The 57,671-nt window shown below is 67.3% G+C and carries 48 protein-coding genes and 3 pseudogenes (2 of these 51 running past the window's edge); 29 read left to right on the top strand and 22 right to left on the bottom strand.

Features of this window, described 5'->3' with window-relative positions; genetic code table 11:
* Positions 1-485: the 3' portion of a LysR family transcriptional regulator gene (locus ACNPQM_RS04760; protein ID WP_418082955.1), read on the top strand. Its footprint begins 412 nt before the window's first position; only the last 485 of its 897 coding nucleotides appear in the window; its start codon lies off the left edge, out of view; its stop codon occupies positions 483-485.
* 53 nt (positions 486-538) lie between these two features.
* The gene (locus ACNPQM_RS04765) at positions 539-1,018 is read left to right on the top strand and encodes an NUDIX hydrolase (RefSeq protein WP_358856618.1); all 480 of its coding nucleotides are present in this window, start codon (positions 539-541) and stop codon (positions 1,016-1,018) included.
* Between the two features lie 44 nt (positions 1,019-1,062).
* Here the strand turns inward: ACNPQM_RS04765 and ACNPQM_RS04770 are convergent.
* A pseudogene (locus tag ACNPQM_RS04770) lies at positions 1,063-2,190 on the bottom strand (globin domain-containing protein); the annotation flags it as partial.
* A gap of 448 nt (positions 2,191-2,638) precedes the next feature.
* Between ACNPQM_RS04770 and ACNPQM_RS04775 the strand changes: the two are divergent.
* The 4 genes and pseudogenes from ACNPQM_RS04775 (at position 2,639) to ACNPQM_RS04790 (ending at position 5,616) form a co-directional block, all read left to right on the top strand.
* Complete coding sequence (locus ACNPQM_RS04775; protein ID WP_418082956.1) at positions 2,639-3,529, top strand: GNAT family N-acetyltransferase; 891 nt, start codon at positions 2,639-2,641, stop codon at positions 3,527-3,529.
* A gap of 207 nt (positions 3,530-3,736) precedes the next feature.
* Positions 3,737-3,934 (top strand): annotated as a pseudogene (locus ACNPQM_RS04780) (MarR family transcriptional regulator); the annotation flags it as partial.
* A 19-nt stretch (positions 3,935-3,953) separates the two neighbouring features.
* Positions 3,954-4,406 (top strand): GNAT family N-acetyltransferase, encoded by a 453-nt coding sequence (locus tag ACNPQM_RS04785; RefSeq protein ID WP_358856621.1) that lies wholly within the window; start codon positions 3,954-3,956, stop codon positions 4,404-4,406.
* A 46-nt stretch (positions 4,407-4,452) separates the two neighbouring features.
* A complete protein-coding gene (locus tag ACNPQM_RS04790) occupies positions 4,453-5,616 on the top strand; it encodes a winged helix DNA-binding domain-containing protein (protein WP_418082957.1) in 1,164 nt (387 codons plus the stop codon).
* Between the two features lie 53 nt (positions 5,617-5,669).
* Here the strand turns inward: ACNPQM_RS04790 and ACNPQM_RS04795 are convergent, their stop codons facing one another.
* On the bottom strand, positions 5,670-7,046 hold the full coding sequence (locus ACNPQM_RS04795; RefSeq protein WP_418082958.1) for a serine hydrolase domain-containing protein: 1,377 nt from the start codon (positions 7,044-7,046) through the stop codon (positions 5,670-5,672).
* A gap of 64 nt (positions 7,047-7,110) precedes the next feature.
* Positions 7,111-7,695: a dihydrofolate reductase family protein gene (locus tag ACNPQM_RS04800; RefSeq protein ID WP_358856715.1), complete on the bottom strand. Its 585-nt coding sequence runs from the start codon at positions 7,693-7,695 to the stop codon at positions 7,111-7,113.
* A gap of 122 nt (positions 7,696-7,817) precedes the next feature.
* On the opposite strand from ACNPQM_RS04800, the gene ACNPQM_RS04805 reads away from it, so the two are divergent.
* Positions 7,818-8,423 (top strand): TetR/AcrR family transcriptional regulator, encoded by a 606-nt coding sequence (locus tag ACNPQM_RS04805; protein ID WP_418082959.1) that lies wholly within the window; start codon positions 7,818-7,820, stop codon positions 8,421-8,423.
* Positions 8,424-8,500: 77 nt separating this feature from the next.
* On the opposite strand, the gene ACNPQM_RS04810 is transcribed toward ACNPQM_RS04805, so the two are convergent.
* Entirely contained in the window at positions 8,501-9,382 is an 882-nt protein-coding gene (locus ACNPQM_RS04810) for a GNAT family N-acetyltransferase (RefSeq protein WP_418082960.1), read from the bottom strand.
* Between the two features lie 613 nt (positions 9,383-9,995).
* Between ACNPQM_RS04810 and ACNPQM_RS04815 the strand changes: the two are divergent.
* Positions 9,996-10,208: pseudogene (locus ACNPQM_RS04815) on the top strand (glycosyltransferase); the annotation flags it as partial.
* Positions 10,209-10,400: 192 nt separating this feature from the next.
* On the top strand, positions 10,401-12,554 hold the full coding sequence (helR, locus tag ACNPQM_RS04820; protein ID WP_418082961.1) for an RNA polymerase recycling motor ATPase HelR: 2,154 nt from the start codon (positions 10,401-10,403) through the stop codon (positions 12,552-12,554).
* Positions 12,555-12,746: 192 nt separating this feature from the next.
* On the opposite strand, the gene ACNPQM_RS04825 is transcribed toward helR, so the two are convergent.
* The gene (locus ACNPQM_RS04825) at positions 12,747-13,919 is read right to left on the bottom strand and encodes an MFS transporter (RefSeq protein WP_418082962.1); all 1,173 of its coding nucleotides are present in this window, start codon (positions 13,917-13,919) and stop codon (positions 12,747-12,749) included.
* Positions 13,920-14,103: 184 nt separating this feature from the next.
* On the bottom strand, positions 14,104-15,564 hold the full coding sequence (gene dnaB / locus ACNPQM_RS04830; protein WP_358856716.1) for a replicative DNA helicase: 1,461 nt from the start codon (positions 15,562-15,564) through the stop codon (positions 14,104-14,106).
* 478 nt (positions 15,565-16,042) lie between these two features.
* On the opposite strand from dnaB, the gene ACNPQM_RS04835 reads away from it, so the two are divergent.
* Complete coding sequence (locus ACNPQM_RS04835) at positions 16,043-17,380, top strand: MATE family efflux transporter (RefSeq protein ID WP_418082963.1); 1,338 nt, start codon at positions 16,043-16,045, stop codon at positions 17,378-17,380.
* A gap of 90 nt (positions 17,381-17,470) precedes the next feature.
* Here ACNPQM_RS04835 and rplI read toward each other — a convergent pair whose 3' ends face one another.
* From rplI to rpsF, 4 genes are all read right to left on the bottom strand, one after another.
* Positions 17,471-17,917: a 50S ribosomal protein L9 gene (rplI, locus tag ACNPQM_RS04840; RefSeq protein WP_358856630.1), complete on the bottom strand. Its 447-nt coding sequence runs from the start codon at positions 17,915-17,917 to the stop codon at positions 17,471-17,473.
* Between the two features lie 18 nt (positions 17,918-17,935).
* On the bottom strand, positions 17,936-18,172 hold the full coding sequence (gene rpsR / locus ACNPQM_RS04845) for a 30S ribosomal protein S18 (protein ID WP_003967857.1): 237 nt from the start codon (positions 18,170-18,172) through the stop codon (positions 17,936-17,938).
* Positions 18,173-18,215: 43 nt separating this feature from the next.
* A complete protein-coding gene (locus tag ACNPQM_RS04850) occupies positions 18,216-18,815 on the bottom strand; it encodes a single-stranded DNA-binding protein (RefSeq protein ID WP_358856631.1) in 600 nt (199 codons plus the stop codon).
* A 74-nt stretch (positions 18,816-18,889) separates the two neighbouring features.
* Positions 18,890-19,180 carry a 30S ribosomal protein S6 gene (gene rpsF, locus ACNPQM_RS04855; RefSeq protein WP_015609864.1) on the bottom strand — a complete coding sequence of 97 codons (291 nt, stop codon included), beginning with the start codon at positions 19,178-19,180 and terminating at the stop codon, positions 18,890-18,892.
* Positions 19,181-19,459: 279 nt separating this feature from the next.
* On the opposite strand from rpsF, the gene ACNPQM_RS04860 reads away from it, so the two are divergent.
* The 3 genes from ACNPQM_RS04860 (at position 19,460) to ACNPQM_RS04870 (ending at position 22,272) form a co-directional block, all read left to right on the top strand.
* Entirely contained in the window at positions 19,460-19,771 is a 312-nt protein-coding gene (locus ACNPQM_RS04860; protein WP_358856632.1) for a hypothetical protein, read from the top strand.
* 217 nt (positions 19,772-19,988) lie between these two features.
* Complete coding sequence (locus tag ACNPQM_RS04865; protein ID WP_358856633.1) at positions 19,989-21,107, top strand: lipid II:glycine glycyltransferase FemX; 1,119 nt, start codon at positions 19,989-19,991, stop codon at positions 21,105-21,107.
* A 133-nt stretch (positions 21,108-21,240) separates the two neighbouring features.
* The gene (locus ACNPQM_RS04870) at positions 21,241-22,272 is read left to right on the top strand and encodes an alanine racemase (protein WP_358856634.1); all 1,032 of its coding nucleotides are present in this window, start codon (positions 21,241-21,243) and stop codon (positions 22,270-22,272) included.
* An 89-nt stretch (positions 22,273-22,361) separates the two neighbouring features.
* Here ACNPQM_RS04870 and ACNPQM_RS04875 read toward each other — a convergent pair whose 3' ends face one another.
* Together ACNPQM_RS04875 and ACNPQM_RS04880 are read right to left on the bottom strand one after the other, a co-directional pair.
* The gene (locus tag ACNPQM_RS04875) at positions 22,362-23,888 is read right to left on the bottom strand and encodes a glycosyltransferase family 87 protein (RefSeq protein ID WP_418082964.1); all 1,527 of its coding nucleotides are present in this window, start codon (positions 23,886-23,888) and stop codon (positions 22,362-22,364) included.
* A 113-nt stretch (positions 23,889-24,001) separates the two neighbouring features.
* On the bottom strand, positions 24,002-26,758 hold the full coding sequence (locus tag ACNPQM_RS04880) for a transglycosylase domain-containing protein (RefSeq protein ID WP_418082965.1): 2,757 nt from the start codon (positions 26,756-26,758) through the stop codon (positions 24,002-24,004).
* 376 nt (positions 26,759-27,134) lie between these two features.
* Here ACNPQM_RS04880 and ACNPQM_RS04885 point away from each other — a divergent pair, with 376 nt between their 5' ends.
* The 3 genes from ACNPQM_RS04885 to ACNPQM_RS04895 all read left to right on the top strand — a co-directional run bounded on the left by ACNPQM_RS04885 (position 27,135) and on the right by ACNPQM_RS04895 (position 30,385).
* Positions 27,135-27,842, top strand: coding sequence for a helix-turn-helix transcriptional regulator (locus tag ACNPQM_RS04885; RefSeq protein ID WP_418082966.1), 708 nt, complete (start codon positions 27,135-27,137; stop codon positions 27,840-27,842).
* Positions 27,843-27,909: 67 nt separating this feature from the next.
* On the top strand, positions 27,910-28,992 hold the full coding sequence (locus ACNPQM_RS04890) for an inositol-3-phosphate synthase (RefSeq protein WP_418082967.1): 1,083 nt from the start codon (positions 27,910-27,912) through the stop codon (positions 28,990-28,992).
* A 124-nt stretch (positions 28,993-29,116) separates the two neighbouring features.
* Positions 29,117-30,385: an MFS transporter gene (locus tag ACNPQM_RS04895; protein ID WP_418082968.1), complete on the top strand. Its 1,269-nt coding sequence runs from the start codon at positions 29,117-29,119 to the stop codon at positions 30,383-30,385.
* A gap of 211 nt (positions 30,386-30,596) precedes the next feature.
* On the opposite strand, the gene ACNPQM_RS04900 is transcribed toward ACNPQM_RS04895, so the two are convergent.
* Positions 30,597-32,039 (bottom strand): CCA tRNA nucleotidyltransferase, encoded by a 1,443-nt coding sequence (locus ACNPQM_RS04900; protein ID WP_358856640.1) that lies wholly within the window; start codon positions 32,037-32,039, stop codon positions 30,597-30,599.
* A gap of 184 nt (positions 32,040-32,223) precedes the next feature.
* Between ACNPQM_RS04900 and ACNPQM_RS04905 the strand changes: the two genes are divergently transcribed.
* From ACNPQM_RS04905 to trxA, 7 genes are all read left to right on the top strand, one after another.
* Positions 32,224-34,521 carry a DUF6049 family protein gene (locus ACNPQM_RS04905; protein WP_418082969.1) on the top strand — a complete coding sequence of 766 codons (2,298 nt, stop codon included), beginning with the start codon at positions 32,224-32,226 and terminating at the stop codon, positions 34,519-34,521.
* Positions 34,522-34,570: 49 nt separating this feature from the next.
* A complete protein-coding gene (gene murJ, locus ACNPQM_RS04910) occupies positions 34,571-36,727 on the top strand; it encodes a murein biosynthesis integral membrane protein MurJ (RefSeq protein WP_418082970.1) in 2,157 nt (718 codons plus the stop codon).
* A gap of 129 nt (positions 36,728-36,856) precedes the next feature.
* The gene (locus tag ACNPQM_RS04915; protein WP_418082971.1) at positions 36,857-38,581 is read left to right on the top strand and encodes a protein kinase family protein; all 1,725 of its coding nucleotides are present in this window, start codon (positions 36,857-36,859) and stop codon (positions 38,579-38,581) included.
* Positions 38,582-38,748: 167 nt separating this feature from the next.
* Complete coding sequence (gene sigM, locus ACNPQM_RS04920; RefSeq protein ID WP_418082972.1) at positions 38,749-39,492, top strand: RNA polymerase sigma factor SigM; 744 nt, start codon at positions 38,749-38,751, stop codon at positions 39,490-39,492.
* The gene (locus ACNPQM_RS04925) at positions 39,489-40,445 is read left to right on the top strand and encodes an anti-sigma factor family protein (RefSeq protein ID WP_418082973.1); all 957 of its coding nucleotides are present in this window, start codon (positions 39,489-39,491) and stop codon (positions 40,443-40,445) included. Before sigM ends, ACNPQM_RS04925 begins: the two co-directional genes overlap by 4 nt.
* Positions 40,446-40,578: 133 nt before the next feature.
* A complete protein-coding gene (gene trxB, locus ACNPQM_RS04930; RefSeq protein WP_358856646.1) occupies positions 40,579-41,541 on the top strand; it encodes a thioredoxin-disulfide reductase in 963 nt (320 codons plus the stop codon).
* A 45-nt stretch (positions 41,542-41,586) separates the two neighbouring features.
* Positions 41,587-41,919: a thioredoxin gene (trxA, locus tag ACNPQM_RS04935; protein ID WP_358856647.1), complete on the top strand. Its 333-nt coding sequence runs from the start codon at positions 41,587-41,589 to the stop codon at positions 41,917-41,919.
* 82 nt (positions 41,920-42,001) lie between these two features.
* On the opposite strand, the gene ACNPQM_RS04940 is transcribed toward trxA, so the two are convergent.
* The 9 genes from ACNPQM_RS04940 to rpmH all read right to left on the bottom strand — a co-directional run bounded on the left by ACNPQM_RS04940 (position 42,002) and on the right by rpmH (position 48,906).
* A complete protein-coding gene (locus ACNPQM_RS04940; RefSeq protein WP_037702094.1) occupies positions 42,002-42,619 on the bottom strand; it encodes a GNAT family N-acetyltransferase in 618 nt (205 codons plus the stop codon).
* A gap of 303 nt (positions 42,620-42,922) precedes the next feature.
* Positions 42,923-43,903 carry a ParB/RepB/Spo0J family partition protein gene (locus ACNPQM_RS04945; protein WP_418082974.1) on the bottom strand — a complete coding sequence of 327 codons (981 nt, stop codon included), beginning with the start codon at positions 43,901-43,903 and terminating at the stop codon, positions 42,923-42,925.
* 116 nt (positions 43,904-44,019) lie between these two features.
* A complete protein-coding gene (locus ACNPQM_RS04950; RefSeq protein ID WP_418083020.1) occupies positions 44,020-45,096 on the bottom strand; it encodes a ParA family protein in 1,077 nt (358 codons plus the stop codon).
* A gap of 292 nt (positions 45,097-45,388) precedes the next feature.
* A complete protein-coding gene (gene rsmG / locus ACNPQM_RS04955; protein ID WP_358856649.1) occupies positions 45,389-46,105 on the bottom strand; it encodes a 16S rRNA (guanine(527)-N(7))-methyltransferase RsmG in 717 nt (238 codons plus the stop codon).
* Positions 46,106-46,214: 109 nt separating this feature from the next.
* Positions 46,215-46,724 (bottom strand): protein jag, encoded by a 510-nt coding sequence (locus ACNPQM_RS04960; RefSeq protein ID WP_030930494.1) that lies wholly within the window; start codon positions 46,722-46,724, stop codon positions 46,215-46,217.
* A gap of 14 nt (positions 46,725-46,738) precedes the next feature.
* Positions 46,739-48,019: a membrane protein insertase YidC gene (yidC, locus tag ACNPQM_RS04965; RefSeq protein ID WP_418082975.1), complete on the bottom strand. Its 1,281-nt coding sequence runs from the start codon at positions 48,017-48,019 to the stop codon at positions 46,739-46,741.
* 3 nt (positions 48,020-48,022) lie between these two features.
* The gene (yidD, locus tag ACNPQM_RS04970) at positions 48,023-48,382 is read right to left on the bottom strand and encodes a membrane protein insertion efficiency factor YidD (RefSeq protein ID WP_358856651.1); all 360 of its coding nucleotides are present in this window, start codon (positions 48,380-48,382) and stop codon (positions 48,023-48,025) included.
* Positions 48,379-48,750 carry a ribonuclease P protein component gene (rnpA, locus tag ACNPQM_RS04975; protein WP_078840444.1) on the bottom strand — a complete coding sequence of 124 codons (372 nt, stop codon included), beginning with the start codon at positions 48,748-48,750 and terminating at the stop codon, positions 48,379-48,381. The genes yidD and rnpA overlap by 4 nt, the downstream gene beginning before the upstream one ends.
* Positions 48,751-48,768: 18 nt before the next feature.
* A complete protein-coding gene (gene rpmH, locus ACNPQM_RS04980; RefSeq protein ID WP_030930485.1) occupies positions 48,769-48,906 on the bottom strand; it encodes a 50S ribosomal protein L34 in 138 nt (45 codons plus the stop codon).
* A gap of 380 nt (positions 48,907-49,286) precedes the next feature.
* Here rpmH and dnaA point away from each other — a divergent pair, with 380 nt between their 5' ends.
* The 6 genes from dnaA to gyrB form a co-directional block, all read left to right on the top strand.
* Positions 49,287-51,077, top strand: coding sequence for a chromosomal replication initiator protein DnaA (gene dnaA / locus ACNPQM_RS04985; protein WP_418082976.1), 1,791 nt, complete (start codon positions 49,287-49,289; stop codon positions 51,075-51,077).
* Between the two features lie 1,044 nt (positions 51,078-52,121).
* Entirely contained in the window at positions 52,122-53,252 is a 1,131-nt protein-coding gene (dnaN, locus tag ACNPQM_RS04990) for a DNA polymerase III subunit beta (RefSeq protein WP_030930479.1), read from the top strand.
* A 131-nt stretch (positions 53,253-53,383) separates the two neighbouring features.
* Entirely contained in the window at positions 53,384-54,262 is an 879-nt protein-coding gene (gnd, locus tag ACNPQM_RS04995) for a phosphogluconate dehydrogenase (NAD(+)-dependent, decarboxylating) (RefSeq protein ID WP_358856653.1), read from the top strand.
* A 79-nt stretch (positions 54,263-54,341) separates the two neighbouring features.
* Positions 54,342-55,472: a DNA replication/repair protein RecF gene (gene recF, locus ACNPQM_RS05000; RefSeq protein WP_358856654.1), complete on the top strand. Its 1,131-nt coding sequence runs from the start codon at positions 54,342-54,344 to the stop codon at positions 55,470-55,472.
* Complete coding sequence (locus ACNPQM_RS05005; RefSeq protein WP_358856655.1) at positions 55,469-56,050, top strand: DUF721 domain-containing protein; 582 nt, start codon at positions 55,469-55,471, stop codon at positions 56,048-56,050. The genes recF and ACNPQM_RS05005 overlap by 4 nt, the downstream gene beginning before the upstream one ends.
* Before the next feature lie 416 nt (positions 56,051-56,466).
* Positions 56,467-57,671: the 5' portion of a DNA topoisomerase (ATP-hydrolyzing) subunit B gene (gyrB, locus tag ACNPQM_RS05010; protein ID WP_418082977.1), read on the top strand. Its footprint extends 865 nt past the window's final position; only the first 1,205 of its 2,070 coding nucleotides appear in the window; the start codon lies at positions 56,467-56,469; its stop codon lies beyond the right edge, outside the window.

Below are 57,671 nucleotides of genomic sequence, written 5' to 3' on the forward strand. Positions count from 1 at the left end.
ATCATGATCTGGCCATCGCGGCGGTCCGTCCGCGCGGTGATCTGCTCACCGCGACTCCGCTCTGCGACGAAGAGCATGTGCTGGTCGCCGCCCCACGCTGGGCGGCTCGCATCGGACCCGGAGCGCTGCGGCACAAGGGTCCCGTGGTGCTTCAGCAGCTGCCGGTGGTGGAGGTGCATGAGAGCCTTCCGTTCGTCTCCCGCTACTGGGCCGCCGTCTTCGACGGGCGGCCGGCTGCAGCGGGCACCGTCATCGCGCCGGATCTGCGCGCGGTCCTGGAGTGCACCGCGGCGGGCGCCGGACTCGCTGTGTTACCGCGCTATCTGTGCGAGGGGGCACTGGAGCGCGGCGAGGTGGTGGCCCTCCTGGACCCGCCCGTGCCGCCGCTGCGCACCTACTTCCTGGCCGCGCGGACCGGCACACTCGCGCTGTCGCATATCGCGCGGGCGCACGAGTGGCTGGTGCGCGCTGCCGTCGATTGGTGACCCGACGGCAGGGCGGGTGTTTCAGAAAGGGTTCTGTGGGCCACTCTCTTGCCATGACCGAACGTCCTGTGGTCAAGCGCACCGCACGCGCCATCCTGCTCGACGGCAACGACCTCATCCTCATCAAGCGCACCAAGCCGGGGGTGGATCCGTACTGGCTCACGCCGGGCGGCGGGGTCGAGCCCGAGGACGCAACCGTCGTCGACGCACTCCACCGCGAGGTGGACGAAGAGCTCGGCGCCAAGATCACCGATGTGGTCCCCTGCTTCGTCGACACCGTGGAACACATCGAGGGCGGTGGGGTGAAGGGTGTCAAGGTCCAGCACTTCTTCGTCTGCCGGCTGGACTCGATGGACCTGTCCCGGCGGCACGGTCCCGAGATCGACGATCCGTGCGGCGAGTACGACGTCGTACGGGTGCCGTTCAGCCGGGTCGGGATCGCCGCCGTCCATCTCGTGCCGCTGTCGCTGCGGCACTACCTGGACGGCAACATCGAGGGCGTCCGGGCGATGCACGCGCCGGACCTGGGCTGATCCCGATCCCGGAGGCCCCGTGCCGACGGGATGGGCCCTCGTGGTCAGCCCGGCCCCAGGAGCTCCAGTTCCTCGACGGAGTCATGCCGGATGCGCTCGGGCGGCATGCCGATCCCTCTGAGGACGTCCACAACGCTGCGGATCATCCCCGGCGGCCCCGCGAGATAGGCGTCGTACCCGGGCCACGGACCGCCTTCGCGCACCGCGTCGGGCAGCAGGCCTTTCCGCCCGTTCCCTGTACCGCTGGAGACCACAGGCCGCACGGCGAGCCAGGGAAAGGTCTTCTGGAGCCGCAGCATTGTGTCGATGTCGTACAGGTCGCGGTCGCTGCGTGCGCCGTAGAAGACCTCCACCGGGCGCCGGTCGCCGTGCTCCGCGACATCCTCGACGAGTGCCTTGATGGGCGCGATACCCGTGCCGCCGCCCAGGCAGAGCAGACCGTTGTGGGTGGTGTGGTCGACGGTCATCGAGCCGGTGGGCGGGCCGAGACGCACCACGTCGCCGGGGCGGGCCCGGCGCACCAGAGCGTTGGAGACCCAGCCCGCCGGGACCGCCTTGACATGGAAGGTGAGCAGACCGTCGGGCCGAGGGGCCGAGGCGAAGGAGTAGTGCCGCCAGATCCGCGGCCGCCACGGGGTTTCCATGGCGGCGTACTGGCCCGCGAGGAAGGGATACGCCTGGTCGGGACGGACGGTGAGGACCGCTGTGTCGGGCGTTCTGAGGTCATGGGAGACAACCTCCGCCAGCCACCAGGCGGGAGCCCGTTCCTCGTCCTCGGCAGCCGCGTCGATCATGATCTGCGACATCGCGGTGTAGGCACGGATCCAGGCCGCCTCGGTCTCCCCGTCCCAGGTGGCGGCGTAGCGGCTCAGTGCGCCGAGGAGAGCCTCACCGAATGCGGGATAGTGCGCGGGCAGAGCGCCGTATTTACGGTGCCCGCGGGCCAGTCCGCCGAGATACTCGGTCAGCACATCAGGGTCGTCCATCCGGTCGGCAGCCGTGAGGATCGCCCGGAGAAGACGGTCGCGCTGAGGGTCCATCGCAACCGGAAACATGGCCCGCAGATCGGGGCGGCGCACGAAGAGCAGGGCGTAGAAGTACGAGGTGGCCTGGTCCGCGACAGGAGTGAGCTCTGCCAGGGTGCGGCGGATCAGGGTCGCGTCGGGCGATCTCGGAGTTCCGTCGCCGGTCGACATGGTGGCCGGAGCGTCCATAACTGTGCCTCGCCTCGAGCGTCTTCTGGTCGCATGAGCGTGCCGACACCGCACGCACCGCCTGCGGTCCCTCGCCCAGCATGCCTGCGACACCTGCAGGCCGGACAAATAGCGGGAAGTCCGGGTATCCGAGCCAGTTCTGCCGTTACGCTCTTTTGCGCCATGGCCAGGCCGGGAACCGAGGACAATGCGGGCAGCACGCATCAGCGCCGGATCGCCTCTGCCCGTCGCTCAGCTACGTGTTTCACGGGAAACTGCGCACACGTGCAGCTCGCTGCCGAGCCCTCACCGCGGGCTCGGCTCTCTGGCCGTGCGGGCAGTGTCGGCACGGTCGGCGCACATGCGTCTCGGCCGGATCCGGTAAAGCGGTGGACGAGCGATCACCGCGTCGGACAGCCTGGCCCTCATGCCCAGCCCACTGCCCCACCCGCACACCGAAACGCCCGTCCGGCGCCTCACCCGGGGAGACCTGGTCGCCTGCGCCAATCTCTGCGAGGACCGCGGCTGGCCGCGTGACGAGCACCGCTGGGCCCTGCTCCTCTCCGCCGGGACGGGCTACGGCATCGATGCTCCCGAGGGCAAAGGCCTGATGGCCGTGTGTGTGATGACCCCATACGGCCAGGGCCTCGCCGCCATCGGCATGCTCCTCGTCGCCGAACGGTACGCGCGCCAGGGGATCGCCCGGCGCCTCATGCACCAGGTGATCGAAACGGCGGGGGAGTCCTCACTCAGCCTGTACGCGACGTCGGCCGGGCGGCCGCTGTACGAAGAGCTCGGTTTCGAAGCGGTGGGCCGGGTCGAGCGGATCAGTGGTCGTTTCCGGCCGACCGACGCGTCCGCCGACGGCGCTGCCACAGCGTCCAGCATGACCGTCCGTCCGGCGACGGCCGAGGATCTGCGTGCCCTGCTCCGGCTGGACGCGGAGGTATTCGGCGCGGACCGGACGCATCTCCTTGCCCGTCTGCCGGCCTTCGCAGATCACCTCCGGGTCGCGGAGGACGAGGGCGGGCTTGTCGGCTACGCGGCGCTGTGGCCGAGCGAGGGTGTCCATGTGGTCGGTCCGCTGATCGCCCGGAACACCGTCACGGCGATGGCGCTCGTCGACTCCCTCGCGCAGGCGACGGACCGTCCCCTGCGCGCGGACATCGACGCACGTCATGAAGAACTGTTGGACCGGCTCAAGGAGTGCGGTCTGCAACCGGCCGGCTCCGGAACAACGGTGATGGCCTACCGGTCCCCGGACCTGCCGGGGGACTGGACCCGTCGCTTCGCACCGCTGACCGTGGCGACGGGCTGACGCGGACCGGGCTGAGCGGCACCGGGCCGGGAAATGCCTGTCACCAACCCGTTGTCATGTCATCCGAACCGGACCGCGAGCCGGACGCTTGTGTCACCGACACCGTAGATCTCCGTCCTCATGTGCCTGGATTCTCCTGGCACATGGGGACGGACACCCATGGATTTCCGCTGCGTTCAAAGCGGTTGGCGAATCAGCCGAGAGCCGTCACGGCGGCTCTGCGAGACCGACCGCCGCGGCATCTGCACCAATGTCACCGATGCCGGCCTCACATTGCTCGCACAGGCCCGGCCGACCAACGACGCCGCTCTGCGCACCGCCCTCGACGAGGCGGCCAGAAACCCCGAGCCGGCCCCGCTCGTCACGGCGGTCGAAGATCTGAACGCCCCCGCGCGGGCCGCCTGAACTGCGTAGTCTGCCGATCATGAGCGATCTGGAAATACGCCCTGCGGCCCCCACCGACATCCCGGCCGTCGTGGCCATGCTCGCGGACGACCCGCTGGGGGCGCAGCGCGAGTCGCCGGACGATCTCGCCCCCTACCACTCCGCATTCCAGCGACTCGCCGATGATCCGAACCAGCACCTGGTCGTCGCCCTCCGCGAAGGCAGTGTTGTCGGGACCCTGCAACTGACGGTGATCCCCGGGCTCTCCCGGCGCGGCTCGACCCGCTCCATCATCGAGGGTGTTCGCGTCCATGCCGATGAGCGCGGCAGCGGCCTCGGCACCCGGCTGATCCAGTGGGCCGTGGACGAATCCCGGCGGCAGAACTGCCAGTTGGTCCAGCTGACGTCCGATGCGACCCGGACCGATGCCCATCGCTTCTACGAGCGGCTCGGCTTCACCGCCAGTCACGTAGGCTTCAAGCTCGCTCTGTGACCGCAGCTCGGAACCCACAGGATCCGACGGACCGAAGGAGCGCTCGATGCACGCCATAAGCGACACACAGCGCCGGATCAGACTCGGCCGACGTCACCTCCTGGGGCCCTCCGTGCGGGCCGCATCCGCGGTGTCCGTGGCCGACGCGGTCGTTGCCCTGCACGCCACCGACGCGGCCACTGTCTTTCTTTCCGCCTGCGCCCGGCTCGCCGAGGCAAGCGTAAATACGGTGGAGCGGGCTCTCTACGAGGACGTCTCGCTGGTCCGGCTGCTCTCCATGCGCAACACCCTCTTCACGGTGTCGAGCAGGCTCGCCCCGTATGTCGATGCGTCGAACGCCCGAGCCGTGGCCGCCAAGGAGCGCCGGACCTTCCTCAAGCACCTGCGGGACGACGGGAACGGACTGGACGAGAGCTGGCTCGTCGAGACGGAAAAGGCGACCCTGGCCGCCCTCACAGCGCGCGGCTCTGCCACCGGCAGCGAGCTGTCCGCCGCCGTGCCGGCGCTGCGTACGAAGATCACGATCTTCCCCGGCAAGAAACAGGAGACGGTTCAGGGAGTCGCCACCCGTGTTCTGCGGGTACTGGCAGCTGAAGGCCTGATCCGCCGGGACCGGCCGCGCGGCTCCTGGACCTCCAGCCAGTTCCGCTGGACGGCAGGCGAGCCATGGCCCGCCCGGGAGCTCGCAGAGGCACAGGCGGAACTGGCCCTGCGCTATCTCCGCTCGTACGGTCCCGCGACCGAGGCCGATCTGAAGTGGTGGACGGGCTGGGGCCTCGGCCAGGTACGCAGTGCGCTGGCAGCCACCGGAGCCGAGGAGGTGCGGCTCGACAGCGGCGCGACGGGCTGGGTCTCCCCGGGGGACACGGAGACCGAACCGCCCCTTGAGCCGTGGGCGGCACTGCTTCCCGCCCTCGACCCGAGCGCGATGGGTTGGGCCGACCGCGGTTTCCATCTTCCGGCCGAGCACCGGGCGGCCCTCTTCGACCGGGCCGGCAACATCGGCCCGACGGTGTGGTGGAACGGCGAGATCGTGGGTGGCTGGGCACAGCGAGCCGATGGCGAGCCGGTCTGGCGGCTGCTGTCCGACATCGGCCGGGATGCCACCGGCGCGATCGAGGCGGAGGCTGCCCGGCTGTCGGAGTGGGTGGGGGAAACACGGATCACTCCACGCTTCCGCACGCCGCTGGAGAGGGAGTTGACGGCATGAACGGGCTCCGGCGTCACGTTTCACGTGAAACGTGACGCCGGACGCCGTGACGCTCAGGCGCCGAGGCCCCGCCAGCCCTCCGCGTCCACCCCACCGGGAACGGCCGACGCGGGATCGTAGGGCTCACGTGTGAAGACGAACGACCCCAGGTCGAGATGGCTCACGCTTCCGTCGACGTCCCGGACGACACGGAGCGTCTCCCCCGCGTAATAACCATCGAGGCCGGTCCAGGTGCCGTCCAGCTGCGCGACGAATCGGGCACCGCGGCCGTCGCCACGCAGCGGCCCCAGTTCCAGCCCCCGGTCTGCAGTCAGGCGCAGGACATTCGGGCGTGTGCCCCAGAACCAGAGTCCGGTCAGCGCGAGGAGTCCAGGGTCGGCCTCGGGCAGCGGGCGCCAGGGCTCAGGGATGCGCGGCTCGGCCTCGGCGACGATCTCCACGAGGTCCGCGGCGACCGTTGCGACGAACGGCCCAGAAGTGGCATTGGTGAGCACCACGGCGGCCACATCGTCCTCGATGCTGAACCAGAGCGTGGCCAGGAACCCCGGCAGCGAGCCGGTGTGCCCGAGCAGGGTGCGGCCTTTCTGTTCTACGACCTGCAGGCCGAGACCGTAAGCGCCCTCCCCGGGACCGGACGGCACCGACGGAGCACGCATCTCCTCCACCGAGGCGGCGCCGAGCACCCGGTCATCCCCCTCGACAAGGAAGGCGGCGAACCGGAGGAGGTCGGTGGTGGTCGACCAGAGCTGCCCGGCCGGTGCCATGAGACCGAGGTCCTCCGCCGGTTCGGGAAGCAGGACATCGGCCCACGGGTGGACGGCCCAGCCACCCGCGTGCGGCTCCTGCGGCTGGCTGCTCGTACGACGCATGCCCAACGGTTCCAGGATCTCGCGCTGCAGCACCTCCGCCCACGATGCGCCGCGCACCGCCTCGACCAGCGCTCCGAGCACTGAGTAGCCGGGGTTCGAGTAATGGTGACGACGGCCGGGAGGATGCATCCGCGTCTGCTCGCCGAGGACGTCGGCAAGTTCGGGGCGCAGACTTCCCGGCGTCCGCTCCCACCAGGGCGCGGGCGACTCGGCGCTCAGCCCCGCACTGTGGCCCAGTAGTTGGAGGACGGTGACCCCGCCGACGCCTGTCCCTGGCAGGTGCTTTTCCAGCGGGTCGTCGAGATCGAGCAGACCCTCGTCACGCAGCCGCAGGACCAGCACGGCTGTGAAGATCTTGGTCAGAGAACCGATCCTGAACTGCGTATCGGAGTCGGGGGCGTGACCGTCGACGCAACTGCGCGATCCGTTCCAGACGATCCGGCCCTGGCGCTGCACCGCAGCGACGAGCGAGGGCGTACGGCCTTCGACCTGTGCGGAGGCGATGCGGTGCAGCAGCGCCCGCTGCGTACCGGGAAGCAACTCTTCTGAGGAATAGGTCATGGTCAACAAGTACCGGCACATCGACTCGTCGGCGACCCGATTTCGCGACCCGCGGGCCTGGGGATCAGCGCTTGCGGCTGTATGTCCTGACCAGTACCCCGCTATCGAAGACCGCCACCGAATCCAACATGAACTCCGTGTCCGCAAAATCCGATCCGAACATCGGCATACCCGAGCCGTAGACGAGCGGATACGTCTTGATCACGAGCTCGTCGATCTCATCGAGCAGCTCCCCCGCGAGCTGTGAGCCACCGCAGAGCCAGATCCCGAGGCCGCTGTCCTCCGCCTTGAGTTCCCGCACCCTGCCGACCACGTCGCCGGAGACGAGTTCGACGTTCGGGTCCGGCGACTCCTTCATGGTCCGGGATGCAACGAGCTCGCGCAGTTGGGCATACGGACTGGTGATGTTGACGTCCAGGGCCAGTTGGTAGCTGGCCCTTCCCTGGATCACGGTGTCGAACTTCTGATTCCTGACGCCGTGAAATCCCAGCTGCAGGCGGCCTGCGGTCGAAACCGTCTCCGGATACTGAGACTTGAGGTAGTCGAGGAACTCCTCATCCACGAAACGGTACATGGACGACGCATCACCGCTCGGGTCACCGATGAAGCCGTCGATGGAGCAGGCAATGAAGTAGGTCAGCTTTCGCACAGAATCCCCGTTCAATGTGGCGTTGACTCGAACACGAACCACTTCATTTATAGTGCTCCACATGTAGTGGTTGCGCAAGCCCCTTTCCGCAGAGGGGCTGAAGGAAGAACGGAGACACACAGATGGCCAGGAACCCGGAGCGCAGAACGGCACTCGTCGATGCCGCCATCGAAGTGCTGGCGCACGAAGGCGCGCGAGGGCTCACCTTCCGCGCGGTCGACACACGTGCGGGCGTACCGGTCGGGACGGCGTCCAACTACTTCGCCAACCGGGACGACTTGTTCATGCAAGCCTGCGCCCGGATCACCGACCGGATGACACCGGACCCGGTCGGAGTCGAGGAGGCAATGCGTCCGGCTCCCTCGCGCGAGCTGGTCACCGAGCTGATGCGATGGCTGGTGCAGCGCATGGCCGCCGATCGCACCAGCTACCTCGCCATGCTCGAACTGCGCCTGGAGGCCACCCGGCGCCCCGCCCTCCGCGACCGGCTCAACCGCACCTTCCGCGCCAATCTGGACGAGAGCGTCCGCTTCCACCGGGAAGCGGGGCTGCCGGGCGATGCCGACGCCGTCCTCGTGCTGTATCTCGCCATGACGGGCCTGCTGCTGGAGCACCTCACACTGCCCGACGTACTCACCGGGAGCGAGTCCGTCGACGCTCCCCTCACCGATGCCGTCCTGGACCGGCTTGTGGAGACGGTCGTCACCCGCATCATCCCTGCGGGGTGACCCGCTCGGGGCGGGCAACGCATGGCCGGGGCAACCCTGTCCGGCGAGAGGGCTATCCCGGCCCTGCGGCATCGCGTCTACAGATCGAGCTGGTACAGAAGCGATTGATGGGTCGGCAGATAGCCGAACGCGTCGTTGATCGCGCGCATGGGCCGGTTGCTGTCGGCCGTGTCTGTCAGCAGACCGCCGAGATCCGGGTGGTACTCGACGGCCTGCCGGATTACCTCAGCCTTCATCCATCGGCCGAGGCCATGTCCGCGGTGCTCAGGCAGGACGCCGGTGCCGTAGTGCTGGCCGTCACCCCTGCCCGCGCCGGGAACGACCAGCTCGGTGAAACCGGCGATCGTGCCGTTCGACACGTCGATGGCGGCGACCGTGTACAGAAGGTCGCCGCGCTTCTCGATGACCTGTGCCACTGCCCGGACCCGGTCCACGTCCCAGCTCACCGTGCCGTAATCGGTGTCGTCCATCGGCATGTCGTCCATGGCCCGCCGCGAAGCCGCGAAAGTCTCGGCGAGCTCATCGGGGACGGTTCCGGCCCATGACGCCAGCCGGTAGCCGGGGTGCGGCTTCCCGATGATCTCGGCGAGAGCGGCGAGGTCCGCCCGCGCCAACGCGAGCCGGGCGAAGGTCAAGGTCAGGACCTTGCGAAAGCCCCGTGCCGAAAGGAACCGGTCACCGGGTGAACCCGCGTCCACCTGAGCGGTGACGCAGCTCCGGTCCTCGGCTCGAGCCGTGGCCACAGCCGCTTCCAGTAGCTGTGAGCCGATGCCGTTCCGCCTCTCGGTCGGATGGACGGCGAGTTCGAGTTCGGCCAGGTGATCCTGACCGGTGGTCGTGAAAAGACGCAGAAAGGCTGATCCGGTCGGAGCTCCGGTGGGACCGGATGCGAGCCACGCCAGGCGGTGGGCGGCCGGGCCGGGGTCGGGGTCGGTCAGCGGGGTGATGCGAATCGACAAGATGTCTCCGTCATGAGTGGTGGCATGGCAGTGCACGAGTTCGGGTGCTGACGGCTCCTGCGCATGTGCTGCACACCTCCTGTCCATGACGTCGCTCCGCGCTCGGGACGACCCGGCAACCGTATCCATCGCCGGGGTCCGCATCAACGGCGTTTATCAGCTGGCGAACCCGCCGTGGCACGTCCGGTCGGCATGGGTTCCGACCGGCGGCGCGGGCGGACAAAGAACGATTGACCGCCTGGGAAGGTCGTCCTGGGCCGGCGGTACCGCCGTACGCGGCGCGCCGGCGCTTCGCGAGGAGGTTGTCCGTCCGCAGCGGACGAAAAAAAGGGAAAGGGGAGTACCCACTCCTTTCCACTCTCAACGTATAGCGCACCGGGGGGCTTGCGGCAAGGCCCGGGTCGTGCCGCAAAATCGCCGACCGAAGGCAGAACTTGAGGAAAGGGGGAGTCGCGAAGTGCGGGTGCTGTTGTCGACGTACGGGTCGCGCGGGGACGCCGAACCGATGGTGGGACTCGCCGTGCGGTTGCGGGCACTCGGCGCGCAGGTGCGGGTGTGCGCGCCGCCGGACGGGGAGTTCGCGGAGCTGCCGGCCCGTGTTGGCGTGCCGGTCGGCCGGGTGGCCGACCAGGGCATCGGTGCGGCACACGACGGTCCGACCCCGACCTTCGAGTCCCTGCCGGCCGCGCTCCAGACAGCCCTGACCCTCGGGACCCGCGCACGAGCGACGGCCGTGGCCGGCACGATCCGCACCGACGGGGCAACGGTGGCCGCGAAGCGGCTGCTCGACTCGGCCGGCCGAGAAAGGCCGCCCATGCCCGCGTGAACCACACCGGATCAACGAGCCAGGCCCCGGACACGAGGACCTGGACATCCTGGCGACCTGAACCGACAACGGCCACGGGATCCACGTCCGACGGAGCGTGGCTCGTCATGGCCACCAGGTTCGTCACGCCGGTCCAGACAGACACCTTGCCGCGCGCAATGGTTGCAAGCGGCCTCAGATCGGAGCTGATGAGTGAAGCCCCTGACCACCAGCGCGTTCGACCTTCCCGACCACCTCTCCCCCAAGGCCGCCCCGACGCTGATCGCCGGCGATGAACAGCACTTCGCAGCCATCGCGGAGTGCCTCGAGCAGTCGATCGCCGAGCTGACCGACCGCCTCGACGCCGAGCGCAAGGCACCTGGCGGCATCGGCCGGCAGGCGATGGACCGGGACGCGGAGGTCCACCGGCTGACCGCTCGCCTGCGCGCACTGCGCCGCTTCGGTTTGGACCTGTGCCTCGGACACATGGTCAGCGCAGACGACCCCGAGCCCGTGTATGTCGGACGGCTCGGCCTTACGGACAGCGCGGGTCGTCGGCTGCTGCTCGACTGGCGCTCCCCCGCGGTGGAGCCGTTCTTCGGAGCCACCCACGCCAACCCGATGGGTCTGGCAAGCCGCCGCAGGTATCGCTGGACCCGCGGCCGGATCAGCGACTACTGGGACGAGGTGTTCACCTCGGACGGGTTTGCCGGGCACGCCGCGCTCGACGACCAGTCCGCCTTCATCGCCAGCCTGGGCAGCAACCGGTCGACACGGATGCGAGACGTGCTCGGCACCATCCAGGCCGACCAGGACGCCATCATCCGCGCGGGATCCCGCGGCGCTCTCGTCGTCGACGGCGGTCCGGGTACCGGGAAGACCGTCGTCGCTCTGCACCGCTCCGCCTACCTCCTCTACTCCGACCCTCGCCTCGGTCACCGCCGGGGCGGCGTGCTGGTCGTCGGTCCGCACCAGCCCTATCTGGGCTACGTCGCCGACGTCCTCCCCAGCCTCGGAGAGGAGGGCGTGCAGACCTGCACCCTGCGGGACCTCGTCGCCGAGGGAGCCTCAGCAGCGATCGAGGCCGACCCGGACGTGGCCCTCCTGAAGTCGTCCGCGAACCTGGTGAAGGCGATCGAGACAGCCGTCAGGTTCTACGAGGAGCCGCCCACCAAGGCGATGACGATCACGATCACGACCCACTGGTCCGACATCCAGCTGGACGCCAACGACTGGGCCGTGGCTTTCGAAGCGGCAGAACCCGGTACTCCGCACAACGAGGCCCGCGACCAGATCTGGGAGGAGCTGCTCACGATCCTGGTGGACAAGCACGACGGCGACGTCTCGGCCGACCTGCTCCGCAAGTCGCTGCTGCAGAACAGGGAGCTGCTCACGGCCTTCAACCGCGCGTGGCCGCTGCTCGAAGCGGCTGACCTCGTCGGAGACCTGTGGTCGGTACCCGCCTACCTGCGGACGTGCGCTCCCTGGCTCAGCCCCGAGGAAGTGTCGCAGCTGCAGCGCGAGGACGCCCAGGCCTGGACGGCGTCCGACCTGCCGCTCCTGGACGCAGCACGGCAGCGGCTCGGTGACCCGGAAGCGTCGCGGCGCAAGCGTCTGCACGACGCCTCTGTCGCCGCCGAACGCGAGCACATGACCAAGGTCGTCGACGCCCTGCTTGAGGCCGATGACGACGGTGAAGGTGCGGTGACGATGCTGCGCGGACAGGACATACAGGACACCCTGGTCGACGAGACCGCACTGCCCGGCACCGAACCGGACCTTCTCGCCGGCCCGTTCGCGCACATCGTCGTGGACGAGGCTCAGGAACTGACCGACGCAGAGTGGCAGATGCTGCTGCTCCGGTGCCCGTCCCGGAGCTTCACCATCGTCGGGGATCGCGCCCAGGCCAGGCACGGGTTCACGGAGTCGTGGCAGGAACGGCTCGAGCGGATCGGGCTCGACCGGATCAACCTGGCTTCCCTGAGCATCAACTACCGGACGCCGGAAGAAATCATGGCGGAGGCCGAGCCGGTCATCCGGGCCGTGCTCCCGGACGCCAACGTGCCGATCTCCATCCGCAGCAGCGACGTCCCCGTCGTACACGGATCTGCTTCGAATCTGAGCTCGGTCCTCGACACCTGGCTCGCCGCACATGCCGACGGGATCGCCTGCGTGATCGGCGATCCCACATTCCGGACGACATCCCGCGTCCGGTCGCTGAGCCCGGAGCTGTCGAAGGGGCTCGAGTTCGACCTGGTCGTTCTCATCGACCCGGAGGGGTTCGGCAAAGGCGTCGAAGGGGCGGTCGACCGCTATGTCGCGATGACCCGAGCGACCCAGCAACTCGTCATCCTCACGAGCTCCTGACGTCGGGCGGCCGGACGCCTCAAGAAGACCGCCGAGGGCAAGAACTCCGACGCATGAGTCGGCGCCCTACTCATGTTCGGCAGGAAGTCGCGTTCGGTCGGCCAGGATTCCGCGGCAGTACTCCGGCGCCGCCGACCGCACCGAAAACTGCCAGGTGGTCGACCTATTCGCCACCGCACGGCTGGACCTTGGTCAACCGGTGACGGACTCCGGTCCGCAACGCAACAGCCACCCGCCGAACAGCACAACACAGGCCGTGGCAGTCATCAGTCCGCCGGCGAGGAAGGTGTCCCGCACGTCGGCCAGTCGCAGGACCAGTCCCCCGAGCGCGGCGCCCGCCGCGATACCGGCGTTGTAGGCACCGGAGTTCGCCGCGAGTGCGATATCCGTGCGGCCGGGTGCGCAATGCAGCATCGCGTTCTGTGTGGCCATGAATACCGGCCCGAGTGCACCGCCCATCAGCACCAGGAACACCGCGGCAGCAACCGGATCGGCGCCGGCCGCATACAGGCCGAGCATGCCCACCGCCTGCGTGGCCACGGCAGTGGCCAGAGCGGACTGAGGAAAGCGGTCCAGCAACGCCCCGGTGACGCCCACCCCGGCCAGACATGCCACGCCGAAAGCCACGAACAGGGCGCTGACCGTGCTCGGGGAGAACCCGCTCACGTCGCCCAGGAACTTCACGATGTAGGTGTATCCCGCGAAGGCCCCGGTGGCGGACAGAGTCCCGGCCACCAGTACGGTCCCGAACCGGCGGGCGCTTGGACTGATTCCGTAGGCGGCGGGCTCTTCTTCCGGACGCGAGGTCGGCAGCAGGACGGCGATCGTCACCAGAGAGGCGAGCCCCATCGCCGCCAGCAGGGCGACGGGCACCGGCCATCCGTTCTGTCGGCCCAGCCAGGTCCCTCCGGGAACGCCGAGCACAAGGGCTAGCGAACCGGCGACAGACAGCGCTCCGACCACACGCCCACGGACCTCGGGAGCGAACAGGCCCACCGCGACCGGCCCCATCACAGCCCAGAACAGCGCCTGGGCGAGCGCGGTCAGCAGCCGCGCGAAGAGGAGCATCCAGTAAGAGGTGGCCGACGCCGCAACCAGACTGGACACGACCAGCGCGGCCAGCAGTCCCGTGAGCACGTGGCGTCGGGGCACGGCCCGCATGACGTGGGCGAGCGGCAAAGACGCGACGGCCACCGTCACGCCATAGCCAGTGACCAAGAGACCGACCGCTGACACTGATACCCGGAGGCTTTCGGAGATGAGCTCCAGGAGGCCGATCGGCAGATTCTCCGCGGTGTTGAAGGTGAAGGCGGCCAGCATCAGGGCCACAAGCACCGCCGCCCTGTGCCACGGAGGCGGTTGCATCGCAACCTTGCGGTCTCTTCCTGACCTCGCCGATTGCGCTTGCTCCGTGGCACGGTCCATGCAGGTAGCTCACCGGGCTGCCCGGTCCCACCGCAACCGAATTCATCTGCCGGGTGAAGAGCTCGGAGGATCGAGCCTGGCCATCGTGGATCAGCGGATTCCGACACGGAATTCCGGATCCCCCTTAGGTCTGCGCCATGTCGACGAAGCGTGAGTAGTGGCCCTGGAAGGCCACGGTGATCGTCGCCGTCGGGCCGTTACGGTGCTTGGCCACCATCAGGTCCGCCTCGCCCGCCCGCGGGGACTCCTTCTCGTACGCATCCTCGCGGTGCAGCAGGATCACCATGTCGGCGTCCTGCTCGATGGAGCCGGATTCGCGAAGGTCGGAGACCATCGGCTTCTTGTCCGTACGCTGCTCCGGACCACGGTTCAGCTGGGACAGCGCGATGACCGGGAGCTCCAGCTCCTTGGCCAGCAACTTGAGGTTTCGGGACATGTCCGAGACCTCCTGCTGACGGCTCTCAGCACGCTTCGAGCCACCGGACTGCATCAGCTGCAGATAGTCGATGATCACCAGCTTGATGTCGTTCCGCTGTTTCAGCCGACGGCACTTCGCCCGGATCTCCATCATCGACAGGTTCGGCGAATCGTCGATGTAGAGCGGCGCGGCCGAGACGTCCGGCATCCGGCGGGCCAGCCGCGTCCAGTCCTCGTCGGTCATCGTGCCGGAACGCATGTGGTGCAGAGCCACCCGCGCCTCGGCGGACAACAGTCGCATCGCGATCTCGTTGCGGCCCATTTCGAGGGAGAAGATCACGCTCGGGAGGTTGTTCTTGATCGACGCGGCCCGCGCGAAGTCCAGCGCCAGCGTGGACTTACCCATGGCCGGACGCGCCGCAATGACGATCATCTGGCCCGGGTGCAGACCGTTGGTCAGGGCGTCGAAGTCGGTGAAGCCGGTCGGTACGCCGGTCATCTCGCCGGAGCGCGAACCGATCGCCTCGATCTCGTCGAGCGCGCCCTCCATGATGTCGCCCAGCGGCAGATAGTCCTCGCTGGTGCGCTGCTCCGTGACGGCATAGATCTCGGCCTGTGCCGAGTTGACGATCTCGTCGACGTCACCGTCGGCCGCATATCCCATCTGCGTGATCTTCGTGCCCGCCTCGACAAGCCTTCGCAGGACCGCCCGCTCGTGGACGATCTCCGCGTAGTACGAGGCGTTGGCCGCGGTCGGCACGGACTGGACGAGGGTGTGCAGATAGGGGGCGCCGCCCACCTTGGTGATCGAGCCGCGCTTGACCAGCTCGGCCGCGACCGTGATCGGGTCGGCGGGCTCGCCCTTGGCATAAAGGTCGAGGATCGCCTGGAAGACGGTCTCGTGGGCGGGGCGGTAGAAGTCGTGCCCCTTGATGATTTCCACGACGTCGGCAATGGCGTCCTTGGAGAGGAGCATGCCGCCGAGAACCGACTGCTCGGCGTCGAGGTCCTGAGGAGGCACACGCTCGAATCCGGGCGAGCCGCCGTCCCAGCCACCGCTCTCCCTGCCGCGGTCGTGCTGCTCGCCGCGGTCCCGGCCTTCACCGCGACGCTGGCGGGTGACGGGCAGACGGTCACTGGGACCGGTGTCGGCCCAGGGGTCGTCCAAAGGCTCGGGAATGCTCACCGTGCCACCTCCTCCCGTCCGCTCCGCGGACCTTCGCCGTGCCACTCTTTCTTACGGCACAGCACCGACAAACAAGACGCTCGACTCCGGTTCCGGCACGTCGAGTTCTGCGGGATTCCAGGGCTGAAACGGGGTGTGGGCGCCGGTCCACGGTAGGCCTCGCCGCACCGTCAGCCAATCTGGTTATCCACAGGGCATGTGGACGACGGACCAGATGCTGTGGAGAACTCCGCAGAACCTGTGCACGGAGCAGGGGACAGCACTGTGGACAAACTCATAACACCGCCCCAAGCACGGCTCTGACCTGGGATTTCTCCATCCACGGCCTGTGGGGGAGAAAAACTTTCCGCGCCGGCACAAGATCACGGCAAACCGCACACAGGGGAACACTCAGTGCCAATAAATGTAAGGAGTGATCTGACATTGCATCTGTTACCTGTGGAAGATTAGATTGACCCCCATGCCCCAGGCCACCGCGACCTCATTTTCCAGCCGTCGACGCCACGATCGCGAGATCGTCGCACTCGCCGTCCCCGCCTTCGGCGCGCTCGTCGCCGAGCCGCTCTTCGTCATGGTCGACAGCGCCATCGTCGGTCATCTGGGCACACCGCAACTGGCCGGCCTGGGCGTCGCCGCGGCTCTGCTGACCACCGCCGTGAGCATTTTCGTCTTCCTTGCCTACGCCACCACGGCAGCGGTCGCGCGACGCGTAGGTGCGGGCGATCACGCCTCCGCAATACGGCAGGGCATGGACGGCATCTGGCTGGCGCTACTCCTCGGCATCGCCGTCATCGCCGTGGCCCTGCCCACTGCCCCCTGGCTCGTCGATGTCTTCGGCGCCTCCGACACTGCCGCGCCGTACGCCACCACCTATCTACGGATCTCCAGCCTGGGCATCCCCGCCATGCTCATAGTCATGGCCTCTACCGGCGTGCTCCGCGGCCTGCAGGACACCAGGACCCCGCTGTATGTCGCCATCGGCGGTTTCGCAGCCAACGGAGCCCTCAACGCGGGGCTTGTCTACGGCGCCGGTCTCGGTATCGCCGGATCGGCCTGGGGCACCGTGATTTCCCAGGTCGGTATGGCCTCGGCCTATCTGGTCGTGGTCGTACGGGGAGCCCGCCGACACGGCGCATCGTTGCGCCCCGACACGGCAGGGATCAGGGCCAGTGCCCAGGCAGGCGTCCCCCTGCTGGTTCGTACGCTGTCGCTCCGTGCCGTCCTGATGATCGCCACCGCCGTCGCCGCACGCCTGGGCGACACCGATATCGCCGCCCACCAGATCATCCTCTCCCTGTGGAGCCTGATGGCCTTCGCTCTCGACGCCATTGCGATCGCCGGGCAAGCGATCATCGGCCGCTACCTGGGAGCCAACGACACCGAGGGCGCACGCGAGGCATGCCGCCGCATGGTGCAGTGGGGCATTGCCTCAGGTGTGGTGCTCGGGGCACTGATCGTGCTCGCGCGTCCCTTGTTCATCCCCGTGTTCACCGGCGATCAGGACGTGCAGAGCACCCTGCTCCCCGCCTTGCTGGTGGTGGCCCTGTGCCAGCCGATCGCCGGTGTGGTCTTCGTGCTGGACGGTGTGCTGATGGGCGCCGGAGACGGTCGGTACCTCGCCTGGGCCATGCTGATCACCCTGGCCGTCTTCGCTCCGGTCGCCCTGCTCGTGCCCACCTACGGCGGGGGCCTGAATGCTCTGTGGTGGGCGATGGCACTGATGATGACCGTCCGCATGGTGACGCTCTGGCTGCGCACGCGCTCGGGTAAGTGGATCGTCACTGGGGCCACCCGCTGAGCAGCGGCCGTCGACCCTGTTTCACGTGAAACGGCAAAGGGCCGCACCCCGCGGGGTGCGGCCCTTCAGTTGCTCTGGTGAGCTGTGCCCTTAGGCAGCAACGACCTCGATGCCGAGCTTCGCCGCAACCTCGGGGTGCAGACGCACGGACACCTGGTGCCCGCCGAGCGTCTTGATCGGCGAGCCGAGCTCGACACGACGCTTGTCGACGTCCGGGCCACCGGCAGCCTTGATCGCCGAAGCGATGTCGGCCGGGGTGACGGAGCCGAAGAGACGGCCGGCGTCGCCGGAGCGAACAGCCAGACGAACCTTCACGGCCTCGAGCTTGGCCTTGACCTCGTTGGCCTGCTCGATCGTCGCGATCTCGTGGATCTTGCGGGCGCGGCGGATCTGCGCCACGTCCTTCTCGCCACCCTTGGTCCAGCGGATGGCAAAGCCACGCGGAACCAGGTAGTTACGGGCGTACCCGTCCTTGACTTCGACGACGTCGCCGGCAGCACCGAGGCCGGAGACCTCGTGGGTGAGGATGATCTTCATTATTCGGTCACCCTTCCCTTATCGCGCGGTGGACGTGTAGGGCAGCAGCGCCATCTCACGGCTGTTCTTGACTGCCGTGGCGACGTCACGCTGGTGCTGCGTGCAGTTGCCGGTTACGCGGCGGGCACGGATCTTGCCGCGGTCGGAAATGAACTTCCGCAGCATGTTCGTGTCCTTGTAGTCCACGTACTGGGTCTTGTCCTTGCAGAACGCGCAGACCTTCTTCTTAGGCTTGCGCACAGGCGGCTTCGCCATGGTGTTTCTCCTGTGTGATCAAGAAGTGGGGGTACGAGCTGCCCTAGAAGGGAGGCTCGTCCGAGTAGCCGCCGCCGGAGCCGCCGGAGCCGCCGGAGCTTCCGCCCCAACCGCCTCCGCCGCCCTGCTGACCGCCGGCCGGCGTGCCGGTGGCCCACGGGTCGTCAGCGGGAGCACCGCCGCCGCCCTGCTGGCCGCCGCCACCGGGACCGCCGCCCCAGTTGCCGCCGCCTTGCTGGCCACCGCCGTAACCACCCTGGCCGCCCTGGCCACCGCGACCGGTGGTCTTGGTGACCTTGGCCGTGGCGTTCTTGAGGCTGGGGCCGACTTCCTCGACATCCAGCTCATAGACCGTGCGCTTCACGCCTTCGCGGTCTTCGTACGACCGCTGCTTCAGCCGGCCCTGCACGACAACGCGCATGCCTCGCTGGAGCGACTCGGCGACGTTCTCCGCCGCCTGCCGCCAGACCGAGCAGGTGAGGAACAGGCCTTCGCCGTCCTTCCACTCATTGGTCTGCCGGTCGAAGATGCGGGGAGTGGACGCGACGCGGAACTTCGCGACCGCCGCACCGGACGGGGTGAAGCGCAGCTCGGGGTCGTCGACGAGATTGCCGACGACCGTGATGACGGTCTCGCCTGCCATGGGTGAACCTCTCGGCGGGGATTGCTTCTGGCTGCTTGCTGCTACTCGAACCCGATGACCGCTGAGCTAGATGCTCAGTGGATCTCGGGACGGAGGACCTTGGTCCGGAGGACCGACTCGTTCAGGTTCATCTGGCGGTCGAGCTCCTTGACGACCGCAGGCTCGGCCTGCAGGTCGATGACCGAGTAGATGCCCTCGGGCTTCTTCTTGATCTCGTAAGCGAGACGACGACGGCCCCAGGTGTCGACCTTCTCAACCTTTCCGTTGCCCTCACGGACGACGGAGAGGAAGTTCTCGATCAGCGGGGAGACAGCGCGCTCCTCGAGATCGGGGTCGAGGATGACCATCACCTCGTAGTGACGCATGTGGAACCCACCTCCTTTGGACTCAGCGGCCACGGTCGTTCCGTGGCAGGAGGGTCGTGATGCGTAAGCAACAGTGTCTCCGAGTAAAACAGCCCCCACTGACAACGCCCCCCCTTCTGAGGAGAGCTGCCGTGCTGGCCTGGGCAGACACCGGTGCAGACCGTACAGAGTACCCGCACACCGGCTTCCGGTTGAAATCCGGTGCTCAGGAGACGCAATCTGTACACATCGGGTGTGAGCGACGCCACGATGCGCCGCCTTTCGGCCAGGAGGTACTCCATGGCACAGACAATGCGAACAAGCCGCCCTCCCGTTTCCCTTCTCGCCACAGACGGCAGGTCCCATCCGCTCCAGAACACTCTGGTGGCGGTAACCGTGGCCCTCGGTCTCATCGCCTTCGTGACGGCGATGTTCCACAACCTGCATCTGCTCAGCTCGTGGGCCGGGCTCATCGGGATCCTCACGGGTGCATACGGGCAGTACATCTCGGTGACCACCCGCGAGAGGTTCCCGCTGATCCTCGGTATAGGGGCGTCCGCCATCGGGTTCTACCTGGGAATGGCCCACGGCGGTCTCTTCGGCGGCCTGTAGCCGCGCCTGTCCCGAACGCCTCCGGACGCCGGTCCCGGCACGCCCACCCCCACCGTCTCAAGGGGTCTTCCAGGCCCCCGGGGGCGGGCAGCCGGGACCCGCCCTGGCCGACAAGGTCCGACAGGGCCAGACGACGCGCTCCCCGGTCGCAGTAGGCTTCGGCGCGAGAGCCGGAGCCCCTGACCGATGGGGACACACCTGCCGAGGAGCGCCCCGCATGAGCCTGACCCTGAGGACCATCAGCCGAGAGCAGCATCTGGCGTACATCCAGAGTCTGCCGTCGGCCAGTCACTGCCAGGTCCCGGCGTGGGCGGACGTGAAGACCGAATGGCGTTCGGAGAACCTTGGCTGGTTCGACAAGAGCGGCGAGATCGTGGGCGCCGCCCTGGTGCTGTACCGCCAACTCCCGAAGATCAAGCGGTATCTCGCATACCTCCCCGAGGGCCCGGTCATCAACTGGTACGCGCCGAACCTCGACGACTGGCTGCAGCCGATGCTCGCGCACCTCAAGCAACAGGGCGCCTTCTCGGTGAAGATGGGCCCGCCGGTCGTCATCCGCCGATGGGACGCAGCCGCCATCAAGGCCGGTATCCAGGACCCCGACGTGAAGCGCCTGCGCGACGTCGAGGCCACGCACATCGAGCCGCGCGCTTTCGAAGTCTCGGACCGGCTGCGGAAGATGGGCTGGCAGCAGGGCGAGGACGGCGGCGCCGGCTTCGGTGACGTGCAGCCGCGCTACGTCTTCCAGGTGCCGCTGGCGAACCGCTCGCTCGACGACGTCCTCAAGGGCTTCAACCAGCTGTGGCGGCGCAACATCAAGAAGGCCGAGAAGGCCGGCGTCGAGGTGGTCCAGGGCAGTTACGAGGACCTCGCCGAATGGCAGCGGCTGTACGAGATCACCGCTGAGCGCGACCGCTTCAGGCCGCGTCCCCTCTCCTACTTCCAGCGCATGTGGACCGTCCTCAACTCCGAGGACCCGAATCGCATGCGGCTTTATTTCGCGCGCCACAACGGGGTGAACCTCTCCGCGGCAACAATGCTCGTCGTCGGTGGGCACGTCTGGTACTCGTACGGCGCGTCCGACAACATCGGACGCGAGGTACGGCCTTCGAACGCCATGCAGTGGCGGATGCTGCGCGATTCCTACGCGATGGGCGCCACCGTCTACGACCTGCGCGGCATCAGCGACTCGCTCGACGAGACCGACCACCTCTTCGGCCTGATCCAGTTCAAGGTCGGCACCGGCGGCGAAGCCGTCGAGTACGTCGGCGAGTGGGACTTCCCGCTCAACAAGCTGCTGCACAAGGCGCTGGACATGTATATGTCGCGCCGCTGACAGAACCGGCATCACCCGTTTCAATGAGCGCTTCAGCAGGCCCGCCGACAGGCAGGCCTGCAGGCTCAGACACTTCGACAAGCTCCACAAACCTCTGATACACCGCAGCCACCAGAAAGGTTCCGGACCGGCCATGGCGCTCTCCCTCTACGTCGACACCGCGCGCTGGCGGGCGCACCAGAAATCCGTCCTCGACCAGTTCCCCGGGCTCGTCCCGGTCTGCAAGGGCAACGGATACGGCTTCGGTCACGAGCGACTCGCAGACGAGGCGACCCGCTTCGGCTCCGACACTCTCGCCGTCGGCACCACCTACGAGGCAGCCCGCATAAAGGACTGGTTCAGCGGCGATCTGCTGGTCCTCACCCCGTTCCGGCGGGGTGAGGAGCCCGTGCCGCTGCCCGACCGCGTCATCCGGTCGGTCTCCTCCGTGGACGGCGTGCACGCGCTGGTGGGCGCCCGGGTCGTCATCGAGTGCATGAGCTCGATGAAGCGTCACGGCGTCAAGGAGGAGGAGCTGGGGCAGCTGCACGCCGCCATCGAGGACGTACGTCTCGAAGGCTTCGCGCTGCACCTGCCGCTGGACCGCACCGACGGCTCGGACGCGGTCGAGGAGGTCATCGGCTGGATGGATCGCCTTCGCGCCGCCCGGCTGCCGCTGCACACCATGTTCGTCAGCCATCTGCGCGCCGAGGAACAGGCCCGGCTGCAGCAGCAGTTCCCGCAGACCCGCTTCCGCGCCCGGATCGGCACACGGCTGTGGCTCGGCGACCACGACGCCACGGAGTACCGGGGTGCCGTCCTCGACGTCACGCGCGTAGCCAAGGGTGACCGCTTCGGCTACCGCCAGCAGAAGGCCGCCTCCGACGGCTGGCTGGTGGTCGTCGCCGGCGGTACGTCGCACGGCGTGGGCCTGGAAGCCCCGAAGGCGCTGCACGGCGTGATGCCCCGCGCCAAGGGCGTCGCCCGCGCGGGCCTGGCCACCGTCAACCGGAACCTGTCGCCCTTCGTCTGGGCGGGCAAGCAGCGCTGGTTCGCCGAACCGCCCCACATGCAGGTGTCGATCCTGTTCGTGCCCGCGGACGCATCGGAACCGAAGGTCGGCGACGAGCTGGTGGCACATCTGCGCCACACGACCACCCAGTTCGACCGCCTCGTCGACCGCTAGGGCGTGTGTCGAAAGCAGCGTCGTCCGCCCCCCACGACCGATGGGGCCTGGGCCTCGCCAAGGGTTTCGCGCCCTTGGCGGGGCCCTGTTCAGTCCGCGGACGACCCTTGTGCCCCTGTTCCGGCTGTGACCGGCCGGTGCGCCGCACCCCACTCCACCCGCGGCCCCTCGACCGGGGGTACCGCGTGCCGCGACGTGTGCGCCGCCGCACGCCCCAGCACGAAGACGTCCTCGGCACCGTCGAACACGCCGCCCGACGGATCGTCCGAACCGTCCCTGCGTACGACGTCCCGCTCCGGCATCAGAATGTCCCGAACGACGACGGCGCAGAGGTAGAGCGTGCCCAGCAGGTGCAGGGCGATCGCCACCTGATATCCCTCGGTCGGCAGCCCCTGGTGCTTGTCGCCGCTCGTCGTGTAGGCGAGGTACATCCAGATCCCGAGGAAGTACATGACCTCGCACGCCTGCCAGATCAGGAAGTCCCGCCACCGCGGCCTCGCCAGCGCGGCAAGGGGGATCAGCCACAGCACGTACTGTGGCGAGTAGACCTTGTTGGTGAGAATGAACGCCGCGACGACGAGAAAGACCAGCTGGGCGAAGCGGGGCCGGCGCGGGGCCATCACCGTCAGCACCAGGATGCATACGCAGAAGAAGAGCATCAGCAGCGTCGATGCGGTGTTCACCGTGCCGACCGGGATGGAAATGCCGGTGCGCTGCGAGATGATCAGCCAGAACGAGCCGAAGTCGAGCGGCCGGTCGTGGCTGAACGTGTAGAACTTCTTCCATCCCTCGGGCGCGAACACCATCACCGGCAGGTTCACCACCAGCCATGATGCGGCCGCGCCGAGTGTCGCCACGAAGAACTCCCGCCATTTGCCGGCCCGCCAGCAGAGCACGAAGACCGGCCCCAGCAGGAGTACGGGGTAGAGCTTGGCGGCTGTGGCGAGGCCGATGAGGATACCGAAGGCCAGAGTCCGCTGCCGGGACCACATGAGCATGGCCGCGGCCGTCAGCGCGACGGCCAGCAGGTCCCAGTTGATCGTCGCGGTGAGCGCGAAGGCCGGCGCGAGAGCGACCAGCAGTCCGTCCCACGGACGGCGCCGGTGCGTACGGGCGACACACACCGCCATGACCGCGGTGCAGATCATCAGCATGCCCGCGTTGACCATCCAGTACATCTGCTCGCGGTACTGGATGGAGCCGCCGGGCGTCAGCCAGGCCGCGACCTGCATGAACACCCCGGTCAGGACGGGGTACTCCAGGTACTGCATGGTGTCGCTCAGCCGGTCGAAGTACGGCACGAGACCGTCCGCGAAGCCACGTCCGACGAAAAGGTGCGGAATGTCGGAGTAGCAGGCATGCGTGTACTGCGAGCTGGCGCCCCTGAACCACGCCCAGTTGTAACAGGGCACTTTCTGCACCATGCCGAGCGCGAACATGCCGATCGCCACCAGGGCGACGACACGCACAGGCGTGAGGGGTCCGGAGCCGAGTCGCGCCCAGCGCCCCGACCGCCCGCCGATCAGCTCGCTGCCGGCCGCGGCGACCTCGTCCTGGTGGGTCGGCCGAACGACGGGCCGTTCCTGATGCACGCTCGTGTGTTCTGCGCTTGGCATGCCGCACATCCTGCCGTACGGGACTGTGGAAACGGCGAGGGCCGCCGCACCGAGTGGTGCGGCGGCCCTGGTGGCCTTCTTCCGGCTGTGCCTATGGGCCTGCCGTTCGGGCGTTATCCGGTCGAGCCTCCGAAGAAACCGCCGTTCCCGTTGCCGTGCCCGTTGCCCCCACCACCCGACGAGGTATCCGGAGGCGTGGTCCCGTCGGTCGGAGTGGGAGATCCGCCTCCGCCGCCGATGACCGAGTTACCTCCGTTGTTGCCTCCGTTGTTGCCCCCGTTGTTGCCCCCGTTGTTGCCCCCGTTGTTGCCACCGCTGCTGTTCTGGCAGTTCCGGTCCCACGGCCGGCAGCTGTCGCTCGGGTTGGGCGTGGGGGAGGAGGGCGTCTTCGAAGGTGTCGTGGACGGCATGGTGGAGGCGGTTTCCGAAGGCTCGATGGTCGGCTTCGGCGAAGGGGCGCCGCCCCCGTAGACCGTCTCGCCCCACGGCTCCGGCTTCTGGAAGAGCTTGACGTCCTCCCCTTCCAGCGCATCGGCCATGTAGTCGTGCCAGATCTGGGCCGGGAACGACGCACCGTGGATCGTCTTCTCGCCACCCGTGCCGTACATCTTCTCGAACTTGCGGTTCTTGTGCTTCTCGTTGTCGTCCAGCCGGTACATGCTGATGGCGGTCGACAGCTGCGGGGTGTACCCCACGAACCAGGCGGACTTGTTGTCGTCCGTCGTACCCGTCTTGCCCGCGACATCACGACCGGGGAGCTTGGCAGGCGTGCCGGTTCCGTGCTCGACGACGTTCTTCAGCACATCGGTGACGTTGTCGGCGATGCTGTTCTCGAAGGCACGCTTGCTGACCTTCTTGTGCTGATAGACGACCCGACCGCGGCGCTTGACCTCGGTGACCGAGTACGGGTCGTGCTGCATCCCGCTGGTGGCAAAGGTGCCGTACGCCCCCGCCATCCGGATCGCACTCGGCTGGGACGTACCGATGGAGAACGACGGAACGGTCGCGTCCGCCATGTACTTGTCGTCACGCAGACCCGCGGCTATGGCGACGTCCTTCACCTTGTCGGTGCCGACGTCCATGCCGAGCTGGACGTATGGGGAGTTGGCGGACACCCGCATCGCCTCACGAAGGGTGATATTGCCCTCCGACTTGTGGCCGTCGTTGGCCTGCAGCCACTCCTTGCCGTTCTCGTCGGTCCAGATCTCACCGTTGTACTTCTTGATCTTCAGCCGGTCGTCGGCGTTGTAGATGCTCTTCGGGGAGACCTTCGTGCGCCGCGACGCGTCCTGATCCTCCGGGCCTGAAGGGTCACGCTTGCCGTACTCCATGGCAGCCGCCAGCACGAACGGCTTGAAGGTCGAACCCACCTGCGCACCGGTGGTGTCGGCGTTGTTGGTGTAGTGAGTCGTCGCGTCCTGACCACCGTAGATCGCGGCGATGGCACCGGTGCGCGGATCCACTGAGGCGCCGCCGAACTGGACGTGCGTGTCCGTGCCAGGACGCGCCTTCGGATCGATCTTCTTGTCGTAGACCTTCTTGACGGCGGCGTTGAGCTTCTCGACCTTCTTTTTGTCGAAGGTCGTGTGGATCTCGTAGCCGCCCTGGGCGAGCTTCTCCGCCGTGATGCCCCTGGTGTTGTTGTTGAGGAAGTTCGCCTTGGCGAGGTCCACGAGATAGCCCATCTGACCGCCCAGCTGCGCGTCAGGACGAGGCTTGTTCGGCATAGGGAACGTCGTGTACTTGGCGCGTTCCGCCTGCGTCATCCGGCCGTCCTTCACCTCTTCGTCGAGGATCCAGGTCCAGCGCTTCGTGGCCCGGGCCAGGTTCTTCTCCGGAGTGGCCTCAGAACTGATCTCGGGGGCGCCCGCCGGATCGAAGTAGGTCGCGCCCTTGAGCAGCGTGGCCAGGAAGGCGCACTCGCTCGGGTCCAGATCCGTGGCGTCCTTGCCGTAATACGTACGCGCCGCCGCCTGAAGCCCCGATGCACCTCGTCCGTAGTACGAGATGTTGAGGTAGCCGGCCATGATCTTGCGCTTCGACTCCGTTTTGCCGACCTTGATCGTGATGAAAAGCTCTTCGAACTTCCGGCTCAGGGTCTGCTCCTGGGAGAGACGCGAGTTCTTCACGTACTGCTGGGTGATCGTCGAGCCGCCCTGGGTCTGTCCGCCCTTGGCCATGTTGTAGAAGGCCCGGGCGATACCCATCGGGTCGATGCCGCTGTCGGTGTCGAACGACTTGTTCTCCGCTGAGATGACGGCGTTGCGCATGGCTGCGGGAATCTGCGAATAGTCGATGATCTGACGGTTGGTCTCGCCACCCGTGGCGATCATCTGCTTGCCGTTCGCCCAGTAGTAGACGTTGTTCTCCGCCTTGGCGGCAGCCTTCACGTCGGGCGTCCCGACCATCCCGTATGCCAGCCCGGCAACACCCAGGAGAAGGCCGAGGAAGCCGATACACAGGCTGGAGACCAGCTTCCACGACGGCACCCAGCGCCGCGCTCCGTACTTCCCGGCACGCGGGTAGTCGATGAAGCGCTTCTTGACGGGACGCTGACTGCCGCGCCCGCGGCCCCGACCGGGGCCCTCGTACCCGTCGCCGCCACCACCGCGGCGTCTGCCGCCCCCGCCGCCCTGACCCGCGCCACCTCCCTCGGCGGCACGCCGGCTCCCGCTTCCACGCTGTGCGGCTCGTCTGGCCGCGGCACGCCCGCCGTACGGACTCTCGTCGCCGTACGAACCGGAAGGTGACTCATTAGTTACTCCGCGTGACGGAGCCGCGCGGCGTCCTGTGGACTGCTGGGCGGCGCGTCTGGCCGCGGCACGCCCGCCACCTTGCGGTTGCTGCGTTTTGCGACGGTGCTCGCTCATCGAACGACTACTCCTCGGGCAGGCGAGAGCGCCTGGAAGCGGCAGTTGAGATCCGGTCCCCCCGAATTACGGACGGACCCTGCGACAGGCCCATCCGCAGTGCGTCCGGTCAGTCCGCGACGACTGACGCTCGGGGGCGTCGCGCGGTACCCGGTGGTCTGCATGCCGCACAGACTACGCACGGTCAAAACCCACCTAGGGCCCAAGTTCACCCCAAATCACGCAAGTCGCTTCCTACGAATTGGCGATGTGACGCCGTTCACGATGGCCCCCCTTGTCGCATCGCGGTGAGCGATCTATCGTCAAGATGTATCGAGTCGATACATCAGCTCGGCATAAGGATCCGCGAGAGCACTCGGAGAAGGAGGAGGCGAAGTTGAGCAGACGCTCCGGCATCCTCGAATTCGCCGTACTCGGTCTGCTCCGCGAGTCCCCCATGCACGGGTATGAGCTGCGCAAACGCCTCAACACCTCGTTGGGGATCTTCCGCGCCTTCAGCTACGGCACCCTCTACCCCTGCCTCAAGACGCTGGTAGCCAGCGGCTGGTTGATCGAGGAACCGGGAAACGGTCCGACAGAGGCCCCACCCGCCGGCGGACGTGGGGTCGCCCCTGCCTCTTCACTGGCAGGACGGCGCGCCAAGATCGTCTACCGGCTGACGGCAGAAGGTAAGGAGCACTTCGAGGAACTGCTCTCGCACACCGGCCCCGACTCCTGGGAGGACGAGCACTTCGCAGCCCGCTTCGCCTTCTTCGGACAGACGGAGCACGAGGTGCGGATGCGCGTCCTGGAAGGCCGCCGCAGCCGGTTGGAGGAGCGGCTGGAGAAGATGCGCGCCTCTCTGGCACGCACCCGCGAACGACTCGACGACTACACGCTTGAGCTGCAGCGACACGGCATGGAATCCGTGGAGCGCGAAGTGCGCTGGCTGAACGAGCTCATCGAGAGCGAGCGGTCGGGACGGGATCAGCGACGATCCTCGCCCGAGGGCTCCGCTCAGCAGAACACAGCAGGGGAGACGGACGGCCTGCCCCGGCACCGGGGTCACACCCCGCCGGATCCGTCCGACGACACCGGCAAGTGAAGTCCCGGCACTTCCGCAGGGCCTTCATCGGAATCACCGAGAACACTCAACACAGGGAGCAACCGGAATGGGTTCGGTTCGCGTAGCCATCGTCGGCGTGGGCAACTGCGCCGCCTCGCTGGTGCAGGGCGTCGAGTACTACAAGGACGCCGATCCGGCCGGCAGGGTGCCCGGTCTGATGCACGTCCAGTTCGGCGACTACCACGTGCGTGACGTCGAGTTCGTCGCCGCCTTCGATGTCGACGCGAAGAAGGTCGGCCTCGACCTCGCGGACGCCATCGGTGCCAGCGAGAACAACACCATCAAGATCGCCGACGTTCCGAACACCGGCGTGACCGTCCAGCGCGGCCACACCCACGACGGCCTGGGCAAGTACTACCGCCAGACCATCGAGGAGTCCGCCGAGGCCCCGGTCGACATCGTCCAGGTCCTCAAGGACAAGCAGGTCGACGTCCTCGTCTGCTACCTGCCCGTCGGTTCCGAGGTCGCTGCGAAGTTCTACGCGCAGTGCGCCATCGACGCCAAGGTCGCGTTCGTCAACGCCCTCCCGGTCTTCATCGCGGGCACCAAGGAGTGGGCGGACAAGTTCACCGAGGCCGGTGTCCCGATCGTCGGCGACGACATCAAGTCCCAGGTCGGCGCCACCATCACCCACCGCGTGATGGCGAAGCTCTTCGAGGACCGGGGTGTCATCCTGGACCGCACGATGCAGCTGAACGTCGGCGGCAACATGGACTTCAAGAACATGCTCGAGCGTGAGCGCCTGGAGTCCAAGAAGATCTCCAAGACGCAGGCCGTCACCTCGCAGATCCGTGACCGCGAGCTCGGTGACGACAACGTCCACATCGGTCCGTCGGACTACGTGGCCTGGCTGGACGACCGCAAGTGGGCGTACGTGCGCCTCGAGGGCCGCGCCTTCGGTGACGTTCCGCTGAACCTGGAGTACAAGCTCGAGGTCTGGGACTCCCCGAACTCCGCCGGTGTCATCATCGACGCCGTGCGCGCCGCGAAGATCGCTAAGGACCGTGGCATCGGTGGCCCGATCCTCTCCGCGTCCTCGTACTTCATGAAGTCCCCGCCGGTCCAGTACTTCGACGACGAGGCCCGCGAGAACGTCGAGAAGTTCATCAACGGCGACGTCGAGCGCTGACACGACCGGAAACGGCGCGTGAACGCGGCAGGGCGATGAGCGGCAACGCTTTTCCGCTCCCGCCTCGTTGAGGGTCCCCGGGCAATCCGCCCGGGGACCCTCAACGTATGTGACCCTTGCCCACATGCCCGTCGTACGTGATCTGCGCGTACTCCTACGCCTTCGGAACTTCCGTCGTCTGCTGGCCGTACGGCTCTTCTCCCAGGCCGCCGACGGCGTCTATCAGGTCGCCCTCGCCGCGCACGTCGTCTTCTCCCCGGAGAAACAGACGTCGGCGACGGCCATCGCCTCCGCGATGGCCGTGCTGCTGCTGCCGTACTCACTCATCGGCCCTTTCGCCGGCGTCCTGCTGGACCGCTGGCCGCGCCGCCAAGTCTTCCTTTACGGCAATCTGCTGCGCGCAGCCCTCGCCTGCTGCACCGCCCTGCTGATCTTCGGAACCGCACCCGACTGGCTCTTCTACGCCTCCGCGCTGTGCGTCACCGGGGTGAACCGCTTCGTGCTGGCGGGGCTCTCGGCCGCACTGCCGCGGGTCGTCGACAGGGACCGGCTGGTCATGGCCAACTCGCTCTCACCGACCGCGGGCACGCTCGCCGCCACGGCGGGCGGCGGCCTCGCCTTCGCCGTACGCCTCGTGGCTGCGGACTCGGATGCCACAGTGGTGCTGCTGGGCGCGGGGCTCTACCTCGCCTCGGCGCTGGCCTCCCTGAGCCTGGCCACCCAACTCCTCGGGCCGGATACGCACGGCAGTCCTGTCCGGCTGAGGGACGCGCTCGCCACCACCGCGCACGGACTCGTCGACGGGCTGCGCCATCTAGCCGAACGGACGGACGCCGCACGGGCACTGGCCGCCATGACAGTGATCCGGTTCTGCTACGGGGCGCTGACCGTGATGGTGCTGATGCTGTGCCGGTACGCCTGGTCCGACAGCGAATCCGGCGGTCTGGCCCTGCTCGGACTGGCCGTGGGCGCCTCGGGGGCGGGATTCTTCGCGGCGGCCGTGCTGACGCCCTGGGCGGTTGGACGGCTCGGCCGGTTCCGTTGGATGGCGACGTGCGCCGCCGCGGCTGCCGTCCTCGAACCTGCGCTCGGGCTGTGGTTCGCTCCTCGACCGATGCTGGTCGCGGCATTCATGCTCGGAGCCGTCACCCAGGGAACGAAGATCGCGACGGACACGGTGGTGCAGACCGCGGTGGACGACTCATTCCGCGGCCGCGTCTTCTCCCTGTACGACGTGCTGTTCAACGTGGCCTTTGTGGGCGCCGCCGCAGTAGCCGCTGTGGCACTGCCTCCTGACGGGAAGTCGGCCGCCGTGGTGATCGGGCTTGCGCTGCTCTACGGGATCGTCGCCGTGACGATGTTCCGGTGGAGTCGTGTCAGTGAAGTGCTCTAGCGTGCGCGCGTCAACACGGAAACCTCCGGCAGCCGTAAGAGCCGGACTGGCGTGGTTCCCTGTCTGACGCCGATGAAGTCGACGGGCTGACCCTCTTCCGGGCGGGTGCCGAGAGCTGCTGCATCGAGGGGCGCTGTTTCACGTGAAACAGCGCCCCTCCGCACATCCGCTGCGGTCATGTTTCACGTGAAACATGACCGCAGCCCCACCCTCAGCTCTGCCCGGCCCACCACTTCTTGAGCTCCGCGACGGCCACGTCATGCCCCATCGGGCCGTTCTCCAGCCGCATCTCCAGCAGGAACGCGTACGCCTTGCCGATCACCGGCCCAGGGCCGACACCCAGCGTCTTCATGATCTCGTTGCCGTCCAGGTCGGGCCGGATGGCGTCCAGCTCCTCCTGTTCCTTCAACTGTGCGATGCGCTCCTCAAGCGCGTCATAGGTGCGCGAGAGCGCGCCGGCCTTGCGCTTGTTCCGCGTCGTGCAGTCCGAGCGCGTCAGCTTGTGCAGCCGTTCCAGCAACGGGCCCGCATCCCGCACATACCGACGGACGGCGGAGTCGGTCCACTCACCGTCGCCATAGCCGTGGAAGCGCAGATGCAGCTCCACCAGCTTCGAGACGTCCTTGACGGTGTCATTGGAGTACTTGAGCTCCGTCATGCGCTTCTTGACCATCTTGGCGCCCACCACCTCGTGGTGATGGAAGGAGACGCGTCCGTCCTTCTCGAAACGCCGAGTCCGCGGCTTACCGATGTCATGGAGCAGCGCGGCAAGCCGAAGAGTCAGATCGGGACCGTCCTCCTCCAGGTCGACCGCCTGCTCCAGAACGGTCAGCGAGTGCTCGTAGACGTCCTTGTGACGGTGATGCTCGTCACTTTCCAGCCGCAGCGCGGGCAGCTCCGGCAGCACCCGCTGCGCCAGCCCCGTGTCGACCAGGAGTGCCAGTCCCTTGCGAGGGTGCGCGGAGAGCAGCAGCTTGTTGAATTCCTCACGGACCCGCTCGGCGGAGACGATCTCGATACGGCCCGCCATCTCGGTCATCGCGGTGATGACATCAGAAGCGACCTCGAAGTTCAGCTGCGCGGCGAAGCGCGCGGCACGCAGCATGCGCAGGGGATCGTCGGAGAAGGACTCCTCGGGTGTCCCGGGGGTGCGCAGCACCCGCTCCGCCAGGTCCTCCAGACCGCCGTGCGGGTCGATGAATTCCTTCTGCGGCAGCGCGACGGCCATGGCGTTGACCGTGAAGTCCCGGCGTACGAGGTCCTCCTCGATGGAGTCGCCGTAGGAGACCTCGGGTTTACGCGAGGTCCTGTCGTACGCCTCCGACCGGTACGTGGTGACTTCGATCTGGTAGCCGTTCTTCTGGCAGCCCACTGTGCCGAAGGCGATGCCGACCTCCCATACCGAGTCGGCCCACGGACGCACGATCTTCAGAACGTCCTCGGGCCGGGCGTCGGTGGTGAAGTCCAGGTCGTTCCCCAGCCTGCCGAGCAGCGCGTCCCGGACCGAGCCACCGACCAGGGCCAGACTGAATCCGGCATCCTGGAATCGGCGGGCAAGGTCGTCGGCGACCGGGGAGACCCGAAGCAGTTCGCTGACTGCGCGATGCTGCACCTGGGTCAGGGCACTGGAATTCTCTTCATTGGCGTTCGGCACAACAGAAAAGGGTACGTGCCCGGACCGGCCCAGGCGTCATCGTTTCTTTCCACCCCTGCAAGACTCTCCCGATCATGTAGCGCACACCCGAGCACTCAGCGCCCGCGCACATCGTTACCATGCGGGGACGCAGCAACCGACAACCATCGACAGCAGCTGACGACGACGAGGGACGGGTAGGCGCGTGGCCGAGGCGGCAGACATCCAGGGGATCAGTCCTTCTCCTGCCCGCCGGTGGCTGCGGCGCACAGCATCCTTGGTCGTCGCAGCACCGCTCGTGGCAGCGCTGCTGGCCGGCACGGCCGCGCCCACGGCGCAGGCCGCCGTGGCAAGCAAGGCTTCCACCGGCTCCAGCACCGTCGATGTGTCCCTGGACACCCTGGCTCCCAGTGCACCGGTCAAGGGGGACACGCTCACCGTCTCCGGCACCCTGACCAACAGGGGCAAGGAACCGGTCACCGATGCCCGGGTCGATCTGCGTGTCGGGCCGAGGCTCTTCAGCAGGACATCGATCGACGACGCCGCGGAGCGCACCGGGTACATGCCCAGCAGCGATCCCGCAGCGATCGGCGGTAAGTACACGGTGGAATTCGCAAAGCTCCCTTCGGGCATCAGCCAGGACTTCACGCTGTCCGTGCCCGTCGACAAGCTGGGACTCGACGACGCAGGTGTCTACCAGCTCGGTGTCTCCCTGTCCGGGCAGACCGCCCGCGCCCAGTACGAGCAGGTGCTCGGAATCCAGCGCACCTTCCTCCCCTGGCAGCCGGAGGAGAGCGGCTCCAGGACCGATGTCACCTATCTCTGGCCGCTGATCGCATCCGCCCATGTCACTGCCGAGACCGGCTCGGACGAGCAGCAGACACCGGTCTTCGCCGATGACAACCTGGCGGCCGAGCTCGCTCCGGGCGGTCGCCTCGACCAGATGGTCTCGCTGGGCAGCCAGCTGCCCGTCACCTGGGTGATCGACCCGGATCTGCTGGCCAGCGTCGATGCGATGGCGAGGAGCTACCGCGTCAAGGTCGACGACACCACCGTTCCCGGCAAGAACCAGGCCGTTGCCAAGCAGTGGCTCAGCTCACTGGAGAAGGCGGTGGCGGACCGCAAGGTTGTGGCGCTGCCTTTCGCCGATCCGGATCTTGCGTCCATCGCACACCGCGGCAAGAACGTCTCGGGGACTCTCAGCCACCTGCAGACCGCCACCGAGGTGGCCGGCACAACGGTGGAGACGATCCTGCACGTGAAACCGTCCACCGACTTCGCATGGCCGGTCGACGGCGCGATCGATCCTTCGATCGTCGATGTCGCCACGTCGGCCGGTGCCCACAACGTGATCGCCCGCAGCGACAGCCTCCAGGAAACAGGGAAGCTGCCGTACACACCGACCGCAGCCCGGCCGATCGGTGGCGGTACCAACGCCATCGTGGCCGACTCCCGGCTCTCCAAAGCCTTCGAGGGAGACATGTCGCGTGCGGAGGATTCCACTCTCGCCGTGCAGAAGTTCCTCGCCACAGCCCTCGCGCTGACCGAGCAGGACACGGACACCAAGCGCAGCATCGTCATCGCGCCACAGCGGATGCCGACCGCCGCGCAGGCGCAGTCGATGGCAAGCGCCCTGCACGCCCTCGACGACGAACGGTGGACGCAGCCTCTCGACCTCGTGGGTGCAGCCGAGGCCGAGCCCGACGCCCAGGCGACGACGCGGGTCCCCGGGACCTCCCAATACCCGAAGCGGCTCCGCAGCCAGGAGCTGCCCACCCAAGCCTTCCAGGACATCAAGTCCACCCAGGTCTCGCTGGGCAGCTTCCAGGTCATCCTCACTCAGCCGGAGCGGGTGGTGACCCCCTTCGGCAACGCGATCAACCGGGCCATGTCGACGTCCTGGCGCGGCAGGCCGCTGGAGGCACAGCAGTACCGGGACTCGGTACGCACATACCTGCAGGGCCTCATCAACGAGGTGCAGCTCATCTCGAAGTCGGACGTCACGTTGTCCGGCCGCAGCGCCACGATCCCTGTGACCGTGCAGAACAGGCTGTTGCAGGATGTCGACCATCTGAAGCTCCGGCTGAAGTCGGAAAACCCGACGCGGCTCAAGCTGAACAACGGCGGCGCGGTGGCCGAGAAGCCGATCCGTATCGCCGGTGGCCACAGCCAGTCCGTGAAGTTCGACGCAGCTGCGAACGCCAACGGCCAGGTACAGGTCGTGGCGCAGCTGTACACCGAGGACGGCATGCCGTACGGCGAAGAGATGACCTTCACGGTAAAGGTCTCCGAGGTCACACCGACCGTGTTGCTGGTGATCGCCGGCGGGCTGCTGCTGCTGGTCCTCGCAGGCATCAGGATGTACACCCATCGCAAGCGCGCCAACGCAAGCACCCAGGCCGGGGACGACGGCGGTGAACCCGAGCAGCCGAGTGACCCGACTCCGGACACCGGTCCGGAAAGCGGGGGGCCTTCAGGCACGGGTGAGAAAGTAGACCGTTGAGCGATGTCTGTCGTGGCCGGTCGGCCGGGGACGATGAGGTGGGGTTTCGATGAACGCGCCGTACGACGGTGACCGTGGTCAGGGTGCGGGCGGAGATGGTTCTTCCGGTGGCCCCCCGATGCCGCCTGGCCCGGGCCAGGCGCCGCTGCCGCCCGATCCGTACATCCAGGACACGTACGACCGCGACCCTTACCGCGCTCACGACCTGTCCGCCCAGGACCCGGTGGCCGAGGCACTGTACGACCGCGCCGCCCACCCGCCGCCACCCCCTGGCATGTACCAGCCGCCGCAGCCGCTCTACCAGCAGCCGCCTGCGGCGCAGTACGCCCCCGATCCACGCATCTGGGCGCAGACCCCGCCGCCCGAGCCCGACGGCGCGTCCCGGCACCTGCCGTACGGGGACGACGCGGCGACCACGCAGTTCGTCGGTGTGGACGACCTCGTCACTCAGGCATCCGAGCACCACGAGGAACCGGACGCGTTCGCTCACCTGTTCCGGGACCAGGAAGGCCCGGCCGGGTCCCCCGCTCCGTCCGAGCCAGAACCGGCTCCGGCACCCGCCCCGCCGAAGTCCGGCGGCCGGGCCTCCAGCCTGCTGAAGTCCAGCGCGGTGATGGCGGCCGGCACACTCGTGTCCCGTCTCACCGGCTTTGTCCGCAGCCTGGTGATCACCGCCGCGCTGGGTGCGGCGCTGCTCGGTGACAGCTTCACCGTCGCCTACACGCTGCCGACGATGATCTACATCCTCACCGTGGGCGGCGGGCTCAACTCGGTCTTCGTTCCTCAGCTCGTCCGTTCCATGAAGGACGACGAGGACGGCGGCGAGGCGTACGCCAACCGCCTGCTCACGCTCGTCATGGTCGCACTCGGCGTGATCGTCGCGATCGCGGTCTTCGCCGCTCCCCTGCTGATCCATCTGATGTCGAGCACGATCGCGAACGATCCGGCGGCCGACAATGTGGCCACCACCTTCGCCCGGTACTGCCTGCCGACCATCTTCTTCATGGGCGTGCACGTGGTGATGGGCCAGATCCTCAACGCCCGCGGAAAGTTCGGCGCGATGATGTGGACCCCGGTCCTCAACAACATCGTCATGATCTTCACGTTCGGCATGTTCATCTGGGTCTACGGCACCTCCGCCGAATCCCACATGGGTGTACAGACGATTCCGCCGGAGGGCGTCCGGCTGCTGGGTATCGGCACACTGCTCGGCCTTGTCGTCCAGGCCCTGGCGATGATTCCGTATCTGCGCGAGGCCGGCTTCCGCTTCCGTCCGCGCTTCGACTGGAAGGGCCATGGACTCGGCAAGACGGTCAAGCTGGCCAAGTGGACCGTTCTGTTCGTCTTCGCCAACCAGGCCGGCGTACTGGTCGTCACGCAGCTCGCAACCGCCGCCGGTAAGGCTTCCGACAGGAACGGCACGGGATTTCTCGCCTACTCCAATGCGCAGCTGATCTGGGGCATGCCTCAGGCGATCATCACCGTCTCGGTCATGGCAGCCCTGCTGCCCCGTATCTCCCGGGCCGCCCACGACAACGACCCCGGCGCGGTCCGCGACGACATCTCGCAGGGGCTGCGCAACTCCGCCGTGGCGATCGTGCCGGTCGCCTTCGCGTTCCTCGCGCTGGGCGTGCCGATGTGCACGCTGCTGTACGCCTCCAGCGGCACCGAGGCCGCCAGGTCCATGGGCTTCATCCTGATGGCGTTCGCCCTCGGCCTCATCCCGTACTCCGTGCAGTACGTGGTGCTCCGTGGCTTCTACGCCTACGAGGACACCCGCACGCCCTTCTACAACACGGTCATCGTCGCCGGGGTCAATGCCGCCGCTTCCGCTCTCTGCTACGTGGTGCTTCCGGCCCAGTGGGCGGTCGTCGGCATGGCGGCTTCGTACGGACTGGCCTATGCCGTCGGCGTGGGCGTCGCCTGGCGCCGGCTGCGCAACCGGCTGGGCGGCGACCTGGACGGCGCACACGTCGTCCGTACCTACGCCCGTCTGTGCCTCGCGGCGATCCCCGCAGCGATCGTCGGCGGTGGCGTGGGCTTCGCACTGCTCAAGGGCCTGGGCGAGGGTGCCTTCGGTTCGCTGGTCGCCCTGCTCTGCGGTGGGACCGTGCTGATGGGGGTCTTCTTCATCGCGGCGAAGCGCATGCGGATCGAAGAGATCAACGGCATGGTCGGGATGGTCCGCGGGCGACTCGGACGCTGAGGATCAATCGGCCCGCACAACCATCGCTGCTCTCCGTGTGTCGTGCATAGCGCTGGAGTGTGGGCACAATTGGCGTGACTGTGCAGAGCTGGCTGGCATCGCGCAACGGATGGGGAGGCAGGAACGACGGTGGCGGAACGAAGCACGGCTGCCGTCGACGTGGCCGACAACAGCGGTGATGAGCCGCTGGCCGCCAAGGCGGACGAGGCCACGACCGACGGGACGGCAGAAGCCCAGGAATCGGCGGGCACCAGCCCCCGGGACGCAGACGATGAGCGAAGCAGCCCGGAGGCCGCCTCGGCGACCCCTGATCTGCACAGCGGCCACAGACTTGCCCAGCGCTACCGTCTGGAAGAGTGCGTCACCCGTCTGGACGGATTCAGCAGCTGGCGTGCTGTCGACGAGAAACTGCGCCGCGCGGTGGGCGTCCATCTGCTCCCCGCGGACCACCCGCGAGCCCGCTCCGTGCTGGCCGCGGCCCGGTCCTCCGCACTGCTCGGCGACCCCCGCTTCGTGCAGGTCCTCGACGCGGTCGAGGAGGACGACCTTGTCTACGTCGTCCATGAATGGCTTCCCGACGCCATTGAGCTCACGGCTCTGCTGGCCTCCGGCCCCATGGACGCTCACGACGCGTACCAGCTGGTCAGCCAGATCTCCCAGGCCATGGCGGCCGCGCACCGCGAGGGCCTCGCGCATCTGAGGCTCACCCCGGGAGCGGTGCTGCAGAGCTCGACCGGTCAGTACCGGATCCGTGGCCTCGCTGTTAACGCCGCCTTGCGCGGCATCACCGCAGAGCGTCCTCAGCGCACGGACACGGAGGCGATCGGCGCCCTGCTCTACGCCGCTCTGACACAACGCTGGCCGTACGAGAACGACGCGTACGGTCTCTCCGGACTGCCCAAGGGCGTGGGGCTGATCGCCCCCGACCAGGTGCGGGCCGGCGTACACCGAGGTCTCTCCGAGCTCGCCATGCGCGCCCTGGCCAACGACGGCGCCACCGCCTCCCGGCAGGAACAGCCCTGCACCACCCCGGACGAGCTTGCCAAGGCCGTCGCGGCGATGCCGCGCATCCGTCCGCCCGAGCCCACGTTCACGGCTCCGCCCGAGTACCAGCGGACGACCTACCAGCAGGGCACCTACGGACATCCGTCCGCCCGTCCCGGCACACCCGTGACCAAGCCCGTGACGGCCGCACCCCCGGCGCCGCTCCAGAGCCGCACCGGCAAGGCCCTCAAGTGGGCCGTGTCCGCATTGCTCATCGCCGCCCTAGGCCTCGGTAGCTGGCAGCTGGCGGACACCCTGCTGCACCGCGACAAGGGCTCCGGCGATCAGGAGACGCCACAGACCACCAACAACGGTGGCGACAAGCCTAAGGCGCCCACCCCGATAAAGGTCGAGGATGCGCAGGAATACGCGCCGGACGGAAACCCGCAGGCACCTGGCGACGTCAAGAAGACGTACGACGACAAGAGCTCCACTTTCTGGCGATCCAAGACATTTGTGAGCGGTCCGGAACTCGCCCCCTACAAAAAGGGTTTCGGTATCGTCTACGACCTCGGCTCGGAGCAGAACGTCTCCAGCGCATCCATAGCAATGCTGTACGGGGGCGATCACACCACGGTCTCGCTGTACGCCGAGGACAGCATGTCGCCGAGCGCATCGATCGACGCGCTGAAGCCGTTCGCGACCCAGAGCACGAGTGCCACCTCGGCCCAGCTGAAGGCCCGGACGCCCGTGAAGACGCGTTATGTGCTGGTCTGGATTACAGCTGCGCCGAAGGCGCCCGGTGACGCATATGTCGGCTCCGGCTACAAGCAAGCCGTAACGAACGTCGCCTTCACCGCGCTTCGGTAGCCGCAGCTGGCACCACCCACCTCGGCGCAAAAAAACAGGGTCTCCAGAGGAAAAAGCTCTGGAGACCCTGCTTTCTTCTACGAAGAGCCGGGCACGGCCCGCCTATTCGCTATTGCTAAATATCCGATTGATCCTTATCGTTCGCCTTTCATTATGGATCGATTTCAATGCACAGATGGCGACAGCTGAGGAGGGAAACCGTGAGTCCTGTGGCGGGCGAGCCCCACCCGACAAGCGACTCAGACCTCCTCGCTCGTCACGTAGCCGGTGAACCGGATGCCTTCGGTGAGCTCGTACGGCGCCACCGCGACCGGCTGTGGGCCGTGGCACTCCGGACCCTGGGCGACCGCGAGGAAGCTGCCGACGCCGTCCAGGACGCCCTGGTCTCCGCTTTCCGGGCCGCTCACACCTTCCGCGGCCAGTCCGCCGTCACCACCTGGCTGCATCGCATCACGGTCAACGCCTGCCTCGACCGGGTCCGCAAGGCCGCGTCACGCAAGACCTCACCCGTCGACGACACCGAGCGACTCGAACAGCTCCTGGAGCCCCACGAGTCCGCCGAGGCACCAGCCGAGCGTCAGGATCTGCACCGCGAACTTCTGGCGGCACTCGGCACGCTTCCCGCCGAACAACGGGCCGCACTGGTTCTCGTGGACATGCAGGGATATCCCGTGGCGGAGGCCGCCCTCATCCTTGAGGTGCCGACCGGCACCGTGAAGAGCCGCTGTGCACGGGGCCGAGCCCGGCTGGCCCCCCTCCTGACCCACCTCCGTGGTGAAGTCGGAGAGAGCGGTGAACCCGGCATGGGAAGGAACCGGACGCAGAGGGCATCCGTCCCACCCGCATCGGGGCCAAAGGACGCAGAGACCAGTGATCCCGCTGGAGTGAAGGGCGGAGGTGGGCGCACATGACATCAACGACCGACACGACTCAGCACCCTGACGTCTCGGAGATCTCCGAGCTCACCGAAGGGCTGCTCTCGCCATCCCGCGCGGCGGAAGTAAGCCGCCACGTGGATGACTGCGCACTCTGTGGCGAGGTCCGGTCCGCTCTCGAAGAGATCCGCGGACTACTCGGCACTCTGCCCGCTCCCGTGCGTATGCCCGAGGATGTCGCAGACCGTATCGATGCCGCGCTGGCCGCCGAGGCCGATGTTTCACGTGAAACAGAAGCCGCCGCAGAACAGGGGCAGGGAGCGGGAGAGCAAGAGGCGCGGGGCCGCGAAGCGGAGCGCAGGGCGGCTCAGTCCACCGTTGCGGACCGTCCCTCAGGGCACCCCAGGGCCACCAGCGGCCCTGGCCGCCAGTCGTCACGGCGCCGCCGCCGCATCGTCCTCGGCACAGCGCTCGGCGCGGCGGCGGTGGGCATGAGCGTCCTCCTGCTGCAGATGGTCCAGACGTCTCAGAACTCCGCAGGGTCCAAGGCAGCGGACATGGGCGTCAGTGCCTCGAAGACGGGAGCGAGCGCGTTCTCGGGCTCCCCGCTCAGCCAGCGCGTACACAGCCTCCTGAGCAATGCCGAGGCGTCCCCTCTCAAGCATCCCAACGCCGAGAAGCAGGCGCCGTCCGTCGATGTCCAGTCGACCCCGGAGGGTGAGTCCCCTGCCGCCTCAGCCTCCGGCACACCGCTGCGCACTCCCGTCACGTCCGTCCCCGCCTGTGTACAGCTGGGCACCGGACGAGACACTGCCCCACTCGCCGTCGAGGAAGGCACATACGAGGACACCAACGCCTTCCTCGTCGTTCTGCCGCACGAGACCGACGCCACCCTCGTCCAGGCCTACGTCATCGATGCCGGCTGCGTCCGCACAGACCCCGCGGGCAGGGGGGATCTTCTCCTGACCCACGCCTACCCCCGCCCCTGAGAATGGCACCGGACGCCGCTCCGGCACGTCGGGAATGCATCCCCCGTAGGATCCGTTGGGTGGGGTGAGAGTCGTTGAACCGACCCCAGTAGGCGTGGACAGTAGGCAGTCTGCAGAGACGAGGAAGAAACCCGTGAGCGACGTCCGTAATGTGATCATCATCGGCTCCGGCCCCGCGGGCTACACAGCCGCCCTTTACACCGCACGTGCGTCGCTGAAGCCTCTGGTCTTCGAGGGCGCCGTCACCGCTGGTGGCGCGCTGATGAACACCACCGACGTGGAGAACTTCCCCGGATTCCAGGACGGGATCATGGGCCCCGAGCTCATGGACAACATGCGCGCCCAGGCGGAGCGCTTCGGCGCCGAGCTCATTCCCGACGATGTGATCGCCGTCGACCTCGCCGGAGACATCAAGACCGTCACCGACACGGCCGGCACGGTGCACCGCGCCAAGGCTGTCATCGTCACCACCGGCTCCCAGCACCGCAAGCTCGGTCTGCCCAACGAGGACGCGCTCTCCGGACGCGGCGTCTCCTGGTGCGCCACTTGTGACGGCTTCTTTTTCAAGGACCAGGACATCGCTGTGGTCGGCGGCGGCGACACGGCCATGGAGGAGGCGACGTTCCTCTCCCGCTTCGCCAAGTCGGTCACGATCGTCCATCGCCGCGACTCGCTGCGCGCCTCCAAGGCCATGCAGGAGCGTGCCTTCGCCGACCCGAAGATCAAGTTCGCCTGGGACAGCGAAGTCGCCGGGGTTCACGGCGAGCAGAAGCTCTCCGGTCTGACCCTGCGCAACACCAAGACCGGCGAGACGTCCGAGCTTGCGGTGACTGGTTTGTTCATCGCCGTCGGCCATGACCCGCGTACCGAGCTCTTCAAGGGGCAGCTCGACCTGGACGACGAGGGTTACCTCAAGGTCGACGCTCCCTCGACGCGCACCAACCTGACCGGCGTCTTCGGCGCCGGCGATGTCGTCGACCACACGTACCGGCAGGCCATCACCGCTGCCGGCACCGGCTGCTCCGCCGCCCTCGACGCCGAGCGTTTCCTTGCCGTGCTCGCCGACGAAGAGAAGGCCGCTGCGGCAGCCGTCTGATCCACGCCTCTCACCCCACACCCCCGCGAAGTTAAGGAGGCCGCCGTGGCCGGCGCCCTGAAGAACGTGACTGACGACTCCTTTGAGGAGGACGTCCTGAAGAGCGAGAAGCCCGTACTGGTGGACTTCTGGGCAGCCTGGTGCGGCCCGTGCCGCCAGATCGCTCCCTCCCTGGAGGCAATCGCGGCCGAGCATGGCGACGCGATCGAAATCGTCAAGCTCAACATCGACGAGAACCCGGCGACCGCCGCCAAGTACGGCGTGATGTCGATCCCGACGCTGAACGTGTACCAGGGCGGCGAGGTCGCCAAGACCATCGTCGGCGCCAAGCCGAAGGCCGCAATCCTCCGCGACCTCGAAGGCTTCATCGCCAAGTAGGACCAGGGTGCGTTGTTTCACGTGAAACGGGTCCATCCCCTCGAAGGGATGGACCCGTTTCACGTTCTCCCGAGCTCTCGGATCACAGTGGGCGCAGTGCCGGTTCCTTCTGCACAGCACCCAGCAACCGGTCCAGTGCCAATTCGACGTCTTCCTTCCACGAAAGCGTCGTGCGCAGCTCCAGTCTCAGCCGTGGATACACCGGATGCGGGCGTACAGTCTTGAAGCCCACCGCCAGCAGATGGTCAGCCGGAAGTACACAGGCCGGCTCCTTCCACCGGGCATCACCGAAGGCCTCGATCGCCTTGAACCCTCGTCGCAGCAGGTCCTTGGCGACGGTCTGCACCATGACCCGCCCCAGACCCTGCCCCTGATACCCGGGCATGATCCACGCAGTCATCAACTGCACGGCATCGGGGGACACGGGACTGGTGGGAAAGGCGGTCGAACGTGGAACATACGCCGGTGGCGCATAGAGGACGAAGCCGACCGGCACATCGTCCACATAGACGACCCGGCCACACGATCCCCACTCCAGCAGGACAGCCGAGATCCACGCTTCCTTTTCCAGCTCCGGAGTGCCTGCCTTTACCGCAGCTTCCCCACTGACCGGATCAAGCTCCCAGAAGACACACGAGCGGCAGCGCTTGGGGAGGTCGGGAAGGTTATCCAGTGTGAGCGGTACGAGCCGCCGTCCCATGAAGGCTGTTCCTCACTTCCTTCGCCCGCCGCATCACGAGCGGCAGTCAGTGCACTCCGTTCGCGGAGCAGGCCGCCGACAAACCCTCCGACGGCTCCTAAGCCCAGCCCCACTGTCACCAGTCGGCTGCGGCTCACTGATCGCATGGCCCTCCCTCCGCCGAGGTGGATCAAGCTGGATGTGCCATATCAGAACGAATCGTATCCACCCGGAGACGAAGCCGACACCGTGAGCAAGCAAAGGGCGGGCCGTGTTCCGGTAAGTACCCGCACACGGCCCGCCCCACGGCTCACTCAGCGGGTGTCAGCCCTCGCCGTTCTCGGCCGACTCCTCGGAAAGACGCCGTTCCAGCACGCGGCCCTCACCAGGCGCCAGGCTGCCGAGAATGCGGTCCAGATCTTCCATCGAGGCGAACTCGACGACGATCTTTCCCTTCTTCTGCCCGAGGTCGACCTTCACCCTGGTTTCGAAGCGGTCCGAGAGCCGGGAAGCAAGATCGGAGAGAGCGGGAGACAGCCGACCGCCGGCGCGGGGCCCCTTGGACTTTGGGGTACTGGTGGTCCGGGAACCCATCAGGGTCACGATCTCCTCGACCGCACGCACCGAGAGGCCCTCAGCCACGATGCGATGGGCCAGCCGATCCTGCTCCTCGGAGTCGTCCACAGACAACAGCGCTCGGGCATGACCGGCCGACAGCACCCCGGCAGCGACCCTGCGCTGCACAGGCGGAGAGAGCCGCAGCAGCCGCAGCGTGTTCGACACCTGCGGGCGCGACCGCCCGATACGGTCGGCCAGCTGGTCATGCGTGCATTTGAAGTCCTTGAGCAGCTGGTCGTACGCGGCTGCCTCCTCCAGTGGGTTCAACTGAGCCCGATGGAGGTTCTCCAGGAGTGCGTCCAGGAGCAGCTTCTCGTCGTCCGTGGCCCGCACGATGGCCGGGATGCGCTCCAGACCCGCCTCACGGCAGGCCCTCCAGCGCCGCTCGCCCATGATGAGCTCGTAGCGCTCCGGTCCCAGCTTCCGCACGACGACAGGCTGGAGGAGACCGACCTCCTTGATGGAGGTGACAAGCTCGGCAAGCGCGTCCTCGTCGAACACCTCACGAGGCTGCCGGGGGTTCGGAGTGATTGAGCCGAGGAGAACCTCGGCGAAGTACGCTCCCGCAGCGCCCGTCGCCTCGGAGGAGGCTTCGGGCTGCAAGAGGGGCGCACTCGGCCCCAATACAGCGGAAGCAGCCGCGAGCGTGGCCACCTTCGCAGCGGCCACTCCTCGCTCAGCCGTCATCACCGGAATCGCGCTGGACGAGGCCGCGCCCGGCTCGGAGGCTGGTACCTGACGTTCCTGCGGGGCAGCGGGGATCAGTGCGCCGAGCCCACGCCCCAACCCTCTACGACGCTCACTCACTGGATCCCCTCCGAAATGTTCTGCTGACTGTTCTGGCTGCCTGCGTGGGCGTGCTGGGCCTCGTAGTGCACCCCGACTCCCCTCAGGGCAATCTCACGAGCTGCTTCGAGATACGACAAGGATCCGCTGGAACCCGGGTCGTAGGTCAGAACGGTCTGCCCATAACTCGGCGCCTCCGAGATTCGTACCGACCGGGGGATGTTTGTGCGCAGCACCTCCTTGCCGAAGTGGCTGCGCACCTCCTCCGCCACCTGGGAAGCGAGCCGGGTCCTGCCGTCGTACATGGTGAGAAGGATCGTCGACACGTGCAGAGCGGGGTTCAGATGTCCCCGGACGAGATCGACGTTCCTCAACAGCTGTCCCAGTCCTTCCAGCGCGTAGTACTCGCACTGAATGGGGATCAGCACCTCGGCGCCCGCGACCAGGGCGTTGACCGTCAGCAGACCGAGCGAAGGCGGGCAGTCAATAAGGATGTAGTCCAGTGGCTGCTCATAAGCCTGGATCGCTCGCTGCAGTCGACTCTCCCGCGCCACCAGCGATACCAGCTCGATCTCCGCACCGGCGAGATCGATGGTGGCAGGGGCGCAGAAGAGACCTTCGACGTCCGGTACGGGCTGCACCACGTCGGAGAGCGGCTTGCTCTCCACCAGAACGTCATAGATAGAGGGAACTTCGGCATGGTGGTCGATGCCCAGGGCCGTGGAGGCGTTTCCCTGTGGGTCGAGGTCGACCACCAGAACACGTGCGCCGTGGAGTGCAAGCGACGCGGCAAGGTTCACCGTCGTGGTCGTCTTGCCCACGCCGCCCTTCTGGTTGGCCACCACCATGACGCGTGTCTGGTCAGGGCGGGGCAGCCCCTCGCCGGCGCGGCCGAGGGCCTCGACCGCCAGCTGGGCCGCACGACCGATGGGTGTGTCATCCATCGGCGGCGGTGTTTCACGTGAAACACCGTCCCCCGCCGATTCGGTTCGGGGACCGGGGACCGGATCGGTCATCGGTCCCGCAATGTTGGCGTCGGACCGCAAGGATTCACTCTCCTCGACTTCAAGCTCGCAATGAGCAGAGCCTGCCATGCTTTCGGGGTCGTGAACCAGCGAGGCCCGCTCTTCTGTGGATGAATCCACTTCTGTGGACAACTCCGTAGCCCTAGCGGGCCTGCGATGGCGCGGGGCGGCAGCCGCACGGCCGCGGCCGATGATTCCATGCAGCAGAGAGCGACGTTTCACGTGAAACACGATGCCCCTGCAGCCTAGCTACAGGGGCACGACACTCCGCACAGAGTGCGTATGGCTGCTTGTGCGGAGCATTACCGACAGACGGCACGAACTGTACGTAATAACTGATCCCGCAACGTGACTACGTGGCTCAGCGCCGCCGTCGCGTGCGGCTCGTCCTTGCGGCCTTGGCTCTCTTTGCGGCGAACCTCACACCACCCGGGCTCTCGCCGACCACCACGCGCACCACGGTGGACATCGGCTCGACCACGCCCTCCCCGACGTGCAGCACCTCGGTCTCCACCACTCCGAGCTTGCTCAGAGCAGCCCGTGCGCCGTTGATCTCCTCCTCGGCGGTGTCGCCCTTGAGCGCCAGCATCTCCCCGTAGGGGCGCAGCAGTGGCACACCCCAGCCGGCAAGTCGATCGAGCGGCGCCACGGCCCGGGCCGTGACGACATGAACCGGCTGAAGAGTCCCCAGGACTTCCTCGGCGCGGCCGCGGACCACGGTCACATGGTCCAGCCCGAGCAACTCGACGGCTTCCTGGAGAAAGTTCGTCCGCCGAAGCAGCGGCTCCAGCAAGGTGATCTTCAAGTCGGGACGCACCAACGCAAGTGGAATCCCCGGAAGACCTGCTCCGGATCCCACGTCGCAGACCGTGACGCCTTCGGGCACCACTTCGGAGAGCACCGCGCAGTTCAGCAGATGCCGTTCCCACAGCCGAGGCACTTCGCGGGGGCCGATCAGACCGCGCTTGACCCCTGCATCGGCAAGGAGCTCCGCATACCGGACAGCCTCCGGGAAGAACTCACCGAAAACCGCCCGCGCCTCTTCAGGCGCCTGGGGAAGCTCTACTTCCGCCGTCACGGGAACCGTCCTTCCATACCGCACTACCGCACTGTGGGTGGCTGACTATCAGGCTGACAAAGATCGGCCCCGCCTGCGAACAGACGGGGCCGACAGAACAAGGGTCCGGTCAGGCCGGGAGAACGACGACGAAGCGCTGCGGCTCCTCGCCCTCCGACTCGCTGCGCAGACCTGCGGCCGCAACCGCATCATGCACAACCTTGCGCTCGAACGGCGTCATCGGGTCCAGCTTCACCGGCTCACCGGTCTTCTTGACCTCGTCCGCGGCCTTGGCACCCAGCTCGGCCAGGACCGCACGCTTCTTGGCCCGGAAGCCTGCGATGTCCAGCATCAGACGGCTGCGGTCACCGGTCTCCCGGTGCACCGCCAGGCGCGTCAGCTCCTGGAGCGCCTCCAGCACCTCACCGTCGCGGCCCACGAGCTTCTGCAGTTCACGTGCCGAGTCGCTGATGATCGAGACCGCGGCCCGGTCCGCCTCGACGTCCATGTCGATGTCACCGTCGAGGTCGGCGATGTCGAGCAGGCCCTCGAGGTAGTCGGCTGCGATCTCCCCTTCCTGCTCAAGGCGGGTCAAGGTGTCGCTGCCCTCAGCGGCCGTGGAGGTGGTGCCTTCCGTCACGGATGGACTCCTTCTTACTTCTTGGACGGGTGCTTGGGCCGCTGCGGGCCCCTGCGCTGTCCGGACTTGGCTTGGCGTGAGGAGCCGGACGCGGGCTTGCCCGCCGGCTTCGGCTTGTCGTCCTGCGGTGCGTCCTGCTTCTGCAGCGAGGTCTTGGCCTCCGACTCGGTGGAGTGTGTCTCCTTCGCCGCACCGGGCTGCGCGGAACCGGCCTGAGTCGCACCGCTCTGACGCTTGGCCTTGGTCTGGCGCTTGGGCTGCTGGCGCTTCTGTGCGGATCCACCCTCGGCCTCGGCAAGAGCGGTATCGCTCTTCGTCACCGTGCCGTCCTCCTGGGCAGCAAGGCCGAGCTTGGCCAGTCCGGTGACGAACTTCCGCTCGATGTCGTTGCGGTCCGGGCCCTTCGCCACGATCCGCTTGATCGTGTTGCGCCTGGTCCGACCGCGCACCTCCCCGTGAGCGGCGACACTCTTCAGCAGACGCTCCAGGTACTGGTTCTGCGCCTTGCTGCCCGGGGTCGGGTTCTGGTTGATCACGTACATCTGCTGACCCATGGTCCAGACGTTCGTGGTCAGCCAGTAGACGAGGACACCGACGGGGAAGTTGATGCCCATGCCGGCAAAGATCAGCGGGAAGACGTACATCAGCATCTTCTGCTGCTGCATGTACGGCGTCTTGACCGTCAGGTCGACGTTCTTCGTCATCAGCTGGCGCTGGGTGAAGAACTGCGACGCCGACATCATGACGATCATGACCGCGGTGACGACCCGGACATCGGTCAGCGAGGCACCGAGCGCCGTGACGGTCGCTTCGCTGTCCATGAACTTGGCAGCGAGCGGAGCACCGAAGATGTGCGCCTGGCGGGCGCTGTCGAGCAGCGGCTGGTCGATGACACCGATCGTCTTGCCCGAGGCGATGGCCGAGAGCACGTGATACAGGGCGAAGAAGAACGGCGACTGCGCGAGGATGGGAAGGCACGAGGAGAGCGGGTTGGTTCCCGTCTCCTTGTACAGCTTCATCATCTCTTCGGACTGACGCTGCTTGTCGCTCTTGTAGCGCTCCTGGATCGCCTTCATCTTCGGCTGGAGCACCTGCATGTTCCGGGTCGACTTGATCTGCTTGACGAAAAGCGGGATCAGGCAGATCCGGATCAGCACCACCAGGGACACGATGGACAGGCCCCAGGCCCAGCCCGTGTTATCGCCGAAGATCGCTCCGTACAGCGTGTGGAACTGGACGATGACCCACGAAACGGGGTAAGTGATAAAGCTGAACAGACTGGCAATCGTGTCCACTAATCAGGCTCCTTGAGCATTGGGCGAAGTCTCTGCGGCCGGGCTTGGGGGTTCGGAGGCCGTTCCCCCAAGAGGCACATCAGCGGCTGAGTCCCCGGCCTTGCTGCCACGCAGTGCATTACGCAGCAGTTCGTGCCAACGCGGACGTTTGCGTGGCGGAACATGGTCCACGCCGCCGGGTGACCACGGATTGCACCGCAGGATGCGCCACGCGGTCAGCGCGGTTCCTTTGATCGCTCCGTGCCGGTCGATCGCCGTATATCCATAGTGGGAACACGACGGGTAGTAACGGCAGACAGGCCCAAGGAGTGGGCTGATCGTCCACTGGTACAGCTTGATCAGAGCCAGCAGCGGGTACTTCATCGCGCGCCCCCTCCCAGCAGCCGCTGAAGGGCGGCGTCCAGGTCTCGGGCCAGCTGTTCATGGTCGGCGTCGCCCGATCCGGGCAGCGCTCGTACGACAACCAGGCTACCGGGGGGCAGCATGGCCAGACGATCGCGGACCAGATGGCGAAGCCTCCGCTTCACGGCTGTGCGTACGACCGCGCCACCCACGGCTTTGCTGACAACGAAACCCGCACGCGGCGGGGGAGCACTCTCCCCAGTCACGTGCGGGTCCGTTGCACCGCTGCGTAGATGGACGACGAGTAGCGGCCGTCCGGCCCGGCGTCCTCGACGTACTGCGGTCGCGAAGTCCTCGCGCCGCCTCAGCCGATTCTCGGTAGGCAGCACGTCATGACCTGTGCGCGATCAGGCGGACAGGTTGGCGCGACCCTTGCCACGGCGGGACGCGAGAATCGCGCGGCCGGCACGGGTGCGCATACGCAGCCGGAAGCCGTGGGTCTTCGCGCGACGACGGTTGTTCGGCTGGAAGGTGCGCTTGCTCACTCGGGGGCTCCAGAAATGATTGTGTGTTGGCGGGACATCGCCTGGCTGTCACCGTGCGCCCACGAGGGACTCGCGTAAACGCGTTAGTGCACCGCTTCACAATCACAGACCGTGATCTTTGCCCATCGGAGGCAGGCGGCAGCAGCCATCGACAACTCGACCTGGTCACGGTACGCGCGGCTACGCCATCCGGTCAAACCCGCCCCGCGAGGGCCCGCGCTGTACACAGCCTGTGGACAACGACTTGAACCTCACGGGTCGGCCTGACTACCGTGGCTGGACTGCGGTTCTTTTTCTTCCCGCCTGCCGGGCCTCACCCGTCCCGACCCATCCCGTCCCGAGAACCACACATTCGTGGGACCAACGAGAAAGCGTGCCTTGTGGCTGACGTACCTGCCGATCTTGCCGCAGTGTGGCCACGAGTGCTGGAGCAACTCCTCGGGGAGGGCCAGCAGGGCATCGAGCCGAAGGACAAGCAGTGGATCGAGCGCTGCCAGCCGCTCGCACTGGTCGCCGACACCGCACTGCTCGCCGTGCCCAACGAATGGGGCAAGCGCGTCCTCGAGGGACGGCTTGCGCCGCTCATCAGCGAAACCCTGAGCCGTGAATGCGGACGCCCGATCCGGATCGCGATCACTGTCGACGACTCGGCGGGCGAGCCGCCGAACCCGCCGGCACCCCCGATGCACCAGTCCCAGCAGCCGGAGCAGCACCGCTACCAGGGACCGCAGCACGACGAGCGGCAGCACAACGACGCGTACGACGGATACGGCCACCGGCCCTCGGACGACGGAATGCCGACGGCCCGCCCCGCCTACCCCGACTACCAGCAGCAGCGCCCCGAGCCCGGCGCCTGGCCGCGCACCCAGGAGGACCTCCCCTGGCAGCAGCCCCGGCTCGGCGCATTCCAGGAGCGCGACGCGTCCGCGGAGCAGTGGCGTGAGCCGCAGCACGACTACCGCCCCCAGCAGCACGACTACCGGTCCCAGCCGCCCGAGCACCAGGGTTACGAGCAGGTGCGCCCCGAGCGCCACGCCCTGCCGGACCCCCAGCACCGGCAAGGCGGTCCGGGCACCGGACGCCCCGGCGGCGCCACCGGCCCGATAGGTGCACAGCCCGCACCCGGTCCCGGCGAACCCCATGCCCGGCTGAATCCGAAGTACCTCTTCGACACCTTTGTCATCGGCGCATCCAACCGATTCGCGCACGCCGCCGCCGTCGCTGTCGCCGAGGCACCCGCGAAGGCGTACAACCCCCTCTTCATCTATGGGGAGTCGGGGCTCGGCAAGACCCACCTGCTGCATGCCATCGGGCACTACGCGCGCAGTCTCTACCCGGGCACCCGGGTGCGCTACGTGAGCTCCGAGGAGTTCACCAACGAGTTCATCAACTCGATCCGCGACGGCAAGGGCGACACCTTCCGCAAGCGGTACCGCGACGTGGACATCCTGCTGGTCGACGACATCCAGTTCCTGGCGAGCAAGGAGTCGACGCAGGAGGAGTTCTTCCACACCTTCAACACGCTCCACAACGCCAACAAGCAGATCGTGCTGTCCTCGGACCGGCCGCCCAAGCAGCTGGTCACCCTGGAGGACCGGCTGCGGAACCGCTTCGAGTGGGGTCTGACCACCGATGTGCAGCCGCCGGAGCTGGAGACGCGCATCGCGATCCTCCGTAAGAAGGCGGTGCAGGAGCAGCTCAACGCCCCGCCGGAGGTCCTGGAGTTCATCGCCTCCCGCATCTCGCGCAACATCCGGGAGCTGGAGGGAGCGCTGATCCGGGTGACGGCCTTCGCCAGCCTCAACCGGCAGCCGGTGGATCTCGGGCTGACCGAGATCGTGCTGAAGGACCTGATCCCGGGTGGCGAGGACTCGGCTCCGGAGATCACGGCGACGGCCATCATGGCGGCGACCGCCGACTACTTCGGTCTGACCGTGGAGGACCTCTGCGGATCCTCACGCAGCCGGGTGCTGGTGACGGCTCGCCAGATCGCGATGTATCTCTGCCGTGAGCTGACGGATCTCTCGCTGCCCAAGATCGGCGCGCAGTTCGGCGGCCGCGACCACACGACGGTGATGCACGCGGACCGCAAGATCCGTGCGCTGATGGCGGAGCGACGCTCCATCTACAACCAGGTCACCGAGCTCACCAACCGCATCAAGAACGGCTGACAGAGCGCCGGTACGGCTTCTGGCACGACTTCATGCACGCCGCCGAGGGCGCCCCTGCCGGACTTCCGCGCAGGGGCGCCCTTCGTCGTCTCCTGCCCGCATCCATGGGGCCGGGGCACGCCTCGGCGTGGTCCTGAAGCGTTCCTGTCGGCAACCGGAAGCTTTTCTGCCGGCCTCCGGAACGCCTCCGTGGGGCTCCGGGACACCCCGGCGGAACCTCCAGAGGCCTCCCGGACCCCTTCCTGGCGCCATCCGCACGCCGCCGCCCTGGCCTTGGTGTTCGAATACACGCCGCCGACCTGCGGTTCTCCACAGATCTGGGGAAAATTTCCCCTCCACAGCCTGGGGATCGCGAAGTTGTCCATATTGCTTCCACAGGGGCGACTGCCGATACTCCATCAGGCCAGGTCAAGGGCCTGGGGATTTGTGGTCAACAGCGATCCACAGCCTGTGGACAAAATATTCGTCCACAGGGGCCACCCGATGTTGTCCACCGGCGGCCCACAGGCAGGGCTGTGTTGTCCCCAGCTTCTCCACACCCCTGTCCACTGTTCGGCAACACAACACCCGCTTTCACCGCGCGGAGTGAAAGGCGTCACACCAGGGAGCCCGGTTGGGCTGTGGGGAACCTGGGTAAAACTGGGGACAGCCCTGGGGAGAAACCCCCCTGCCCTGTGCATCGGGTGTGCAGAACTTTTGCGTGTCCACAGAAACGCCGGGTTGTCCACCGCTGCCACCCACAGGGGCAGTGGATAAAAAACCGGGCCTGACCTGCGAAAACGGCGTTATCCACGGTTTCCACAGGCCCTACTACTACTGCCACATAGAGTTAGCTCGGATTCCGCTTCGAAGTGGGTGCTGTGCACAACTTGGCGCCGGAGCTCTCCGAACCTCTTGTCGCGACTTGACCCCGAGCAGCACCGAGTGTCGGTGCCGTACGTCAGACTGGTCCCCGGGACGTCCTCCCCCTGCCATCGGCGGAGCGACCCCGACCAGACCACGAAGGCCAGCAGGGCGAGCGAGCAACAGCAGGAGGCGGTTCCGGTGAAGATCCGGGTGGAGCGCGATGTACTCGCGGAGGCAGTGGCCTGGGTGGCCCGCAGCCTTCCGGCCCGTCCGCCGGCGCCCGTTCTTGCGGGCCTTCTTCTGAAGGCTGAGGACGGCGCCCTCAGCTTCTCCAGCTTCGACTACGAGGTCTCGGCCCGGGTCTCGGTGGACGCCGAGGTCGAGGAGGACGGCACGGTGCTGGTCTCCGGCCGGCTGCTCGCCGATATCTGCCGCGCCCTCCCCAACCGGCCGGTGGAGATTTCCACCGACGGTGTACGGGCCACCGTGGTCTGCGGCTCCTCGCGATTCACACTCCACACCCTTCCTGTGGAGGAGTACCCGGCGCTGCCGCAGATGCCGACGGCGACGGGCACGGTTCCCGGCGAGGTCTTCGCCTCGGCCGCCGCCCAGGTCGCCATCGCCGCGGGCCGGGACGACACGCTGCCCGTCCTGACCGGTGTGCGGATCGAGATCGAGGGCGACACCGTCACCCTGGCGTCCACCGACCGCTACCGCTTCGCGGTCCGCGAGTTCCTGTGGAAGCCGGAGAACCCGGACGCGTCGGCCGTGGCCCTGGTGCCCGCCAAGACACTGCTGGACACTGCCAAGGCTCTGACCAGCGGTGACACGGTCACGCTGGCGCTGTCCGGCTCGGGTGCCGGTGAGGGGCTGATCGGTTTCGAGGGCGCGGGCCGGCGTACGACCACGCGACTGCTCGAAGGTGATCTGCCGAAGTACCGGACGCTGTTCCCCACCGAGTTCAACTCGGTCGCCGTCATCGAGACCGCCCCGTTCGTCGAGGCCGTCAAGCGTGTGGCCCTCGTCGCCGAGCGGAACACCCCGGTGCGGCTCAGCTTCGAGCAGGGTGTGCTGATCCTGGAAGCCGGATCCAGCGACGATGCACAGGCTGTGGAGCGCGTCGACGCCGTGCTGGACGGTGACGACATCTCGATCGCCTTCAACCCGACCTTCCTGCTCGACGGGCTCAGCGCGATCGACTCCCCGGTCGCCCAGCTCTCCTTCACGACGTCCACCAAGCCCGCGCTTCTCAGCGGCCGGCCGGCTGTGGATGCCGAGGCGGATGACGCGTACAAGTACCTGATCATGCCGGTCCGCCTCTCCGGCTGATCCGGCCACCGGTCCTGTCACGGCAGTGTCCGACGGGCACGCTCGGCTCCGAGCATGCCCGTCGGTCTGTCCCCGGCCGGGCGTAGGCTCGGCCTTGGGTACGAATCGGCACAACGCTTAAGGAATCTCTGATGGAGCTCGGTCTCGTCGGCCTCGGCAAGATGGGCGGCAACATGCGCGAGCGCATCCGCCGCGCAGGCCACACCGTCATCGGTTACGACCGCAACCCGGACGTCTCCGATGTCCACAGCCTCGAAGAGCTTGTGGGCAAGCTGAAGGGCCCGCGGGTCATCTGGGTGATGGTCCCGGCCGGTGCCGCGACCCAGTCCACGATCGATGAGCTGGCTGCGCTGCTCTCGCCCGGCGACATCGTCGTGGACGGCGGGAACTCCCGCTGGACGGACGACGAGAAGCACGCGGTCGAGCTGGGCATCAAGGGCATCGGCTTCGTCGACTGCGGTGTCTCGGGCGGCGTCTGGGGCCTGGAGAACGGTTACGCGCTGATGTACGGCGGTGACGCCGAGAGCGTGGCGAAGGTCCAGCCGATCTTTGACGCGCTGAAGCCGGAAGGCGACTTCGGCTCCGTCCACGCGGGTAAGGTCGGCGCCGGCCACTTCGCGAAGATGGTCCACAACGGCATCGAGTACGCCATGATGCAGGCCTACGCCGAGGGCTGGGAGCTGCTGGAGAAGGTCGACTCCGTCACCGATGTGCGCGAGGTCTTCCGCTCCTGGCAGGAGGGCACGGTCATCCGTTCCTGGCTGCTCGACCTGGCGGTCAACGCGCTGGACGACGACGAGCACCTCGACAAGCTCCGTGGCTTCGCCGCCGACTCCGGTGAGGGCCGGTGGACGGTGGAGGCCGCGATCGACAACGCGGTGCCGCTGCCCGCGATCACCGCGTCGCTCTTCGCGCGATTCGCCTCGCGCCAGGACGACTCCCCGCAGATGAAGATGATCGCCGCACTGCGCAACCAGTTCGGTGGCCACGCAGTCGAGAACAAGAAGTAACCGCACCGACGGCGGGCCGACATCACCGGCCCGCGCCGCGGAGCACGGAGCAGGAAGCCGGGAAGGTCGGCATTCACCCATGCATGTCACGCATCTCTCGCTGGCCGACTTCCGCTCGTACGCCCGGGTCGAGGTTCCTCTCGACCCGGGCGTCACCGCGTTCGTGGGGGCGAACGGTCAGGGCAAGACGAATCTGGTCGAGGCCGTCGGCTACCTCGCGACGCTCGGCAGCCACCGTGTTTCCTCCGATGCGCCACTGGTGCGGATGGGTGCGGACCGGGCTGTCATCCGGGCCGCCGTCACCCAGGGCGAGCGCGCGCAGCTGATCGAGCTGGAGCTCAACCCTGGCAAGGCCAATCGCGCCCGGATCAATCGATCGTCGCAGGTCAGGCCCCGTGACGTGCTGGGGATTGTACGAACCGTGCTGTTCGCGCCGGAGGATCTGGCGCTCGTCAAGGGCGATCCCGGGGAGCGCCGGCGCTTCCTCGACGAGCTGATCACTGCGCGTTCGCCGCGGATGGCCGGTGTCCGTTCGGACTACGAGCGGGTGCTGAAGCAGCGCAACACCCTGCTGAAGTCCGCGGCGATGGCGCGCAGGCACGGCGGCCGGTCGATGGATCTGTCCACCCTCGATGTGTGGGACCAGCATCTGGGCCGGGTGGGGGCGGAGCTGCTGGCGCAGCGGCTGGATCTGATCGCGACCCTGCAGCCGCTGACGGACAAGGCGTACGCGGATGTCGCGCCCGGTGGCGGCGCCGTGACGCTGGAGTACCGCAGTTCCGTCGGTGCGGGCGTGGAGCCCGCCCGTACCCGTGACGAGCTGTATGAGCAGCTGCTCGCTGCGCTCGCGGAGGTCCGCAAGCAGGAGATCGAGCGGGGTGTGACGCTGGTCGGTCCGCACCGTGACGATCTGCTGCTGGGACTGCGCGGGATGCCCGCCAAGGGGTACGCGAGCCATGGCGAGTCCTGGTCGTATGCGCTGGCGCTGCGGCTTGCCTCGTACGATCTGCTGCGCACCGAGGGCAATGAGCCGGTGCTCGTCCTGGACGATGTTTTCGCCGAGCTGGACGCGCGGCGCCGGGAGCGGCTGGCGGAGCTGGTGGCCCCGGGTGAGCAGGTGCTGGTGACGGCGGCGGTGGACGACGACGTTCCGGGCGTGCTGGCGGGAACGCGGTATGCGGTGTCGGCGGGCGAGGTGAAGCGGATATGAGCGGCTCCGTCGATCCGGCGAAAGGCGCTGCCGGCGGCCCGCAGGAGCCGTTGGGTGAGGCGAAGCAGCCGGAGGCGTCCGGTGTCGATCTGGCGAGGGTCGCCCTGCGCGCCGCGAAGGAGCAGGCGCGGGCACGCGGGGCCGCGGCGCAGCAGAAGAAACAGGCCAGACGGGGCGGTGGGCTGCGTTCGGGCGCGCGGGCGGACGGGCGCGATCCGTTGCCGCTGGGCGCCGCGATCAATCGTCTGATCACGGAGCGCGGCTGGGAGACCCCCGCGGCGGTGGGCGGTGTGATGGGCCGCTGGCCGCAGATCGTCGGTGACGATCTGGCCAATCACTGTGTGCCGCTGCGGTACGACGAGGCCCCCGAGGAGCGGGTGCTCACGGTGCAGTGCGATTCGACGGCCTGGGCGACGCAGCTGCGGCTGTTGGCGCCGCAGCTGGTTGCCCGGCTGAACGCGGATCTGGGGCATGGCACCGTGAAGTTGATCAAGGTTCTGGGGCCGGGCGGTCCGCAGCGCCGATTCGGTCCGCTGCGTGCGCCGGGAAGCATCGGCCCGGGCGATACATACGGCTGAACTGGGCTTTTCTCTTTCTGAACGGTTCTTTGCCCGATGTCGGCAGCTGCCGTCCCGCAGTCCGGAGAAGTTCGACTGCGGTGGTGTGCTGACTTCTGTGTGGTTTTGTCTGTTTCTTCCGTGATGTACGGGTCTGTGCAGGTTGAAATCCTGCGGTGCGGCCGAGGCGTCCCTCACCGTAGTGAGAGGTTGACAGGCCGAAGCGCTCAATGCCCGCGTGAGCCTCTTGGGGCCCCATCCCGAATATGGGGAGTCGTCAGGCGCTCATTCAGGGCGGCACATGCGGACTCAGGTACCGGCAAACCCCCATTCGTGTCGGCGCTACCGGTAGACTGGTGAACAATCCCGCATCCTTGCGGGAGTCGTCGATACAAGCCGAACGACGCAGCCGCTCCCGCTTGCCCGGAGAACGGCCTGTGCTGTGCCAGAGAGGGCGCTTCGTGGCCGATTCCGGCAACCCCAACGAGAACATTCCGTCCACACCCGGTGAGGGCGGCGAGGCGGCTGCCTCGTACGACGCCAGCGCGATCACCGTCCTCGAGGGCCTGGACGCGGTCCGCAAGCGACCTGGCATGTACATCGGCTCGACCGGTGAGCGTGGACTTCACCACCTTGTGCAAGAGGTCGTCGACAATTCGGTCGATGAAGCCCTGGCCGGGCACGCGGACACCATTGACGTCACGATCCTTGCCGACGGCGGGGTCCGAGTGATCGACAACGGTCGCGGTATCCCCGTCGACATCGTGCCGTCGGAGAAGAAGCCCGCGGTCGAGGTCGTGCTGACGGTGCTGCACGCCGGCGGCAAGTTCGGCGGCGGCGGATATGCCGTCTCCGGCGGTCTGCACGGTGTCGGTGTCTCCGTCGTGAACGCCCTGTCGACGCGCGTCTCCGTCGAGGTCAAGAGGGACGGCTATCGCTGGACCCAGGACTACAAGCTCGGTGTGCCCACGGCGCCGCTGGCCCGGAACGAGGCCACCGAGGAGACCGGCACGACCGTCACCTTCTGGGCCGACGGCGACATCTTCGAGACCGTCGAGTACTCCTTCGAGACCCTGTCGCGCCGCTTCCAGGAGATGGCGTTCCTCAACAAGGGCCTGACGATCAGGCTCACGGACGAGCGTGAGTCGGCGAAGGCGACGGCGGGCGCGGACGTCGCGGAGGCGGTCGAGGTCGCCGAGGAGGAAGCGGCCCGTACCGTCACGTACCACTACGAGGGCGGCATCGTCGACTTCGTGAAGTACCTCAACTCCCGCAAGGGCGACGTCATTCACCAGTCGGTGATCGACATCGAGGCCGAGGACAAGGAGCGACTCCTCTCGGCCGAGATCGCGATGCAGTGGAACACGCAGTACAGCGAGGGCGTCTACTCCTTCGCCAACACGATCCACACGCACGAGGGCGGTACGCACGAGGAGGGCTTCCGCGCGGCGCTGACCACGCTGGTCAACAAGTACGCGCGGGACAAGAAGCTGCTGCGCGAGAAGGACGACAACCTCACCGGTGACGACATCCGTGAGGGTCTGACGGCGATCATCTCGCTGAAGCTGGGCGAGCCGCAGTTCGAGGGCCAGACGAAGACCAAGCTGGGCAACACGGAGGCGAAGACCTTCGTCCAGAAGGT

The organism is Streptomyces sp. NPDC056231 (assembly GCF_048270745.1).
In the GTDB taxonomy this organism is placed as follows: domain Bacteria; phylum Actinomycetota; class Actinomycetes; order Streptomycetales; family Streptomycetaceae; genus Streptomyces.

What these genes read in the sequence shown, in the direction of transcription:
- ACNPQM_RS04765 (WP_358856618.1), top strand. Translation starts at nt 539, where the DNA reads ATGACCGAACGTCCTGTGGTCAAGCGCACCGCACGCGCCATCCTGCTC.
- ACNPQM_RS04775 (WP_418082956.1), top strand. Translation starts at nt 2,639, where the DNA reads ATGCCCAGCCCACTGCCCCACCCGCACACCGAAACGCCCGTCCGGCGC.
- ACNPQM_RS04785 (WP_358856621.1), top strand. Translation starts at nt 3,954, where the DNA reads ATGAGCGATCTGGAAATACGCCCTGCGGCCCCCACCGACATCCCGGCC.
- ACNPQM_RS04790 (WP_418082957.1), top strand. Translation starts at nt 4,453, where the DNA reads ATGCACGCCATAAGCGACACACAGCGCCGGATCAGACTCGGCCGACGT.
- ACNPQM_RS04795 (WP_418082958.1), bottom strand. Translation starts at nt 7,046, where the DNA reads ATGACCTATTCCTCAGAAGAGTTGCTTCCCGGTACGCAGCGGGCGCTG.
- ACNPQM_RS04805 (WP_418082959.1), top strand. Translation starts at nt 7,818, where the DNA reads ATGGCCAGGAACCCGGAGCGCAGAACGGCACTCGTCGATGCCGCCATC.
- ACNPQM_RS04825 (WP_418082962.1), bottom strand. Translation starts at nt 13,919, where the DNA reads ATGCAACCGCCTCCGTGGCACAGGGCGGCGGTGCTTGTGGCCCTGATG.
- ACNPQM_RS04835 (WP_418082963.1), top strand. Translation starts at nt 16,043, where the DNA reads ATGCCCCAGGCCACCGCGACCTCATTTTCCAGCCGTCGACGCCACGAT.
- rplI (WP_358856630.1), bottom strand. Translation starts at nt 17,917, where the DNA reads ATGAAGATCATCCTCACCCACGAGGTCTCCGGCCTCGGTGCTGCCGGC.
- rpsR (WP_003967857.1), bottom strand. Translation starts at nt 18,172, where the DNA reads ATGGCGAAGCCGCCTGTGCGCAAGCCTAAGAAGAAGGTCTGCGCGTTC.
- ACNPQM_RS04850 (WP_358856631.1), bottom strand. Translation starts at nt 18,815, where the DNA reads ATGGCAGGCGAGACCGTCATCACGGTCGTCGGCAATCTCGTCGACGAC.
- rpsF (WP_015609864.1), bottom strand. Translation starts at nt 19,180, where the DNA reads ATGCGTCACTACGAGGTGATGGTCATCCTCGACCCCGATCTCGAGGAG.
- ACNPQM_RS04860 (WP_358856632.1), top strand. Translation starts at nt 19,460, where the DNA reads ATGGCACAGACAATGCGAACAAGCCGCCCTCCCGTTTCCCTTCTCGCC.
- ACNPQM_RS04865 (WP_358856633.1), top strand. Translation starts at nt 19,989, where the DNA reads ATGAGCCTGACCCTGAGGACCATCAGCCGAGAGCAGCATCTGGCGTAC.
- ACNPQM_RS04870 (WP_358856634.1), top strand. Translation starts at nt 21,241, where the DNA reads ATGGCGCTCTCCCTCTACGTCGACACCGCGCGCTGGCGGGCGCACCAG.
- ACNPQM_RS04875 (WP_418082964.1), bottom strand. Translation starts at nt 23,888, where the DNA reads ATGCCAAGCGCAGAACACACGAGCGTGCATCAGGAACGGCCCGTCGTT.
- ACNPQM_RS04880 (WP_418082965.1), bottom strand. Translation starts at nt 26,758, where the DNA reads ATGAGCGAGCACCGTCGCAAAACGCAGCAACCGCAAGGTGGCGGGCGT.
- ACNPQM_RS04890 (WP_418082967.1), top strand. Translation starts at nt 27,910, where the DNA reads ATGGGTTCGGTTCGCGTAGCCATCGTCGGCGTGGGCAACTGCGCCGCC.
- ACNPQM_RS04895 (WP_418082968.1), top strand. Translation starts at nt 29,117, where the DNA reads ATGCCCGTCGTACGTGATCTGCGCGTACTCCTACGCCTTCGGAACTTC.
- murJ (WP_418082970.1), top strand. Translation starts at nt 34,571, where the DNA reads ATGAACGCGCCGTACGACGGTGACCGTGGTCAGGGTGCGGGCGGAGAT.
- sigM (WP_418082972.1), top strand. Translation starts at nt 38,749, where the DNA reads ATGCACAGATGGCGACAGCTGAGGAGGGAAACCGTGAGTCCTGTGGCG.
- ACNPQM_RS04925 (WP_418082973.1), top strand. Translation starts at nt 39,489, where the DNA reads ATGACATCAACGACCGACACGACTCAGCACCCTGACGTCTCGGAGATC.
- ACNPQM_RS04940 (WP_037702094.1), bottom strand. Translation starts at nt 42,619, where the DNA reads ATGGGACGGCGGCTCGTACCGCTCACACTGGATAACCTTCCCGACCTC.
- ACNPQM_RS04945 (WP_418082974.1), bottom strand. Translation starts at nt 43,903, where the DNA reads ATGACGGCTGAGCGAGGAGTGGCCGCTGCGAAGGTGGCCACGCTCGCG.
- ACNPQM_RS04950 (WP_418083020.1), bottom strand. Translation starts at nt 45,096, where the DNA reads ATGGCAGGCTCTGCTCATTGCGAGCTTGAAGTCGAGGAGAGTGAATCC.
- yidD (WP_358856651.1), bottom strand. Translation starts at nt 48,382, where the DNA reads ATGAAGTACCCGCTGCTGGCTCTGATCAAGCTGTACCAGTGGACGATC.
- gnd (WP_358856653.1), top strand. Translation starts at nt 53,384, where the DNA reads ATGGAGCTCGGTCTCGTCGGCCTCGGCAAGATGGGCGGCAACATGCGC.
- recF (WP_358856654.1), top strand. Translation starts at nt 54,342, where the DNA reads ATGCATGTCACGCATCTCTCGCTGGCCGACTTCCGCTCGTACGCCCGG.
- ACNPQM_RS05005 (WP_358856655.1), top strand. Translation starts at nt 55,469, where the DNA reads ATGAGCGGCTCCGTCGATCCGGCGAAAGGCGCTGCCGGCGGCCCGCAG.